Below are 56,152 nucleotides of genomic sequence, written 5' to 3'. Positions count from 1 at the left end.
GTTGCCGGCGGCAATCTTCAGCGCCTCGCCCGAGGAATCGATCGACGTCACCGACGTCGCGCCACCGCGCAGCGCCGCCAGCGAAAAGCCGCCGGTGTAGCAGAAGCAGTTGAGCACCTCGCGCCCTTGGGCCAGGTCCCCCACCAGCTTGCGGTTGTCGCGCTGGTCGACATAGAAGCCGGTCTTGTGGCCATTGCGCACGTCCACGTAGTAGCGCACGCCATGCTCGGTCACCGACAGCGCGGGATCGGGCTCGGCGCCGGCCAGCACGCCCGTCACCAGCTCCAGTCCCTCGCGCTGGCGCACGGCGGCATCGGAGCGTTCGTACACGTTGGGGCAGCCGGTTTCCTTGACCAGCGCCTGCACGATGGCGGTCTTCCAGTGCTCCACGCCCGCGGCATTGAACTGGCACACGAGCTGGCCATCGGCGCCGTTGCCGTAGTAATCGACGATCAGGCCCGGCAGGCGGTCGGATTCGCCGAAGATCAGGCGCACCGCATTGCTGTCCTTCACCCATTGCCGGCGATAGGCAATCGCCGCTGCCACGCGGCGCTTGAACAGCGCGTGGTCGACCGGCTCGTTCTCGTCGAAGGTCCACACGCGCGCGCGGATCTGCGATTCGGGGCTGTAGGCGGCCTTGGCCAGGAAACGGCCGTCGGCGGCGCGCACGATGACAGTCGCGCCCGGCTCGCAGCGGCCTTCAGTGGTGGCGATGCCGGTGGCGTAGATCCACGGGTGGCGGCGCAGCAGGGATTTTTCCTTGCCAGGCTTGAGGGTGATGGTGTTCATGTTGGTATGGGGAAGAGAAGCGTGCCAAGACCACGGCGCTGCGCGCTCCGGGGCGTGGCTCCCCTCTCCCGCATGCGGGAGAGGGGTTGGGGGTGAGGGCAAGCGTGTCAGCGAAGTGAGGCGCATCGGTATGCCAGCGCCTGCCCTCACCCCCGGCCCCTCTCCCGCGCGCGGGAGAGGGGAGCAAACCGGCTGGAATGGAAAAGGTGCGGCCTTACAGCACCACCTTCACCATCGGATGCGCCGTCAGTGCGCGGTAAAGATCGTCGAGCTGCTCGCGGCTGGTTACCCACACCGTGACGGTCAGGCCCAGGTAGTTGCCCTTGCTGGACGGACGCATTTCCATCTTGCCGGCGTGGAAGCCAGGGTCGAACTCCTGCACCAGCGTCACGATGGCTTCGGCAAAGCCATCCTGCATCGCGCCCATCACCTTGATGGGGAAATCACTGGGGTACTCGATCAGCGACTGCTCGGGCGGGATATCGCCCGGCTTGCCGCCGCCATTGTTATCGGCTGTCATTTCGTTTCTCCGGCAGCCCGGCGCACGCATGGCATGCCGGGCTGCTCCATCACATCACTTGCGCTTGAACCACAGGCGGATGGTGTCCCACAGGCGGCCGAAGAAGCCGGCCTCGGGCACTTCTTCCAGCGCCACCACCGGGAACTCCGCCACCTTGCTGGTGCCGTCCATCAGCTTCACCGTGCCCACCTGCTGGCCCGCGGCGATCGGGGCAATCAGCAGCTCCTGGCGCTCGAGCACCGGCTTCAGGCGACCGCCCGTGCCCTTGGGCACGGTAACGAAGGTCTCGTTCTGCACGCCGATCTTGACCGTGCCGGCCTTGCCCTTGTAGATGTCGGGCGTGGCCAGCACCTGGCCCTTGTCATACAGGCGCAGCGTATCGAAGAACTGGAAGCCGTAATTGAGGATCTTCAGGCTTTCCTGCGTGCGCACCTGTTCGGTGGTGGTGCCGATCACGATCGACACCAGCCGGCGCGAGCCGTTGGGTACGTTTGCGAGGGGCCGCTTGGCCGACGAGATCAGGCAGTAGCCAGCCGACTTGGTGTGGCCGGTCTTGACGCCGTCCACGGTCGGGTCGATGTACAGCAGGCGGTTGCGGTTGGGCTGCTTGATCTTGTTATAGGTGAACTCCTTCTGCGAGTACATGGCATAGTACTCGGGGAAGTCCTGGATCAGGCGCGTGGTCAGCGTCGCCAGGTCCACTGCGGTGGTGTAGTGGTTCGGGTCGGGAATGCCGTCGGTGTTGGTGAAGTGGCTGTTCTTCATGCCCATGCGCTGGGCTTCGCGGTTCATCATCGCGACAAAGCCCTCTTCCGAGCCGCCCACGGCCTCGGCCAGCGCCAGCGCGGCGTCGTTGCCCGACTGCACGATCAGGCCCAGCAGCAGGTCCTGCACGGTGACCGGCTTGTTGGGCTCGATGAACATGCGCGATTCATCGCTTTTGACCTTCAGCACCACGTTGGTCGGCACCACGGCCTGGTCCAGTGTCAGGCGCTTTTCCTTCAGGGCCTCGAACGCCAGGTAGGCGGTCATCAGCTTGGTCAGCGACGCCGGCTCGATGCGCATGTCGGCGTTCTGCGAGGCCAGGGCCTGGCCGCTGGTCACGTCGTAGAGCATCCAGGACTTGGCCGCCACCTGCGGCATCGGCACGCCCGGGGTCAGCACCACGGCGGGCGCCTGAGCGAGCGCGACGGGTGCCGCAGCAAGCGTGGCTGCCGCGACGATGGCGGCGGAGGCAAAGACGGACGCTAGGCGCGGCGTGGCTCTGTTCAGCATGTTTCAGTTTCCGACAAGATAAGTTTCGCGAGGGACGGTTGCGGGTGCCGGCATGGCACCCCGGACGGCGTGCCGTCTGGCCTCACCGGTCCCACGCATTGACGACGAGCTGCTTGATCAGGTGCAGCTTGCGATGAAAGAAATGATCGGCGCCGGGGATGACGATCACCGGCAGCTCCTGCGGGCGGGCCCAGTCGAACACGCTTTGCAGCGGCACGGTCTCGTCCTGCTCGCCATGGATGACAATGGTATCCGCTGGCACGTCGGCGACCTGCCAGCGGCTCGCGGCGGTGCCGACCAGCACCAGGCGCTGCGCGGGCGTGCCGGCATCGGCCAGGCGCTTCGCGACGTGCGTGGTCACGAAGCTGCCGAACGAGAAGCCGCCCATGGCCAGCGGCAGGGTCGCGGCATCGGGCGACCACGCGGTCTGTTCACGCATCCACGCGACCACCGCCAGCAGGTCGTCCTGCTCGCCCACGCCGTTGTCATGCACGCCGGCGCTGTCACCCACGCCACGGAAGTTCGGGCGCACCGTGGCGTAGCCAAGCTGCACGAAGCTGCGCGCCAGGGTCTGCGCGACCTTGTTGTCCTTGGTGCCGCCGAACAGCGGATGCGGGTGCGCCACCAGCGCCAGGCCGCGCGGCGCCGCTTGCGGCAGGTCGACCGAGAGGTCGATCGCGCCGGCCGGGCCGGCAATGGTCAGTACCTGGGTATGCGCGTTCATGTTGGCAATGGACGATGCAACGGGGGCAATGGAAAACGCTGCCGCGGCGCTCGGGCTGCAGCGGCACTGCTACGGGAAAACCTGGAAAACCTCGGGGACATCCGTGACGCCGGCCTGTGGCACGGCCACCGGCATCGTGTTCAGCGGTCAACCATCAACCGCTCGACCGGCTTGCCGTGCAGCAGATGGCTGTCGATGATCTCGTCGATATCGTGCTCGTCGACGTAGGTGTACCAGACGGCCTCGGGGTAGACCACCAGTACCGGTCCGAGTTCACACCGGTTCAGGCAGCCCGCCTTGTTGATGCGCACGCGGCCTTCCCCGCCGGCGATGCCGAGTTCCTTGCAGCGCTTCTTGGCGTATTCCTGCATGGCCTTGGCGTTGTGCTGGGCGCAGCAGTTCTCGCCATCCTCGCGCTGGTTGAGGCAGAAAAAGACGTGGTGCTGGTAGTAGCTGCTCATGCGTGCTGGGAAAAAGGCGTGCCGCACCGGCCCGGGGGTTCGCGTCCGGCGGCATTGGTGGAAGCTCGGAATTATACGGTGTGTGGAGGGCCGGACCATGGCAATCCGGGCTCCGGCGAGGTTGCCAGCGGACATCGGCGCCCGAACCCGCGCCCTGAAGTGCCACATTGGGCACCCCAGGCTGCGCCGCCGTTCCGGATCCCCGGAGCGCGCGCTTCCGGATTTCCGGAAATCCGGAGTGCCGGAGCCTGCCCCAGCTGGCGCCCTCCCTTTCAAATCAAAGGGTTACCCGGACTCCACACGCTGGCACATCGATTGCAATTCCAGAGTCCGAGACACGCCGCATCCGCGACGGCGTGCGCCCGCCACGCTGGTGGGTATGGCCAAAAAACCGAGGACGACATCATGAGGAAACCCTTCTACAAGATCCTGTACGTGCAGGTGCTGTTCGCCATCTTTGTCGGCATCCTGCTGGGCCATTTCTGGCCCGACACCGGCGTGGCCATGAAGCCGCTGGGCGATGGCTTCATCAAGCTGATCAAGATGATCATCGGACCGATCATCTTCTGTACCGTGGTGACCGGCATTGCCGGCATGAGCGACATGAAGAAGGTCGGCCGCGTCGGCGGCAAGGCGCTGCTGTACTTCGAGATCGTCTCCACCTTCGCGCTGCTGATCGGCCTGGGCGCCGCGCACCTGCTCAAGCCGGGCGTGGGCTTCAACATCGACCCGTCGACGCTCGACACCAAGTCGATCGAGCAGTACGTGTCCAAGGCGCACGGCCAGAGCACGGTCGAGTTCCTGATGCACATCATCCCGGACACGATCTTCAGCGCGTTCGCCAACGGCGACATCCTGCAGATCCTGCTGGTCTCGCTGTTCTTCGGCGCGGCCCTGGCGGCCATCGGCGAGCGCGCGCGCATCGTCGTGCAGCTGATCGAGCAGGTGTCGAAGGTGTTCTTCCACATCGTGCACGTCATCACCAAGGTGGCCCCGATCGGCGCATTCGGCGCGATGGCCTTCACCATCGGCAAGTACGGCCTGGGCTCGCTGGTGCCGCTGCTCAAGCTGATCGGCACGTTCTACTTCACGGCCATCCTCTTCGTGGTGCTCGTGCTCGGCACGATCGCGCGCCTGACCGGCTTCAACATCCTGCGCTTCATTGCGTACATCAAGGAAGAGCTGCTGATCGTGCTGGGCACCAGCTCCTCGGAAGCCGCGCTGCCGCACCTGATGGAAAAGCTTGAGGAGCTGGGCTGCTCCAAGTCCGTGGTGGGCCTGGTCGTGCCGACCGGGTACTCGTTCAACCTGGACGGCACCAACATCTACATGACCATGGCGGTGATCTTCATCGCGCAGGCCACCGGCATCGAGCTGACGCTGATGCAGCAGCTCACGATCCTGGCGGTCGCCATGCTCACGTCCAAGGGCGCGAGCGGCGTGACCGGCGCGGGCTTCATCACGCTGGCCGCGACGCTGGCGGTGGTGCCGACCATTCCGGTGGCCGGCATGGTGCTGATCCTGGGCATCGACCGCTTCATGAGCGAGTGCCGCGCACTGACCAACATCATCGGCAACGGCGTGGCCACCGTGGTGGTCTCGGCCTGGGAACGCGAACTCGACCGCGTCAAGCTCCGCCAGGCGCTGCAGCAGAGCACTGACGATGACACAGAAGATCTCGCCGACGCCGGCCAGAACGTCTGACACCGCGCGCAAGGCCGGCCGGCCCGGTGGGCCGGCCGCGCCGCAGCGAGTATCATCGGCGCGACAGCCTTCGCGCGCGCCGATGCCCCATTCCGACGACCTCCTCGCCGTACATGACCCCGCCGCCGCCCAGGCGGCACACGAGCCCGGCAGTGAGAACCGCCGCTGGTGGGGCTTTGCCGTGGTGCTGGCGGCCGGGCTGGTGCTGCTGTGCGCGCTGGCCTGGCTGGTATCGGTGCAGCGCGGCCTGGCGGCCCTGCAGGCAGCCACCGCCACGCGCGCCGACCGCTACGCCGCCACGCTCGAAAGCACCCTCGACCGCTACGAATTCCTGCCCGCGCTGGTATCGCTGCACCCGTTCGTGCGCGGCCTGCTGCAGGCGCCCGGCGACCCGGCCCGCGTGGCCGCGGCCAACCACTACCTGGCCGAGGTCAACCGGCGCTCGCACGCGTCGGCCACCTACGTGATCGCCGCCAACGGTATCGCGCTCGCGGCCAGCAACGCCGGCGAGCCCGGCAGCTTCGTCGGGACCGACTACCGCTTCCGCCCGTATTTCCAGATTGCCGCGCGCGGCGAGATGGGGCGCTTCTACGCCATCGGCGTCACCAGCGACGAACCGGGCTACTACCTCGCCCAGCCCGTGGAGTCCGCCGGCAAGGTGATCGGCGTGACCGTGGTCAAGCTCAATCTCGAGTGGTTCCAGCGCGCCGGCGGCGGCAGCGCCGAGCCGCTCATGGTCAGCGACGAACACGGCGTGATCTTCCTGTCGTCCGTGCCGGCCTGGCAGTACCGCACGCTCGGCCCGCTGCCGGCCGGACTGCACGACGAACTCGGCAAGACCCGCCAGTACCACGACCGCGACGTGACGCCGCTGCCGCTGGAGCCGCTGACCTCGCCGGTCACCGAGTGGCTGGCGGCCACCGCGCTGGACCCGGGCGCGCGCCTGGTGCGCGTGCGCGCCGCCGGCACCAACCCGGACGGCAGCGAGCGCGCCGACCGCTACCTCGAGCTCGGCCGCAAGGTGGGCCCGGCCGACTGGACCATGCAGGTGATGGCGCCGCTCGATCCCGTGCTGGCCAATGCGCGCAACGCCACCGTGGCCGCGGCGCTGGCCTACGCCTGCATCTGCCTGCTGCTGGTCAACTGGCGCCAGCGCCGCCAGCGCGCGCGCGACATGCAGTACAGCCGCCGCCTGCTCGAAGCCGCCTATGACGAGCTGGAGCGGCGCGTGGAAGCGCGCACGGCCGACCTGATGGCCATCAACGAAAAGCTCGAGGAAGAGGTCGCCGAGCGCACCCGCGCCGAAAGCGAGCTGCGCGCGGCCCAGGACGAACTCGTGCAGGCCAGCAAGCTGGCCGCGCTCGGGCAGATGGCTGCCGGCATCACGCATGAGCTGAACCAGCCGCTGGCCGCCTTGCGCACGTTCTCGGACAACACGCGCGTGCTGCTGGAGCGCGGCCAGCTCGGCGCGGCCGAAGGCAACCTGTCGGCCATTGCCGACCTGACCGAACGCATGGGCAAGATCACCGGCCAGCTCAAGCTGTTTGCCGGCAAGGCACGGCCGCCGCGCCGCTCGGTGCAGGTGCGCGCCGCGATTGAACATGTCCTCGCACTGCTGGCGCCACGGCTGTCCGCCGTGGCGGTGCATGTCGATGGCCTGGACGCGCTGCCCGGCATCGCCGTGCGCGCCGACGAACTCAAGCTCGAGCAGGTCCTGCTCAACCTGGTCGGCAACGCGCTCGACGCCATTGCCAGCGCCGCGCCCGTGCGGGGCCGCATCGACCTGTCCGTGCGCGCCGAGGCGGGCACCGTGACGATCCAGGTGCACGACAATGGCACCGGCATCCCGCCGGAAGACCTGCCGCGCCTGTTCGAACCATTCTTCACCACCAAGGAAACCGGCCAGGGGCTGGGTCTCGGCCTGGCCATCACGTCGTCGATCGTGCGCGAATTCGGCGGGCAGCTGAGCGCCGCCAATGCCGATGGCGGCGGCGCGGTATTCACCATCGTGCTGACGCGCGCACCGGCCGAAGCCGGCGCGGCGGCCAGCCAGACACATTGAGGCATCCCATGCAAGACGGTTTGCGCGTCCTCTTCGTCGAAGACGAACCGCTGGTGCGCCAGGCCACCGCGCAAAGCCTGGAGCTGGCCGGCTTTTCCGTGCTGGCGCTGCCCTCGGCCGAAGCGGCCCTGCCCCACCTGAGCGCCGGCTTTCCCGGCGTGCTGGTCACGGACGTGCGCCTGCCCGGCGCCAGCGGGCTGGACCTGCTGCACCACTGCCGCAACGTCGCGCCCGGCGTGCCGGTGATCCTGGTGACCGGGCATGGCGACATCACCATGGCCGTGCAGGCCATGCGCGAGGGCGCCTATGACTTCATCGAAAAGCCCTTCGGCGCGGATCGCCTGACCGAGACCGTGCGGCGCGCCATCGAACGCCGCGCTCTCGAACTGGAAAACCAGGCGTTGCGGCGCGAACTGGCAGGCCCGGCGGCCGGCACGCGCATCATCGGCCGTTCGCATGCGATCGATCAGGTGCGTGCGCTGGTGGCCAACGTCGCGGCGACCGACGTGCCGGTGATGATCAACGGTGAAACCGGCACCGGCAAGGAACTGGTGGCGCGCAGCCTGCATGCGCTGTCCAACCGCGCCGACGGGCCGTTCATCGCGCTCAACTGCGGTGCGGTGCCGGAATCGATTTTCGAAAGCGAGATGTTCGGCCATGAGGCCGGCGCGTTCACCGGTGCCGGCAAGCGGCGCATCGGCAAGCTCGAGCATGCGTCGGGCGGCACGCTGTTCCTCGACGAGATCGAAAGCATGCCGCTCGCGCTGCAGGTCAAGCTGCTGCGCGTGCTGCAGGAAGGGACGCTGGAACGGCTCGGATCCAATGCATCGGTGAAGATCGACGTGCGCATCGTGGCCGCCGCCAAGGGCGACATGGATGCACTGGTTGCGCAGGGCGTCTTCCGGCAGGATCTCTACTACCGCCTCAACGTCGTCACCATTGCGCTGCCGCCGCTGCGCGAGCGGCGCGAAGATATCGTGCCGCTGTTCGAGCATTTCATGCTGATCGCGGCGGTGCGGTACCAGCGGCCCGCGCCCATCCTGTCCGAGTCGCAACGCCAGGCGCTGGCGCAGCGGCCGTGGCCCGGCAATGTGCGCGAGCTGCGCAATGCCGCGGACCGGCTGGTATTGGGCGTGCCCGAAGGCGGCCAGGCTGGCGCGGCCGCGGCGGCACCCGACGAGACCGCGCCGCTGCGCGAACGCATGGAGCATTTCGAACGCGCCGTCATCGCCGATGCACTGGCCCGCACGGGGGGTGCCGTCAGTCAGGCCGCGGACTTGCTGCAGGTTGGCAAGGCCACGCTGTACGACAAGATCAAGCGCTACGGGCTATAGGCAACCTGCTGCATAGCTTGACCTAGGGTTTTCACTACACTGCCATGGCAACGTCACAATCGGCGACTATATTTCGTGTGCGGTTGCGGCATTGGCAGGTGCCCTGGCTGCTTGCTTCTTTTATCAGTCTTCGTGGTAGTTGATGCCCCGCTTGTGCGGGGCGTTTTTTTTTACCGCGTTGTCAGGCCCCGAGAAACAGCCGGCCGACCTCGGGATCATGGCCCAGCTCCGCGCCGCTGCCAGCCATGGCGAGCTGCCCGGCCACCAGGACATAGCCAAGGTCGGCAAAAGCGAGCCCCTTGCGGGCATTCTGTTCGACCAGGATGATGGTCTTGCCTTCCTCTTGCTGCAGCTGGCGCAGCAGTTCGAACACCATCTCGATGTAGCGCGGCTCAAGCCCGATCGAGGGTTCGTCGACCAACAGCACGGCGGGGCCCATCATCAGCGCGCGCGAAATCTCCAGCAGCCTGCGCTCTCCACCGGAGAGCACGCTGGCGCGCTGGCTGCGGCGCTGCGCCAAAGCGCCGTGACGCTGGAAGATGCGCTCCGCCGCGGCCGCGGCGTCGCGCGGGTCGCGCATCAGGTACCCGCCCATCAGCAGGTTTTCCTCGACCGTCATATCGGGAAAGATCGAGCTTTCCTGCAGCACGTAAGCCACGCCCGCATGCCGTAGCTTCTGCTCTGCGCGCAGGTGCGTGACCGGCTTGCCGTCCACGCTGATCGTGCCCGCCATGACCCGGGCGAGGCCGTAGATGGCGCGCAGCACCGTCGACTTGCCCGCGCCGTTCGGGCCGATCAGGCAGAGCGAGCCGCCGCGCGCCACGCGCAGGCTGAAGCCGTGCAGGATCTCCATGCCGCCGTAGCCGGCCACGAGGCCGTCGACCGCGACCATCGGCGCGCCGCCGGCCAACTGCTCGAGCTGCGCGACGGTCGGCGGTGGCCGCGATATGGCGGTGGCGAGCGTGGCGGCCGCCGCATGCAGCGGCGCGATAGGCGGGGCCGTATCGTGGATCGCGCTCACGGTTGCGTTCCCAGGTAGGCCTCGATCACCGCGCGGTCGGCAGTGATTCGCGCCGGCGAGCCCTGCGCCAGCACCGCACCATGCGCAAGGCAGTAGACGTGGCCCGCCAGCTGCATCATGACCCGCATATTGTGCTCGATCACCAGCAGCGTGATGCCGAGCCGCGCATTGATGTCGCGCAGCAGCGCGATCAGGCTCTCGATCATCACCGGGTTCACGCCAGCGGTCGGTTCGTCCAGCAGCAGCAGCTTCGGTTCGTTCATCAGTGCCATGCCGATCTCGAGCAGCTTCTGCTGGCCGAACGACAGGTCGGCGGCGCACTGTTCCTGATGGTCCTGCAGGCCGGCCAGGAGCAGGACCTCGCGGGCCCGTTCCCTCACCGCTGGCGGCTGCCGCCTGCACATCGCGGCGAAGCCTTCGTGCACGTGAGGCACGCTGACCAGCAGGTTTTGCAGGCAGCTCATCTTGCCGAATACCCGGGTCTGCTGGAACGTGCGCACCAGCCCCAGGCGCGCAATCTCCGGTACCCGCAGCCGCGAGATTTCGCGCCCCTCAAATACGATCGAACCTGCGTCGATGGCGTGGTAGCCGACGATGGAATTGAAAAGCGTGGTCTTGCCGGAGCCGTTCGGCCCGATCAGTCCCACGATGCCGCCTTGCGGCACCGCCAGGGAGATGCCATGGTTGGCCACGATGCCGCCGAAGCGCTTGGTGACACCGCGCACCGCGAGCAGGTCGGTCATGGCGCGGCACTCCCCCTGACGCGGCGGCGGTTGACGCCAAGCTCGCGCAGCCAGCCCATGATGCCGGTCGGGAACAGCACCACGATCACCACGATCAGCACGCCCAGCGCCACGCGCTGCCAGTTCAGCAGGTACGTCCAGAACAGCTCCTGCGTCAGGTGGAACAGCGCGGCGCCGATCACCGGCCCCCACAACGTACCCTTGCCGCCCAGAATCGCCATCACCACCATCCAGACCCCGAACGTGGCGCCGGCGAACGCCAGCTCGCGCGGATCGATGAAGCCCACCAGGTTGCCCGTCAGTGCACCCGCCATGCCGAGGAAGAGAGCGCAGACGCACCAGGCCAGGTTCTTGTAGCGCGTGGTATGCAGCCCTAGCGCCTCGGCCTTGTCTTCGTCGTCACGGATGGCGTTGAGCGCGAGCCCGAACGGACGCGCGTAGAGCCATCGCAGCGCCAGCAGCGTAACGATGGCCAGCGCCAGCATCAGGTAGTAGTAGAACGGCTCGCGGCTGCCGGCCGCGCCCGGGAACAAGGGCAGCGCCATGCCCGATCCCGCGCCGATGAAATCCCAGCCGGCGGCGGCATCGGCAAAGGCGACCCCCAGGCCCAGGGTCCCGATGGCGAAATAGTGTCCGCGCAGCGCCAGGATCGCCGGCCCGAGCACGAGCGCAACCGTGATCGCCGCCAGCGCCGCCAGCCCGGTACCGGCCGCCAGGCCAGCGAAGTATCCAAGCCCGAGATCGCGTTGCGCCACCGCGCATACATAGGCGCCCACGCCGAAGAAGACGATGTTGCCGAACGAGTTGTAACCCATCTGCCCGCCCATCACGTCCCACGTCAGCGCGAACAGCACCATCAGCCACAGGAAGGTCAGCTGCGTGGTGATGCCGGCGAACAGCCACGGCGCGGCGAGCGCACCGACGCAGCCCGCGAGCATGGCCAGCCAGGCGAGCGGAGAGACCGAGGTCACCGGGACATCCGATTCGAGCCGGCGTGCGCCGCGCAGATGCAGCTTCATCGCAGATAGCCTCGATGCCGGCGCAGCATCAGGTTGCGGCCGACCAGGATCGCTACCAGCAGCGCATAAAGGAAGGCGGTCTGGTACTGGCTGCCGAGCAGGAAGCCGGCGTAGTTCTCCGCGATGCCAAGTCCGCCGGCGGCACCAAGGACCGGCAGCATGCTGCCCAGGCCGGCAACCACCACGATCATGAAGGCGCGCACGGTATAGGGCAGGCCCAGGTACGGATGGATGATCCAGGTCATTGCCACAAGGCCGCCGGCCGCGCCGCAGATGGCGGCATTCAGGGCAAAGGTAGTGGCATAGATGCGATCCGTGTCCACGCCCAGCACGCGCGCGGCACGCGCGTTCTGCGCGGTGGCGCGGATTGCCTGGCCCATGCGGGAGCGCCGCAGGAACAGCATCAGCGCGGCGCCCAGCGCGAGCGCCGCGGCAAACGCCGCGAGTTTTATCTTCGGCACCACCAGTCCGCCCGGCAGGAACAGGCTGCCGAAGCCCGCGTCCAGCGTGCGCACATTCGCGCCAAAGACCAGGTTGGCAAGCTGCTGCAGCACGATGCTCACGCCGAAGGTGGCCAGCACCGAGACAAAAAGATCGCGCTCGACCAGCCGGAAGATGACGATGCGGTAAAGCCCCCAGCCCACGCCATACATCGCCGCCGCGGCAAGCGGCACAGCCAGCGCCACGGGCACGCCCCGGCCGACGAGCCAGATCACCATATAGCCGCCCACCATCACCAGCTCGCCCTGCGCCACGTTGATGAGATTCATCACGCCCCAGACCAGCGCCATGCCATAGGCGGCCAGCGCGAAGACCGCGCCGGCCAGCAGGCCATCCACCACGAGCTGTGCATTCAGTTCGGGGCTCTGGAGCAGCACCGTCAGGTCGGTCATTTGCGTCAGGCCGCTGCGCAGCGGCTCACAACTCCACTACTCCACTACTCGCGCTTTTCCCAGGGCGGTGCCGGATAGATGACTTTCGACGACGCCCACTTGGCCGGCGCGACCACCTTGAACTTGCCGTCCTGCACCTGGTACAGCACCATCGACTTGGCAACGTTCTTGCCGCTCTGGTCGAACTTGAGCGGGCCGTAGAACGTCATCAGGTCGGTCCCTGCCAGTGCATCGCGGACCTTCTCGGTATCGAACGAGCCGGCGTGCTCGAAGGCGTCTACGAAGGTCAACACCGCGGCGCTGGACTCGGCCGCCTGGTATGGCGCCTCGTAGTGGTACTCCTTCTCGAAGCGCTGCGCGTACTGGTCGGCCGTGCCGAACCAACGGTCCTTGTAACCCAGCGCGCGGTCCCATTGCGAACCGCACACCGCGTACTCCGCACGCTTGCCGAACTTCTCGATGATCTGCGCGGAATCGCAGTGGGTCAGCGCCAGCATCGGCACGTCGATGCGCATCTCGGACACCTGGCGCACTGCCAGCGCCGCGCCCTTTTCATGGCCTGATACCACCAGGATGTCGGGCTTGAGCGCCTTCACCTTGGCCAGCGTGACTGACATGTCGTTCAGTTCGGGCGGCAGCTTCTCGTCGATCAACACCTGCATGCCCAGGCGTTTCGCATCCTCGGCCACGCCATCGCGCACGTCCTGCGAGAAGTTGTCGTTCTCGACGGCGATGGCAACCTTCAGGCCCTTCGGCGACTTGCCGGCGCGTTGTGCCTGTTCCGCGGCAAGGTTGATGGCGGCGCGCAGGTAGTAGTCGGAGGTATTGAGCACCGCGAACATATAGCGGTAGCCCTGCGTGAACAGGTTGCGGTCCGCGCCGTTGCCCTCGACCATCGGAATCTTGTACTTCTCCGTGACCGGGGCCATGGCCTTGGTCAGCCCGGAACTGTAGGGCCCCAGCACGAACTTCACGCCGTCCTGGCGGATCAGCCGCTCGGCCAGCTGCGCGCCCCGTGCCGAGGTCGATTCGTCATCGTAGTAGAGGACTTTCAGCTGGTAGGCCTTGCCGCCGACCTTGACCCCGCCCATCTCGTTGACGCGCTTCACGGCAAGGTTGTAGCCATCCTGCGTGTTCTTGCCGTTGGTAGAGTACTTGCCCGTCAGCGAGACCGCAGCCCCGAGGATAAGGGTGTCGCCTTCCACCTTGGCGGCAGCGGGGACCGAGACGGCCAGCCCCATGCCGGCGAGTGCGCAAACGGTGGCGTGGCGCAAACAGATAACGGACCTGGCATTGGCTGGGCAGCCTTGGGGGGATGGGCGCGTCATATCGCCTCCTCACACTCTCTCTCCCACGTATGACTCGTTTCCGAATGGGGAAGTGCCTAACGTCTCGATTTCAGCACTTCATGACGTGTTTCAGCATCCTCTGTTCATGCAATGAGGTTCGACGAGGGAGTCCGGAGAAGGCGGTCCGGATCCCGGGGAACTCAGCTCACTCCCCCAGGAAATCCACCACCATCCGATTGAACGCCTCCGCATGCTCCCACTGCGCCCAGTGCCCGCAGCGGCCGAAGATATGCATCTGCGCATTCGGGATACCGGCGATCAGCCGCAAGCCGACGTCCATCGGCACGAACCGGTCATCACGCCCCCAGATCACCAGCGTCGGCGCGGCGATCTCGCCGAGGCGCGGACCGTAGTCCGTGAACTGCTTCGGATTCGCCGCCAGGCTCTTGACGAAGTTCTCCAGGTGATCCCGCCGCGCGAGCATATTGTCCAGCCGCGCCTGCATCAGGTCGTCTGTCAGCGAGCTGGCGTCATAGACGAACACATTCATCATGCGCTTCAGGTTCTCGATGGTCGGCTCGCGGTACAGGCCGTTGAGCAGCTTGATGCCTTCGGTCGGCATCGGCGCGAACAGGCTCGGGCCGCCGGTGCCGCCGCCCATCAGCACGAGCTTGCCGACGCGCTGCGGATTGGCCAACGCGAACGCCACCGCGCTGTGGCCGCCCATCGAGTTGCCGAGGATATGCACGCGCTCGATGTCGAGCGCATCGAGCACGCCCTTGAGCACGCGGGCGTTGAGTTCCGAGCGCGAACCCGTGTTGACCACCGGGTCGCTCTTGCCCCAGCCCGGGCAGTCGACCAGCAGCACGCGGTAGCCTGCTGCAACCAGCGGCTCGACGTTGCGGTTGAAGTTGGCCCAGCCGGTCGCGCCCGGACCCGAGCCGTGCAGCATGACGACGGTCTCGGCACCGGAGCCGGAGCCGGTGTCGTTGCAGTGGATGCGGAACTCGGTGTCGCCATCCTTCACGGTGACGAACCGGCTCGTGCTGGCTTCGGTGATGGCTTGTGCAGTGGCTTGCATGATGATCTTCCTTGCTCGACTGAATCTGTACTGAATGGAATGTGTGCCGACCGTGCGCACGCTCAGGCGCGGCGACCGCCCGGCACGGTCGCACCGGTCGTCCGGCGCGGCGTGAATGAACCCACCACCGCCAGCGCGGCGACTGCCGCGACGACGATCAGCGGAATGCTGGCTGCGACCAGCATCGATGCGCTCTGGCCCAGCGCGAACAGCTGCCCGGCAACGAGCGGCCCGAGGATCGAGCCAAGCCGGCCGACCGCGACCGCCGCGCCCACGCCGGTGCCGCGGACTTCGGTCGGATAAGCCTGCCCGGCCAGCGCATACAGCACCGACTGGCCGCCCACCAGGAACAGGCCGCAGAAGAACGCGCCCCATGCCATCGACAGGCTGCCGCCCGCCCCGGCGAGCCCGGCCAGCGCGGCCGCGATCCCCACGTACATGCCCACCACCGTAAGGCGCGGGCTGAAGCGGTCCATCACGCTGGCGATGCCGACCGCGCCGATGCCGCCGCCGAGGTTGAACATCATCATGGCGACGCCGGCCTGCACGCGCGTCAGGCCATTGGACAGCACCATCGACGGCAGCCAGTTCATCAGGAAATACAGCACGATGAGCGTGCCCAGGTAGCTGATCCACAGCGCGAGCGTGGTGCGCGTACGGCTGCTGCCACAGAGTGCTTCGACAAAGCCAGGCTCCGCGCGCCTGGTCACTTGCGCCTTCGCCTCGACGAACTGCGCCGACTCGGGCAGCCACAGCGCAAGCAGCGGGACCATCAGCAGCGGCCCGAACCCGCCCACATAGAAGATGTGCCGCCAGCCCTCGTCGCCCGGACTGACGATGCCGATGGCGGCAGCCAGTGCGGCGCCAAACGGCATGCCGCAGTACATCGCGCCCACGGCGGTGCTGCGCTGCGCGGGCGACGCCGCTTCCGAGCACAGCGCGATCAGGTTCGGCATGGCGGCGCCCAGGCCCAGGCCCGTCAGCAGGCGCGCGACCAGCAGGCTTTCGAAGCTCCACACCGTGGTCGTCGCCAGCGAGAATGCGCCGAACAGCGCCACCGACAGCATCAGCACGCGCTTGCGGCCGAGGCGGTCAGCCAGGCGCCCGCCAAGCGCGGCGCCCGGCAGCAGGCCGATGGCGCCGGCACTGAAGGCCCAGCCCATCTGTGCCACCGACAGCGAGAACTCCTTCGCGATGCGCGGTGCGGCCACGCCGGCCGACTGCAGGTCGAGTCCTTCCAGCAAGGCGATGGCCAGGCACAGGCCAATCGTGGCGATGCTGCCTTTCGTGCCGCGCGCGTCGGCGCCGTGAGTTTGAAACGTGTTCATTGGTAGTCTCCAGTCACCCTGCGAGCCGCTCTTCGCGGCGGCCCTTGCGCAGGCAGGCAAGTTCGGTGGCGTGGCAACGCACGCCGCCAGCCGGTCTTACAGCAGTGCTCAGGCCGCGCGCGCCTTCATATCCAGCGCGCAAGCCGTGTGATGTCCCGGCTTATGCGGCGAACGTCGCGCGCACGCTGCCCAGTCCTTCGATCTCTGCCGTGTAGGTGCCGGACTCGGTGACGGCAACCATCGGGCCGAGCGCGCCGGTCAGCACCACGTCACCTGCGCGCAGCGGCGTGCCGAGCTGCACCATGCGGTCCGCCAGCCATACCGCCGCGTTGAGCGGATTGCCGAGGCAGGCCGCGCCGTTTCCGCGCGACAGCACTTCGCCTTCGCGCGAGAGCGTCATCGCGCACGCGGCCAGGTCGATTGCGGAGAGCGGCACCGGGCGGCTGCCGAGCACGAACAGCGCGCTCGACGCGTTGTCGGCCACGGTGTCGACAAAGCGGATGTTCCAGCCCTCGATGCGGCTGTCGACCACCTCGATGGCCGCGAGCGCATAGGCGCTGGCACGAAGGATGTCGGCAAAGGTATGCCGCTCTTGCGTCAGGTCGCGCTCCAGCACCAGCGCGATTTCCGCTTCGACTTTCGGCTGGATCAGGCGCGACAGCGGCATCGGCTGGCTGTCGCCATAGGCCATGCTCGCGAACAATGCGCCGAAGTCCGGCTGGTCGACGCCGAGTTGCTTCTGCACCGCCAGCGAGGTCAGGCCGATCTTGCGGCCGACGATGCGCTCGCCCTGGGCGAGGCGCGCGTCGACGTTGGCCTGCTGCACGGCATAGGCCGTGGCAATGTCTTCGAGCGCGATCTCCCCGCGCACCGGCGCAATGGTCTGGCGCGAGGCCTCGGCGCCGCGCAGGCGCGCGGCGATGTCGTTGACGAGGTTCCGGTCTGTCATCGGTTTTCTCCTTGATCGGGTCGGGCGGCCGCCGCGAGCGCGGCGCGCGGCTCGGCATGCATGGTGGCGAAGCCCGCGATCCACTCGGGAATGGCGCGGTAGAAGTCGAGCGATGCGCGGTACGGTCCGTACGCGGCCAGCGCGCCGAACGCTGCTACCCACGTGCGGATCTCGTGTGCCGATTTGCCACCGTCGCGCGTAATGGCGTCGTTGGTCATGCCGTCGACAGCCGTGAGTTCGCCCGAGGCGAGCAAGGCCAGGAAGGCGCGGTCCCACTCCGGATTGAGCGGATGCAGGTGGCTGTCGCCGGCGACGAACGCCCTGGCGGCAGCAACGGTACGCGCCTGGCGCGCGGCGCGCGATTCGGCCGACGGGTTGCGCCCGGCGATCAGCCGCTCCGCGACTTCCTCGCTGGCGCCAGCCAGTTCCGGCACCGGCGGTTCGTGCGAGATGCCGCCGGAGCCGACCACCAGCACGCGCTTGCCGGTGCGCGACAGGAAGCGGCCGACCGCGTCGCCGAGCAGACGCGCGCGGCGCAGCGTGGCCATCGGCGGCGCCACCGAGTTGATGAACACGGGGATGACCGGGTAGCGGTCCAGCCCGCCAGTGAGCACGGCGAGCGCATCGGCGCAGCCGTGGTCGACCTGCATCCGGTACGACAGCGCGACATCGATCTCCGCGGCCATCACGCTTTCGGCCAGCGACTGCGCCAGGTCCGCGGGTACCGGCAACTTGCCGGCCAGGCTCCTGAAGTCGCCGATGGCCGTGGCTGCCGCACCGACGCAGAACGGCGGCATGACGTCATAGAAGAAGCCGTTGAAGTGGTCCGGCGCAAACACGACGACCAGTTCGGGATCGAACGCGCGTATGCGCTCGCGCGCCGCGGCCTGTACGCGCCCGACCTCGGCGACGACTTCGGGCGCGGGGTCGACATAGCCGTGCAACGGCGTGTGCGACAGACATTCCAGGTGAATCGGCATCCTCATGCTCCTGCTGCTTGGGTAACGGTGATGGGCTCGCGTGCCGGGCGCGACGCCGTGGAAGGACTGGAGGCGCCCGCATACGGCGGCACCTGGCTCATGCCGAGCTTGCCGGCCAGTTCGGTGATGGCCGCCGATACCTCCTGCGGCGAGCACACACCGGCGACAAAGCGGTCCGGGCGCAGCAGCACCACCGATTGCGGCAGGCGGCTGAACCACTCCTTCAGGCGGCCGCCGGCATCGCCGATCGCGATCACGCCCTCGGGCACGTCGCCGGCATGGCGCAGCTGCACGTCGGGCTTGGCGAGCACGAAGCGCATGCCAGCCTGCTCGGCAATGGCGCGGGCCTGCGGCGTCAGGCCAAAGGTCGGGTCGGTGCCCCAGCCGATCACGGCAAAGTGGTTGCCGATCGCGTCGTCGAGCAGGGTCAGGCGGTCATCGCTGGTGCGCACGCGCGGCTGGATAAACATGCGGCCCACGGGAGAGCCGGCCAGCGGATCCTCGCCATAGACCAGGCGGCCGAGGAACGAATCGCGCTTCTCGCTCATCAGGCCGAGCAGGCGGCCCGGCGCGGAATTGCCGGAGCGTTCCAGCACGCGTGCCAGCCAGCCACCGCGCGCCTGCGGCGGCGGCTGCAGCACCACGCCCTCCTCGTAGCGCGGCATCGGCTTGAAGCGCATCTCGACGAAGTAGCGCTTGACCGACGGCAGCAGGTTGAAGCTGCGCACGAAGGCATCGCGGAAGCGCGCGCCGAAGCGCGTGGTCGGGGCGAAGATGTCGCCAGCCACTTCGGACAGGTGGATCATCGAACGCGCATGGGCGCGGCGCTCGGCGGTGTAGGTGTCGAGCAGGCGCGCATCGGCCTGGCCCTTGGCGACCATCGCCAGCTTCCAGCCGAGGTTGTTGGCATCGCGGATGCCGCTGTTGTAGCCCTGCCCCTGCCACACCGGCATGATGTGCGCGGCATCGCCGGCCAGCAGCACGCGTTCGACACGGAAAGTCGAGGCGAGCCGCGCGTTGTGCGTATAGACACGCTTGCGGATGTAGTCGACCTTGTCCGGATCGGCCACCACCTTGCGGATCAGCGCGGCCATATTCTCCGGCTTCGACAGCGCCTCTTCGGTCTCGCCCGGCATCACCATGAACTCGAAGCGGCGGATGCCGTGCGGCAGCGCGGCCGAGACATAGGGGCGCTCGTGATCGCAGTGCAGGTAGATGTGCGGCGAGCCTACCGGGTCGTTGCGCACGTCGACGACGATCCACTGGTTCGGCTTGGTGCGGCCTTCGAAAGGCACCTGCAGCACGCGGCGCACCAGGCTGTTGCCGCCATCCGCGCCGACCATGTAGGCCGCGCGGATCGTGCGGCGCTGGCCGCCGCTGGTAGTCACCTCGATGCTCACGCCGGCGCTGTCCTGCGTGAAGGCATCGACGCCATGGCCGAACAGGACCTGGGCGTGCCCGAAGCGTTGCAGCCCCTCGTACAGCACCCGGTCCGCCAGCGGCTGGATGAACGCGTTGCGGCGCGACCAGCCGAACTCGTCGGTGCGCGGTTCGATCGACGCGAAGCAATGGCCGTCCTTCGTGACAAAGCGCATCCAGTGGTCAGGCGTGGTGTGCGGCAGCAGCGTGTCGGCGAGCCCTACGGCCTGGAACACGCGCAGCGCTTCATCGTCGAGGCCGATGGCGCGCGGATAGTCGATGAGCTGGTCCAGCTTCTCGACGATCGTGACGCGCACGCCCTGGAGGCCGAGAATATTGGCGATCATCAGCCCGACCGGGCCGGCGCCGATGATGGCGACGTCGGTTTCGACATCGGGAAGACGGTCTGTGTGCGCCGTCTGCGTAGCCGTGGTGTTCATAGGTCTCCTACTTGCAAGGCATGAGTGCCCCCCCGCGCCGGAACGGCGCGTGCTGGCTGTGCCGCGATGAAATGGAAGTGGGCGGCCGGCGCAGCCGGCTGCCGGTCAGGCGCCGCAGCGGTGGCGCTGGCGACGGATCAGGCAGGACATGGGGGGCGTCTCCGTTGAATTTGCGATTTTGAGAGGAGTCTAGGCATCGGGCGGCGCGCGCTCAAAATTTTCTCTAAAATGTGCAAAGAGTGCACATCTTTGATTTATAAGGATTTTTTGTGAACAAATACGCGAACGTGCGAGGGCTGTCACGTGGCCTGCAGGTGCTGCGGGCACTCAACGCCATGGAAAATGGCCGCGCCACCAGCCAGCAGCTCAGCGAGGCGACTGGCCTGCACCGGACCACGGTGCGACGTTTGCTGGAGACGCTGGTCGAAGAAGGGTTCGTGCGGCGCAGTACGTCCGACGACAGCTTTCGCCTGACGCTGGAAGTACGGGCGCTCAGCGAAGGCTTCACCGACGACGAACGCATCGCCACCGTCGCGCCGCCGATCATGGGGCGGCTGATGCAGCGCGTGGTCTGGCCATCCGACCTGACCACGCCCGACGGCGACGCCATGATCATCCGCGAGACCACGCACCGGTTCAGCCCGCTGTCGTTTCACCGTTCCATGGTGGGCCGGCGCCTGCCGATGCTGCTGACCGCCGCCGGTCGCGTGTATTTCTCGATGTGCCCGGATGCCGAGCGCGAAGACATTCTCGAAGTCCTGCGTTCCGGCGCTGGCGGCGAACAGCAGTTCAAGCTCGCGCATGACGATGCCTTTATCCGCAACCTCATCCGGCAGACGCGCAAGGACGGCTTTGGCTCCAATCAGGGCGACTGGTCCGATCAGCGCAAGATCGGCGCCGTGGCCGTCGCCATTCAGGCCGAGGGCCGTGTACTGGCGAGCCTCAATGTGATTTACCTGCAGCAGGCAATCAGTGCGGCGGAGGCGACGCGGCGCTTTGTTCCGGAGTTGCAGCAGGCAGCAAAGGAGATGGTCGAGGCGCTGGAGGCCAGCGGCAGGTAGGCCGCCATTCGCCGGTCAGACCTTCTCAACAAAGCCCCGCCCCCCTCACATCGACGCCACATGCTGCCGCACGAGCGCAAGCAGTCCGTCGAGTTCCGCCGAATGCGGTTCCGCGCGCGACACCATCAGCAGTTCGACATGCGGCGGCGCCCCCTCCAGCGGCCGGGCGCAGATCGCGTTGCTGGTCAGTGAAGCCGCGTACTCCGGCAACAGCGCATAGCCCAACCCCATCCCGACAAGATTCAGGTTCAACAGGATATTGGTCGCAACCTGCGCGACGTTGCACTGCAGCTTGTGTTGGATGAAGAAGCCCTGTGCCGCCGTATGGACTTGCCCCGAGTACTGCGGATGCGTGCTGATGAACGGCTCGCCGGCAAGCTTCGCCGGGGGAATGCGATCCAGTTTCGCAAGTGGATGTGCGGACGGCAGCAGCACGATCAGCGGCTCGACCAGCACGACCTCGCGCGTCAGCGCAGCCGAATGCACCGGATCGCGCATGAAGGCGACATCGACCTCTCCCTGCAGCAAGGCCTGCTCAAGTTCATGCGTCGGCATGCTGCGCAGCTCGACATTCACGTTCGGGAACTGCAGCCGCAGCCGCGGCAGGATGGCTGGGAACACCCGTATCTCCGCCGCGGGCACGAAGCCGATGGTCACCGTCGCCCCGGCCTGCTGGCCCACCTGGCGTGCCCGCTCGACCGCGCGGTCGGCGTGCGCGACGATCAGCCGCGCCTCGGCCAGGAAGACCCGGCCGGCTTCAGTCAGCTCCACCTTGCGCCGCGTGCGCTCCAGCAGCGGGGTGCCGATTTCGTCCTCCAGATTGCGAATCTGCTGGCTCAGCGACGGCTGCGCGGTATGCAGCCGTTCCGCCGCCCGGGTGAAACTGAGTTCATCCGCAACGGCGATGAAGTAGCGCAGGTGTCGGAGTTCCATGCTCTGAGTTATTGCTCTGACGTCTTATAGCCAACAAACAAAATATTTCACTTCGCGGGCACGGGCAACGATTATTTGCGGAAATTCCCGCAACGGGATGCCTACCAGAAAGGAGACATTCATGTCCGCGAACATCGATTTCGATGCGCTGGTGGACGCGCGCAATGGCCGCGTCGCGTCATCCATCTACACCGACCCCGACATCTACGACCTGGAGCTGGAACGGATCTTCGGCCGTTGCTGGCTGTTCCTCGCGCACGTCAGCCAGATCCCCAAGGCCGGCGATTTCTTCAACACCTATATGGGCGAAGACCCGGTGGTGGTGGTGCGCCAGAAGGATGGCTCGATCAAGGCCTTCCTCAACCAGTGCCGGCACCGCTCGATGCGCGTGAGCTTCGCCGATTCCGGCAACACGCGCGCCTTCACCTGCCCTTACCACGGCTGGTCCTATGGCGTCGATGGCGCGCTGATCGAAGTCCCGCTCGAGCCGCGCGCCTATCCGCACGGCCTGTGCAAGGAAAAATGGGGCCTGCAGGAAGTCACGCGCGTGGCAGTGTACAAGGGCCTGGTGTTCGGTAACTGGGACGCGTCCGCGCCGGACCTCGAGACCTATATGGGCGATATCGCCTGGTATCTCGACGGCGTGCTCGACCGTCGCGAGGGCGGCACCGAGATCATCGGCGGCGTGCACAAGTGGGTGATCGACTGCAACTGGAAGTTCCCCGCCGAGCAGTTCGCCAGCGACCAGTACCACGCGCTGTTCTCGCACGCGTCGGCAGTGCAGGTGCTTGGCGCGAAGGGCGACAGCGACGACAAGGCGCTGGGCGCCGGACAGACCGCACGCCCCGTGTGGGAAACCGCAAAGGACGCTCTGCAGTATGGCCAGGCGGGCCACGGCAGCGGCTTCTTCTTCACCGAGCAGCCCGATGCGAACGTGTGGGTCGACGGTGCGGTGTCCCAGTACTTCCGCGACACGTACCCGGAAGCCGAAGCGCGGCTCGGCAAGGTGCGCGCACTGCGGCTCGCGGGTCACAACAACCTGTTCCCGACCATGTCGTGGCTCAACGGCACCGCGACGCTGCGCGTGTGGCATCCGCGCGGCCCGAACCAGGTCGAGGTGTGGGCGTTCTGCATTGCCGACAAGGACGCGTCCGACGAAGTGAAGGCCGCGTTCGAGCGCAGCGCGACGCGGGCGTTCGGCCCGGCCGGCTTCCTGGAGCAGGACGACTCCGAGAACTGGGTCGAGGTGCAGAAAGTGCTGCGCGGCTCGCGCGCAAAGAAGACCCGCCTGTGCCTGGAAATGGGACTCGGCAACGAGCGCGTGCGTGAAGACGGCATTCCGGGCATGACCAACTACATCTTCTCGGAGACCGCCGCGCGCGGCATGTACCGGCGCTGGGCAGACCTGCTAAGGTCGGACACCTGGGACGAAGTGCAGTCGCGCACCGCGCAGTATGAAGCCGAGGTGCTGAAATGAATGCCGTCGCAGAAGTCCGCCGTTTCTCCGTCCCGCTGGAACTCCATCACGAGATCGCGCAGTTCCTCTACCACGAGGCCGCCCTGCTCGACGACTGGCAGTTCCGCGACTGGCTTGGGCTGCTGTCGGAAGACATCCGCTACACCATGCGCACCACCGTCAATGCGCAGACGCGCGACCGCCGCCGCGGCGTGCAGCCGCCGACGACGTGGATCTTCAATGACACGCATGCCCAGCTCGAACGCCGCATCGCGCGGCTCGAAACCGGCATGGCGTGGGCCGAAGAGCCGCCGTCGCGCACGCGGCACATCATCGCGAACCTGCAGGTACGGCCAGCCGACCAGGCCGATACCGCGGACGAGTACGAGGTCCGCCTGAGCTATCTGCTCTATCGCTCGCAGAAGGAGCGCGATGAAACCTTCTACGTCGGCAGCCGCGTCGACCGTGTGCGCCGCGCCGGCGGCCCCGCCGGCTGGCAGGTCTGCCGCCGCGAGATCACGCTCGACCAGGCGGTGCTGTCGTCCCACAACCTTAGCGTGCTGTTCTGATCATGACCCGTATCTTTGTGTGCCAGGACGAAGACCTGTCCGACGGCGAAGCCATCAAGGTCGATGGCCCGGAAGCCGCCATCGCAGTATTCCGTGTCGGTGGCGAGCTCTATGCGCTGAACGACCGCTGCAGCCACGGCAATGCCTCGATGTCAGAAGGCTACGTCGAGGATGACGCCACCGTGGAATGCCCGCTGCATGCCGCGCGCTTCTGCCTGAAGACCGGCACCGCGCTGTGCCAGCCCGCCACGGAGCCGCTGCGGACCTTTCCCGTCACGCTGGTCGACGGGGCGGTCTATGTCGACGTGCGGGAGGCGGCATGACGAATCCCCGCTGGCTGGAAGACCAGGTCGCGCTGATCACCGGCGGCGGCTCGGGGCTAGGCCACGCGCTGGTCGAGCGCTTCATCGGCGAAGGCGCTCGTGTCGCCGTGCTGGAACGCTCGGCGGAAAAGGTTGCCGCGCTGCGCGAGCGCTTCGGCTCGAAGGTTGTCGCAGTCCAGGGTGACGTGACCTCGTACACCGACAATGAACGTGCCGTTTCCGCGGCGTTGGAAGCCTTCGGCAAGCTCGACACCTTCATCGGCAATGCCGCCGTCTGGGATCACGCTTCCACGCTGGTCGACCTGTCGCCCGAACAGCTCGACAGCGGCTTCGGCGAACTGTTCTCGATCAATGTGAAAGGCTACCTGCTCGGCGCCAAGGCAGCGTCGCGGGCGTTGATTGCTTCCGAAGGCAGCATGATCTTCACGCTGTCGAACTCTTCCTTCTACCCGGGTGGCGGCGGCCCCCTCTATACCGCGAGCAAGCACGCGGCAGTCGGGCTGATCCGGCAGCTGGCGTATGAGCTCGCGCCCAAGGTGCGCGTCAACGGCGTGGGCCCGTGCGGCATGGCCAGCGACCTGCGCGGCCCCGCCGCGCTCGGCCAGGACACGCTGCGCATCATGGACTCGCGTACGCCGCAGGCCATCGCCAGCATTCTGCCGCTGCAGTTTTTCCCCGAACCGTCGGACTTCACCGGCCCGTTCGTGCTGCTCGCGTCGCGCGCCAACAACCGCGTGCTGAGCGGCGTGATGATCAACGCCGACGCGGGGCTCGGCATCCGCGGCATCCGCCACGCGGCGGGCGGCCTGCATTTGTAACGGAGGCAAAGCGCCATGACGGCTTCCACCATCGTCATCGTCGGCGCCGGACAGGCCGGCGCGGTCGCGGCTGCCGAGCTGCGGCAACAAGGCTTCGCAGGCCGGCTTGTCCTCGTCGGGGAAGAGCCGCATGTCCCGTATGAGCGTCCGCCGCTGTCGAAGGACGTCCTGCTGCAGCCGGACACCGCCCGCTGTACGATCCACGCCGACGGCTTCTATGCGCAGCACGGTATCGAGTTGCGGCTTGGCATCGCCGTCACGTCGATAGACAAGGACGCGCGCACCGTCACGCTAGGCAACGGCGAGACGATCGCGTTCGACAGCTTGCTGCTGGCCACCGGCGCGCGCGTGCGCCGGCTGCCAATGCTGGATGCGCTTGGCGACGGCGTCCATACGCTGCGCACGCTCGACGATGCGCGCCGGCTGCTGCCGGTGCTGCGTCCCGGCCAGCGCGTGCTGCTGGTAGGCGCCGGCGTGATCGGCCTGGAGCTTGCATCGAGCGCCACCGACCTTGGCGCGCAGGCAACGGTGATCGAACAGGCGCCGCTCGCGATGATGCGGTGCTCGCCGCCCGTGCTGAACCGCCACCTGTGCGAGGTTCACCGCGCGCGGGGCGTGGTGCTGCATCTTGGCGTGCCGCTTGCGCAGGCAGCGCGCGAAGACGGCGACATCGTCCTCACGCTGCAGGACGGCACGCGCATCGCCGGCGACGCCGTGGTCTATGGCATCGGCGTCGAACCGGAGACCACGCTTGCGCGAGCAGCCGGCCTTGCCGTCGACAACGGCATCGTGGTCGACGCCCAATGCCGCACCTCTGCGGCGGGGATCTATGCGGCCGGTGATGTCACCAGCCAATGGCATGCGGACAGCGACTGCCACGTGCGTCGTGAGACGTGGGAAAACGCGAACCAGCAGGCCGTGACGGCCGCGCGCGCGATGCTTGGCCTGGCGCCCGTCGAGTCCGCCGCGCCGTGGTTCTGGACCGACCAGTGCGGTCTCAATATCCAGTTCGCCGGAGATCCCGCGGCACAGGAGTGGATCGTGCGCGGTGCGCTGGACCAGCCGCCGTGCATGCTGTTCGGCTTGGACGCCGAAGGCGCGCTGGCCGCGGCGATTGCGGTCAACCAAGGGCGCGATATTCGCAATGCGAAGACGTTGATCGGCAAGCGGGCTCGCGTTGACCGCGACGTGCTGGCCGATCCGGCCCAGAACCTGCGCACGCTGGCGCGTGACGCCTGAGCGCCACGCGGAGAGGGTTGGTCAATCAGCGCGGATACCGTTGTCCTCGATCACCTTGCCCCACTTCCTGTACTCATCCCGCATGCGCGCGGCAAACTGCTCGGGCGGCATGTAGGCGGCCAGCGTGCCGGCACCCTGGAGCTTTTCCTGCACGACCGGGTCGGCCAGCACGCGCTTCAGATCCCCGTTGAGCTTCGCGACGATATCCGGCGGCGTGCCGGCCGGCGCCACGATGCCAGCCCACGAAGTCGCGTCGAACCCCGGGAAGCCCTGTTCCGCGATGGTCTTCACATCCGGCGCCAAGCTCACGCGCCGCGCCGAGCCCACCGCGAGCGGGCGCAGCTTGCCGGCCTTGATATGGGGCAGCGCCGCGGTCATGTCAGAGAACATCATCGGCACCTGTCCCGCCAGTACATCCGCCATGGCCGGCGCGCTGCCCTTGTACGGCACGTGCTGCGCATCGAAATGGCCCAGGCTCTTGAGCAGCTCCGTCGAGATATGGCCGAAGCTGCCGTTGCTGGCGCTGGTGTAATTGTTGGAGCCGGGGTGGGCCTTGGCGTAGGCGATGTATTGCGGCAGCGTGGTCACGTCCGGCAGGGCCTTCGGATTGACCACCATGACGATGGGCAGGTCATAGGCCGACGCCACCGGCGTGAAATCCTTGAACAGGTCGTAGCTCTTGCGATGCGTGAGATGCGGCGCCAGCAGCGTGGGGTTGGTCATGACCAGCAGCGTGTAGCCATCTGGCGCGCTGCGCGCCACCGCTTCCGCGCCGATAGTGCCCGATGCTCCGGGCCGGTTGTCGATCACCACCGGCTGGCCCAGCGCCTCGCTCAACTTCTGGCCGATGATGCGCGACCCGGTGTCGGTCGGCCCGCCCGGCGGATACGGCACCACCAGCCGGACCTGCCGCGCGGGATAGCTGCCCGCGGACTGCGCGCCGGCCAGGCACGGCAGCATGCCGGCAAGGCAGAGGACGGCTGATCGGATGGCAAAAGTGCGGCGGCTGGCTGCGGGCATGACTGTCTCCATGAGGTTGTCGGGCCGCCGTGCGAAGCGGCAACCGCTTGCGTACCTGACGCGATTCTTGCGGCCGACTCGTCCGACAGGCCTCGTCGGAACCGACGATTCCCGGAAATGGCGTAGATTGACGGCTCTAGCCTCGTCAATCTGAAAATCCCTATAATCGAACGACCGTTCATTTCAGGGCGCCACCGGCGCCCGCACGTGGTTCAGGAGACACCATGCCCGCCGCCCGACAACTGCCTCAGGTTTTGCAAAACCTGGCTCTTCCCGTCATCGCCTCGCCGATGTTCATCGTCAGCTACCCGGAACTGGTTCTGGCGCAGTGCAAGGCCGGCATCGTCGGCTCGTTCCCGGCACTGAACGCCCGGCCGGCGGAGCTGCTCGACGAATGGCTCACGCAGATGCAGGAAGACTTGGCCAGCTTCAAGGCCGCGAATCCCGGCAAGCCGGTCGGCCCGATCGCGGTGAACCAGATCGTGCATGCGTCGAACGCGCGGCTCGAACATGACATCAAGGTCTGCGTCGACCACAAGGTGCCTATCTTCATCACCTCGCTGCGCGCGCCGATGAAGGAGATGATCGACGCCGTGCACAGCTACGGCGGCATCGTGCTGCACGACGTGATCAGCCTGCGCCACGCCGAGAAGGCGCTGGAAGCCGGCGTGGACGGCCTGATCCTGGTGGCTGCCGGCGCTGGCGGCCATGCCGGCATGCTGTCGCCGTTCGCGCTGGTCGGCGAGGTGCGCAAGATCTTCGACGGTCCCATCGCGCTGTCGGGCTCGATCGCCACCGGCGACGCCGTGCTGGCCGCGCAGGCCATGGGCGCCGACTTCGCCTACGTGGGCACGCGCTTCATCGCCACGCAGGAAGCGCACGCGAGCGAGTCGTACAAGCGCTCGATCACCGACTCGGCAGCCGCCGACATCATCTACACCAACCTGTTCACCGGCGTGCACGGCAACTACATCCGCGAAAGCATCGTGGGTGCGGGCCTGGACCCGGAGAACCTGCCCGTGGCCGACAAGAGCAAGATGGACTTCTCCAGCGGCAGCTCCAAGACCAAGGCCTGGAAGGACATCTGGGGTGCCGGGCAAGGTGTGGGCCAGATCCACGATATCGTGCCTGCCGGCGAGATCATCGCGCGCATGAAGGGCGAGTACGACGCGGCCAAGGCGCGGCTGGGTATTGCGCGCTGAGCGCGCTTGCCGCCATTGACGTCCCTGCAGCGTGACACGTCCGAACCTGCCGCCACGGTCGTACTGTGCCGACGGCAGCGGTTGCTGCGCGCGATGTGGGTCGCACTGGGGGCGATCAGTCTTTTGCTCGGCATCATCGGCATCTTCCTGCCGGTGCTGCCGACCACGCCGTTCGTGCTGCTCGCCGCGGCCTGCTTCGCGCGCGGCTCCGAACGCTTTCACGGCTGGCTGCTCGAGCATCCGCGCTTCGGCCCGCTGGTCAGCGACTGGCAGCGCCATCACAGCATCCCGCTGCGCGCGAAGTGCCTGGCGCTGGTGATGATGTGGACGTCGATGGGCGCCACCGCCTGGTTCATGCGCGCCCGGCCGCTGGCGTCGGCGGCGCTGATTGCGTGTGCGGCGGCGGTGAGTATCTGGATGCTGCGCCTGCCCACCCGGCCACCGGGCGGGCACGGGAACTGATCCGCTAGTCGTAGCGGCGCGCGTCCTCGATCACCTTGCCGTCCTGCGGCAGCGACCCCGACGCCACGAAGGCCACCTCGCCGCGCAGGCGCATCACCTCACGCAGCGACTCCGCCACGGCCTGGCGCAAGCCATCATCGTCGCGCGCGGCGTCGCAATGCAGCGTCATCACGTCGGCGCCCATGGTGCCGGTCACGACCAGCCGCGCGGCGCGGATCTCCGGATGGCGGCGCAGCACATCGGCCACCTGGCCCGGATGCACGAACATGCCCTTGACCTTGGTGGTCTGGTCGGCGCGGCCCAGCCAGCCCTTGAGGCGGATATTGGTGCGCCCGCAGGGGCTGGCGCGGTGCGAGGAATCGGTGACGATGGCCGACAGGTCGCCGGTGCCGAAGCGGATCAGCGGATAGTCGCCGTTGCCGAGCACCGTGACCACCACCTCGCCGGTCTCGCCTTCCGGCATCGGCCGCGTGCCGCCCGGCTCGACGATCTCGACCAGCACGCCTTCGTCGACGACCCAGCCGTCGCCGCCTTCGGTTTCATAGGCGATCAGGCCGACATCGGCCGTGCCATACATCTGCTGCACGCGGATGCCGCGCTCCTGGAACCAGCCGCGCAGCGAAGGCGGCAGCGCCTCGCCCGAGACCAGCGCCTTGGACAGGCTGTGGCATGGCAGGCCCATTTCCGCGCCGCGCTCGAGCAGCAGCTTGAGGAACGACGGCGTGCCCGCGTAGGCCGATGGCTGCAGGCTGGCCAGCGCCTGCACCTGCGACTCGGTCTGCCCGACGCCTGCCGGGAACACACAGCAGCCCAGCTTGTGCGCACCGGTCTCCATCATCATGCCGGCCGGCGTGAAGTGATAGGAAAAGGTGTTGTAAACCAGCTCGCCCGAGCGGAAGCCGGCGGCGAACATGGCGCGGGCGATGCGCCACCAGTCGGCAGCGTGGCCGTCCGGTTCGTGGATCGGGCCCGGCGACTGGAAGATGTGGCGCAGCCCGCCGACCGGCGTGGCATTGAGTCCGCCCAGCGGCGGCATGGCCTTCTGCCGCGCGCTCAGGTCCGACTTGCGCGTCACCGGCAATGCGGCCAGCGCGTCGCGCGAAGTCAGCGCGGCCGGGTCTGCGTCGCGCAGCGCCTCGGCAAAGTATGGCGCGTGCGTCCTGGCATGGGCGACCTGGCGCGCGAGCGCGGCCATCAGCGCCTGCTCGCGGATTTCCGGCGCACGGGTTTCGAGCGAATCGAAGTATTCGGGCATGGTTGGATACGACGAATAAGGTCGGTGGATACAGCGCGCACTGCTCCACTCTCCCCATGATGGGAGAGGGAACACAATCGGCATCTCTTATGCGAGCCAGCGCTTTCTTCGGCGATAGCTCTTCACATCCCGGAACGACTTGCGCGCCGCGCCGTCCGCATCATTGGCGGCCACGCCAAGGTAGAACTCCTTGACGTCCTCGTTGGTGCGCAGCGACTCGGCGTCGCCGTCCATCACCACGCGGCCGTTCTCGAGGATGTAGCCATAGTCGGCGTAGCGCAGCGCCACCATGGTGTTCTGCTCGGCCAGCAGGAAGCTGACCTTCTCGCGCGTGTTGAGGTCGCGCACGATCTCGAAGATCTCCTCAACGATCTGCGGCGCGAGACCCATCGACGGCTCGTCCAGCAGGATCATCGCGGGCTTGGCCATCATGGCCCGGCCGATCGCGCACATCTGCTGCTCGCCGCCCGAGGCGTAGCCCGCCTGCGATTTGCGGCGCGTCTTCAGGCGCGGGAAGTAGTCATAGATCTTCTCCAGCTCCTCACGCGTCTCGCCGCGCGACAGGCCGCGCGTATAGGCGCCGGTCAGCAGGTTTTCCTCGATGGTGAGGTGGGCGAAGCAGTGCCGGCCCTCCATCACCTGGATCACGCCTCGCCTGACGAGATCGTTCGGCGTGAGCTGGTCGACGCGGTCGCCGCGGTATTCGACCGAGCCCTTGGTGACGTCGCCGCGCTCCGCGTGCAGCAGGTTGGAGATGGCCTTGAGCGTGGTGGTCTTGCCCGCGCCGTTGGCCCCCAGCAGGGCCACGATCTTGCCCTCCGGCACTTCGAGCGACACGCCCTTGAGCACCAGGATCACGTGATCGTAGATGACTTCGATGTTGTTGACGCAGAGGAGGGTCATGGTACGGCTCGTGTTGGCGTTGCGATAACTCTGGACTTCGCGTCCCATTCAGTGGTCTCTCCTCCCCTGAGTGAGAGGAGAGACCACCATCAGGACGCATACAGCATCACGACTTCATGCACCCCGGCGTGATCCCCTTTTCCTTCGCATACTGCGCGGCGGTCGCCTTGAACAGCGGGTGGATCAGGTTCTTGTTGCCTTCGATCCAGTCGGACACCACGACCCACTTGGTGCCGTCCCACTGCTGGATCTTCACCTTGCCCGAGCCCTCGTGGTTGTCGCAGCTCGTCTTGATCTCCGGCAGCAGGCCGGTTGCGCCAAGCTGCTGCAGGCGCGCGTTGGTCAGGTTCAGGTTCTCGAAGGCCCAGCGCATCTGGTCGCCGGTCATCGGCTTGCCCTTGCCGAACTTCTCCTGCGCCACGCGGATGGCTTCCACGGTCACGACAGCCGCCGAAACACCGCGGTTGTAGAGCACCGAGCCCACCTTGTTCTTGTCCAGCATGTTGCCCTTGCCCGCGCCGTACACCACCTTGTCGATGTCGGCGATCAGCGGCACGCTGCGGCCCGCCACGTTCCAGGTGGCGCTCATATAGCCCTTCGCGGCTTCGCCGGCGGGCACGGTGTCTTCTTCCGAGCCTGCCCACCACGAGCCAATCATCTTGTCACGCGGGAAGCCCACCTTCTGCGCCGCCTTCAGCGCGGTCTGGTTCATCACGCCCCAGCCCCAGAAGATCACGTAGTCCGGGTTCTCCTGGCGGATCTTCAGCCACTGCGCGCCCTGCTCGTTGCCCGGGTGCGCCACCGGGATCTCGACCAGGTTGAACTTGCCGAGCCTGGCCTCGGCCTGCAGTGCCACGATCGGCTCCTTGCCATAGGCCGAGTCGTGGTACAGGTAGACGATCTTCTTGCCGGCGAGCGAGCCGCCGTTCTTGCCGGCCAGGTACTTCACGATGGCCGACACCTGCATCTGGTAGGTCGTCACCAGCGGGAAGGCATAGGGGAACACCGAGCCGTCCACCGCATCGGTGCGGCCGTAGCCCATCATCACCAGCGGTACCTTGTCGGCGGCCGTCTTGTCGACCAGCGCGTACGAGATGCCCGTCGACATCGAGTGATAGGCCGTGCCCTTGGTGGTGGTGTTCTTCGCCTTCAGGCGTTCATAGCACTCCACGCCCTTGGCGTTGTTGTATTCGGTTTCGCACTCTTCCCAGCTCAGCTTGACGCCATTGACGCCACCGTCCTTCAGGTTGACGTAGTTCAGGTAGTCGACGAAGCCGCCATACCAGGACTGCCCGTTGGCGCCATACGGGCCCACGCGGTAGCTCGGCAGCGCCACGAACTGCTCGCTGGCCTGCGCCAGCGCGGAGGCCGCCGGCGCCATCAGCGCGGCCGCGGCGCTCACGGCCAGCACGGCACGCTGCACATTGCGAATCAGGGTTGTCATGACAGTCTCCTTCACCTTGGCAGGTGCGTTTGTTATGGGGTACCCGTTTGATGGAACGCTACGTCGGAAAGCAGGGAATACGATCAGTGCGGGAACGGCCACAGCCTCAGCTTCTCCTTGGCGATCTGCCACAGCCGCGCGAGCCCGTGCGGCTCCACGATCAGGAAGAAGATGATCAGGCCGCCGAATACCATCAGCTGGATATGCGACACCGTGGCATTCGTGAACGGCAGGTGCAGAAGCGATGCCAGCGGCGGCAGCACGTTGTCCAGGAAGATCGGCAGCAACAGGATGAAGGCCGCGCCCAGGAACGAGCCCAGGATGCTGCCCACGCCGCCGATGATGATCATGAACAGCACGCGGAACGACAGGTCCAGCGAGAAACCGTCCGGCTCCACCGAGCCCAGGTAGCAGAACGCGTACAGCGCGCCGGCCACGCCGCAGTAGAACGAGCTGACGGCAAAGGCCAGCAGCTTGGTGCGCATCAGCGGAATGCCGATCACCTCGGCCGCCACGTCCATGTCGCGCACCGACATCCAGGCGCGGCCGGTGGCCGAGCGCACCAGGTTCTTGGCAATGAACGCCAGCACCGTGACGAAGGTCAGCACGAACAGGTACTTCTTCACCGGCGTGTCGATGGCGATGCCGAACAGGTCCAGCCGCTGCGCGGTGATCACGCCCGACGAACTGTTGTTGGAGAACCAGGGGAACTTGGTCAGCGCCCACACCACGAAGAACTGCGCGGCGAGCGTGGCCACCGCCAGGTAGAAGCCCTTGATGCGCAGCGACGGCAGGCCGAATGCCACGCCCACCACGGCGGCGGAAAGCCCCGCCAGGACGAACGTCAGCAGCACCGGCAAGCCCTCGACACGCAGCTGGAAGTTGTAGGCCGCGTAAGCGCCCACCGCCATGAAGGCCGCGGTGCCCAGCGAAAGCTGTCCGGCATAGCCGGTCAGGATGTTCAGGCCCAGCGCCGCGAGCGCGAAGATCAGGAACGGGATCAGGATGGCCGAGAACCAGTATTCCGACCCAACGAACGGAATCACCAGGAAGGCCAGCGCCATCAGTACCGCAAAGCCGATGCGGTCCTGGCGGATGGGGAAGATCTGGCTGTCGGCGACGTAGCTCGTCTTGAACTGGCCGGCTTCACGATAGAACATGGAAAGTCTCCTGGAGCGAAGTCGGTTCAGACGCGGTCGATATGCTTCTCGCCGAACAGGCCTTCGGGCCTGACCAGCAGGAACAGCAGCGCGAACACATACGGGAACCAGCCTTCGATGCCGCCGAAGTTGCCGCCGAACGCCGACTGGAACACCGGCGGGATGTAGATCTCGGCCAGCTTCTCCGAGGCGCCGATGATCAGGCCGCCGACAATGGCGCCCGGCACCGAGGTGAAGCCGCCGAGGATCAGCACCGGCAGCGCCTTCAGCGCCGTCAGGGTCAGCGCGAACTGGACGCCATTGCGCGAGCCCCACAGCATGCCGGCCACCAGCGCGACGAAACCCGCCACGCCCCACACGATCGCCCAGATATGCTGCAGCGGAATGCCCAGCGACAGCGCGGCCTGGTGGTCGTCGGCCACCGCGCGCAGCGCGCGGCCCACCTTGGTGTACTGGAAGAACAGTGCGAGCGAGCCGACCAGCACGCCCGCGATCGCGGCCGCGGCCAGGTCGAACTTGGAGAGGACGATATTGAAGCGCGTCAGGATCGCCTCGATCGGCTCATCGACGATGCCGAGGTTGATCGGGCGCACTTCGTTGCCGAACAGCAGCGGCCCCAGTCCTTCCAGGAAGAACGACAGGCCGATGGTGGCCATGAACAGCGTGATGGGCGGCTGGTTGACCAGCTTGCGCAGCACGAAGCGCTCGGTGCTCATGCCGACCACGATCATCACGACGAAGGCGCCGATCACGGCGGCCCACATCGGCAGGCCCTTGTCCATCAGGCCCACCACGGCCAGCGCGGCGAAGTAGACCATCGCGCCCTGCGCGAAGTTGAACACGCCCGAGGCCTTGTAGATCAGCACGAAGCCCAGCGCCACCAGCGAGTACATCAGGCCCGACAGCAGGCCGCCGAGCAGGATTTCAATGAAGAACGTCATGGCTGCGTTCCGGTGGAATCGGTTGAAGGGAGAGCCCGCGCGCGGGCTCAGTGCGAGGTGCCCAGGTAGGCCCTGATCACATCCGGATTGGCCTTGACCTCGTCCGGCGTGCCGTCGCCGATCTTCTTGCCGTAATCCAGCACCACCACGCGGTCCGAGATATCCATCACCACGCCCATGTCGTGCTCGATCAGCACGATGGTGGTGCCGAACTGCCGGTTCACGTCCAGGATGAAGCGGCACATGTCCTGCTTCTCTTCCACGTTCATGCCGGCCATCGGCTCGTCCAGCAGCAGCATCGACGGCTCGGCCGCGAGTGCGCGCGCCAGTTCGACGCGCTTCTGCAAGCCGTACGGCAGGCGTCCCACCGGCGTCTTGCGGATCGACTGGATCTCCAGGAAATCGATCACCTCCTCGACCTTCTGCCGGTGCCGCATCTCCTCGTTGCGCGCCGGCCCCCACCACAGCGCGTGCGCGAGAAAGCCGGTGCGGAACTGCGTGTTGCGGCCGGTCATGATGTTGTCGAGCACCGTCATGCCCTTGAACAGCGCGATGTTCTGGAACGTACGCGCAATGCCCTGGCGCGCGGCCGCGGTCGGATGCATCTGGCGGCGCTCCTCGCCGCGAAACACGATGCGCCCCTGCTGCGGGTGGTACACGCCGTTGATCACGTTCAGCATCGAACTCTTGCCCGCGCCGTTGGGGCCGATGATGGCGCGGATCTCGTGCTCGCACACATCGAACGAGATGTCGGTCAGCGCCTTCACGCCGCCGAACGACAGCGAGATGTGCTGCAGGTCCAGGATCACCTCGCCGCCGGTACGCACCTGTTCATGCGTCTGCTGCGAACGCTGCGCGCCGGTCTGCAGGCCGATGTCGGCCAGCGGCGCACCGGGCGCCATCGGGCCGGCCGGCGCAATGGCGCCGCCGCCGGGGATGGCACCCGATGCATCGGTGCGCGCCATGCCGTTCCATTCGGGTTGTCCGCCGCGCTGCCCCACGGGCGCGCGGTCCGATCCTTGCCAGGCCACTTGCGTCATGCTCTTGCTCCCCTGCTCACGCCGCGCGTGCCGACGGCGGCAGGCGTTTGGCATCCACCAGCTTCAGCGTGGCCGACACGCTGCCCTCGCGCCCGTCCTCGAACTTGACGCGCGTCTCGATGAACTGCTCGGTCTTGCCCGCATACAGCGCGTCGACCAGTACCGCGTACTTCTCCGCGATGAAGCCGCGCCGCACCTTGCGCGTGCGGGTCAGCTCGTCGTCGTCCGGATCCAGCTCCTTGTGCAGGATCAGGAAGCGCGAAATCTGCGAGCCGGCCAGCATGCCGTCGTTGGCCAGGTCCGCATTCACCTGCTCGACGCATTCGCCGATCATCGCGATCACGTCGGGCAGGCCCGCGAGGTCGACATAGCCGGCGTACGGCAGGTGGCGGCGCTCGGCCCAGTTGCCAACCGCATCGAAATCGATGTTGATGAACGCGCAGACCTGCTCGCGCCCCGTACCAAAGGCGACGGCTTCCTTGATGTACGGGAAGAACTTGAGCTTGTTCTCGATGTACTTGGGCGCGAACATCGACCCATCGGCGAGCTTGCCCACGTCCTTGGCGCGGTCGATGATCTTCAGGTGGCCGTCAGCATCGATCACGCCGGCATCGCCGGTCATGAAGTAGCCCTCGTCGTTGATGGCCTCGCGCGTGGCGTCGTCGCGCTTGTAGTAGGACTTGAGCAGGCCCACGCCGCGCACCAGCACCTCGCCGTTGTCGGCGATGCGGATTTCCATGCCGGGCGCCGCCGGACCAACCGAGTCGAACTTCACCTGACCGTCAGGCTGCAGGCAAACGTAGGCGCAGGTTTCGGTCTGGCCATAGAACTGCTTGAGGTTCACGCCGATCGAGCGATAGAAGCGGAACAGGTCCGGGCCGATCGCCTCGCCCGCGGTGTAGCCCACGCGGATACGGCTCATGCCGAGCACGTTGCGCAGCGGGCCGTAGACCAGCAACTCGCCGGCGGCATAGCGCAGCCTGTCGGCGAGGCCCACGGGCTTGCCGTCGAGGATGTCCGCACCGCAACGCCGCGCCACGTCCATGGCCCATTGGAACAGCTTGCGCTTGATCCAGCCCGCGTCCTCCATGCGGATCATCACCTGGGTCAGCAGGCCTTCATAGATGCGCGGCGGCGCGAAGTAGTAGGTCGGGCCGATCTCGCGCAGATCCGTCATGACGGTCTCGCGCGATTCCGGGCAGTTCACGGTGAAGCCCGCCACCATGGCCTGCGCGTAAGAGAACAGGTTGTCGCCGACCCATGCCATCGGCAGGTAGGACAGCACGTCGTCCTTCGCCGTCAGGCCGTCGAAGCCGCAACCGTTGCGCGCCGAGCCGATCAGGCCGCGGTGCGCGTGGCACACGCCCTTGGGCTTGCCGGTGGTGCCGGACGTATAGAGGATGATGGCCGTGTCTTCGGGCGAGCCGGCGGCAACCGCCTCGTCATAGAATCCAGGATGCGCCTGGTCAAATTCGCGGCCGATCTCCTGCAGGCGCTGGTACGACATCAGCGACGGATGATCGTAGTCGCGCAGCCCGCGCGGATCTTCATAGATGACGTGGCGCACGCTGCGGCCGGATTCGGCGAGCTGCGCTTCCACTTCGAGCAGCTTGTCCACCTGCTCCTGGTCTTCGACGATGGCGAAGTCGATCTCCGCATCGTTGAGCACGTAGACCATTTCATTGGCAATGGCATCCTGGTACAGCGGCACTGGCACGCCGCCAAGCGCCTGCGCCGCGGTCATGGCCCAGTACAGGCGCGGACGGTTGTCGCCCACCACCGCCAGGTTCATGCCGCGCGTGAATCCCAGTGCAGCGAGACCGCATGCGAGCGCCCTGACCTCCTGCGCCGCCTGTGCCCAGCTGTATGTCTGCCAGATGCCGAGATCCTTTTCGCGATACGCCGGATGCGCCGGCCGTTGCCGGGCGTGCTCCAGCAGCAATCGCGGAAAGGTCGTCGCCGACGATTCCTGCATCGCTGTCTCCTGTCCCTCCGCGGTGGGGGTCCACGCGCGGTGTCAAGCGCCGGTCCGGGTCGTTATACTTGGCCTGTTTTGCCTGGCGGCCGTCATGCCGCAGCGCATCAAGCCCGTCGTGCCTTGTCTGGTGGCACCTGCCGGCTCCGTGGTGATCGTAAGATAGCCGATGCCTTCCCCCCGGGTTGTCACGCCGGTGACAATTCGGGGTTAATCCCTACAGGATCCTTTCAGGCCATGCTGAACGATTTCGTCGACCGCTGCGTATGGGCCGCGGACCTCAGTCCGGAGCAGCGGGATCGCGTGCGCCGCGCGATGTTCGTGCGCGAGTACACGCAGGGCGACTACGTCTGCCACAAGGGTGAATTGGCCGAGCACTGGCTGGGGGTGCTCGAAGGCATCGTCAAGATCACTACCGTGTCGCCGTCGGGCAAGTCCGTGACCTTCACGGGCGTGCCGACCGGCGGCTGGTTCGGCGAAGGCGCGGTGCTCAAGTCGGAGATCCGCAAGTACGACGTGATGGCGCTGCGCCGCTCGACCATCGCCTTCCTGCCGCGCGAGACTTTTCAGTGGCTGCTGGATACCAGCCTGCCGTTCACGCGCTTCCTGCTCACGCAGTTCAACGAGCGGCTTGGCCAGTTCATCGCCGCGGTCGAGTACGAGCGCCTGCTCGACATCGACTCGCGCGTGGCGCGGGCGGTGTCGTCGCTGCTCAACGAGCAGCTCTATCCCGGCATCGGCAAGACGCTCGAGATCTCGCAGGAAGAGATCGGCCTGCTCGCCGGCATTTCGCGCCAGCGCGCCAACCAGGCGCTCAAGGTGCTCGAACAGCAGGGCCTGGTGCGCGTGGACTACGGCGTGATCGAAGTGCTGGACCTGGATGGCCTGCGCCAGTACGGCGAGTGACACCATGCCGGCGCGCACCGCGATCGACGACGCCACGCTGCGGGCTTATCGCGAGACCGATTACCGCGTGCATGGCGATGCGGCGATCACGCTGAAGATCGACCAGCCAAGCGCGCCGCTGGCAGCCTTGCACGAGCGCCTGCACGTGGCATCGAGCGCGTTCATCACCGCCGCGAATCCGTTCAGCCAGCCCTCCGATCCGTTGCGCAACGAGGCGCGGCAACAGGCGCTGGCCGAAGACCTCGCGCGACTCGGCTTTGCCGCCATCCCGGGCATTGGCCAGCATCCGGATAACGGCTGGCCAGGCGAGCCGAGCTTCCTGGTGCCTGGGATATCGCTCGACGCCGCCAGCGCGCTCGGCACGAAGCACGGTCAGAACGCCATCGTCTGGAGCGGCGCCGACGCCGTGCCGCGGCTGATCCTGCTGCGCTGAACGTGTGCCGCGCCTTTGCTCTTGCCTGCCGCCTGCTGGCTTGCGCGACCGCCGTGGCAGCCGCCGCCTGCGCGCCGCTGCCGCCGGCGCCATCCATCACCCCTGCGATACCTGCTGCTGCCATGATCGAGGTGGTGGTGCGGGACTGGCACACCGATGTCTGCCTGCGCAGCGAGGACGCGGACCCGTCCGTGCGCAGCCTTGCCGGCGGCTTCGAGGACGTGCGCTATCTGTGCTTCGGCTTCGGCGACCGTTCATACGTAGTACGGCGCAACCATGGCGTGGTGACGATGCTGCTGGCGCTGGTGCCGGGGCGCGGCGTGGTACTGCTGACCGCGCTGCGCGCGCCGCCGGCCGAGGCATTCGGCGCCGGGAATGTGGTTGGCCTGGCGGTCAGCCGGCCGGGGCTGGACGGATTGCGCGATTTTCTGCGCGACGCGGTGCAGAGACACGCGGATGGGAGCCCAGTCAGCCTTGGCGCCGGACCGTATGAAGGAGGGGCGTACCTCTCCGCGACCGCCGCCTACAGCCTGGTCTACACCTGCAATACGTGGACGGCCGACGCACTGCGCCACGCCGGGCTCCCGCTGGCACCGCTCGCGGTGTCGGCGGACGACATCATGGTGCAGGTCAGGCGGATTGCCACGGAGCAGTCAGACGCGGGACTGGCTCTGCGACGACGGGTGGCAGGCTAGTAGCACGGCGCCTGCGGGCACGTGATCGTGGTGCCTGACGATGGCCTGGCTGCTGCATTGTTGGCGGGGGGATTGGGATCGCCGCTGCTGACGGAGACGCAGCCAGCAAGCGAGAGGGTGAGGAGCAGGACAGCCAGACAGGTTTTTTGCATCGCCGTCTCCGGTGGTGGGCTGGGCCGACTTCAGTTATAGGCGAAATCAGGCCCCGCCCCCGGACGACGGGTTACCAACGGTCGTGACCGTGGCCGTGACCGTGGCCGTGACCGCGGTCGTCGTCGTAGTCGCGATAGCGGCGGTGGCCATACCATTCCTCGCGTCCCCACCAGCGGCGGCCATCCCAGTAGCGGTCGCCGTGCCAGCCCATCACGATGGCAGGGGCCACCACTACCGGAGCCGGGCCATACGCCACCGGCGGCGGGCCATACACAACGGGAGGCGGAGGCGCCACATAAACCGGCGGCGGTGGCGCTACATAGACGGGTGCAGGCTCTACGTACACAGGTGCCGGCACGCCGATGCTTACGCCGACATCGACGCGTGCCATGGCCGGGCTGGCTGCCGCCAGCGACAAGGCGCCAAGCGTGAAGGCGGCTAGGAGGGGGCGGATCATCTGGTTCCTTTTCTGTCTTGAATCCATGATTTCACTCTAACGCGACAGTCGCGTAACGGGTGATGGGAATTGTTTCGGCATGTGAATCCCTGTAAGCGGCTTTCACGGCGTACGGCGGGAGCGTGGATTCACGTCAAAAGCAAACCGGCCGCCTCGATGGCGGCCGGCGATTACTGCACACTGCGCGTTGCGTCAGAGCAACGCGCGCGAGCGGCAAGGATTACTTGCTGTACACGTACACCCCGCGGCCAGTCTTGCGGCCCAGGTAGCCCGCGGCCACCATCTCGCGCATCAGCATGGCCGGACGGTACTTCGGATCGGCAAATTCCGTATACAGCACTTCCATCACGGCCAGCATGGTGTCCAGGCCGATCATGTCGGCCAGTGCCAGCGGCCCGATCGGGTGGTTGCAGCCGAGCTTCATGCCTTCGTCGATTTCTTCCGGCGAAGCCAGGCCTTCGCCCAGCACGCAGAAGGCCTCGTTGATCATCGGGCACAGGATGCGGTTGACCACGAAGCCCGGGCTGTTCTTCACGGTGATCGGGTACTTGCCCAGTTCCTTGGCCAGCGCCTCGACGTCGGCGTGGGTGGCGTCGCTGGTCTGCAGGCCGCGGATCAGTTCCACCAGCGCCATCACCGGCACCGGGTTGAAGAAGTGCATGCCGATAAAGCGGTCGGGGCGGCTGGTCACGGCGGCCAGCTTGGTGATCGAGATCGACGAGGTGTTCGAAGCGATAATGACGTTCTCGCCGACGATGCCGTCGATCTGCTTGAGGATCTTGACCTTCAGGTCATAGTTCTCGGTGGCGGCCTCGATCACGATGTCGGCCTTCTTCAGGTCCTCATACGCGGTCGAGCCCTGGATGTGCGCGAGCGCGGCGGTCTTGTCGGCTTCGCTGATCTTGTCCTTCTTGATCAGGCGGTCCAGGCTGCCGGCGACGGTGGCGATGCCCTTCTGCACCGCTGCGTCGCTGATGTCCACCATCACCACGTCCAGGCCAACTACCGCGCAGGCCTGCGCGATGCCGTTGCCCATGGTGCCGGCACCGACGATGCCCACTGTCCTGATTGCCATCTCTATCTTCCTCTTTGCTGGTTATATATTCGTTCTTCGCGGATGCTCAGGCCGCCTGTTCGCGCAGTGCGGCGATGACGCGATCCGCGTGGGCCTTGAGCAGGTCCGGATCCTGCATGTCGCGCGCGTGGCCGCGCAGCGTCTGGTCGGCGTAGCGCGGCACGATATGGAAATGCACGTGCGGCACGGTCTGGCCCGCCGCGGCACCGTTGAACTGGCCAATCGAAAGCCCGTCCGGGTTGAACGCCTGGCGCACCGCGCGCGCGACGCGCTGCGTGGTGCGGATCGCGGCTTCGGCGCCGGCTTCCGACAAGTCGAACAGGTTGACCGCGGCTTCCTTCGGCACCACCAGGGTATGGCCGTCGGATTGCGGCATGATGTCCATGAAAGCGATGGTCTCGGCATCTTCATAGACCTTGTTGCACGGAATTTCCCCGCGCAGGATCTTCGCAAAAACGTTGTTCGTATCGTACTGGCTGTTCATGGTCTGGTGCGGCGGTCGTTCCGGAATCCGGCGAGCCTCCGAGTTTAACGCACGCGCGCGGCCGTGGCCGTGACAGGCCCCTCCGCCCCCGATTTCAGGGCTGTTCTGCTGCCTTTTGTTTCACATATTGCGGCGGTACTGGCCTCCGACCTCGAACAGCGCGTGTGTAATCTGCCCCAGGGAGCACACGCGCACCGCATCCATCAGCACCGCGAACACATTCTCGTTGTCGATCACGGCCTGGCGCAGCCGCTGCAGCATGGCTGGCGCCTGTTCCGCATGCGCCTGCTGGAACGCGGCCAGGCGCGCGAGCTGGCTCTGCTTCTCGGCTTCGCTGGAGCGTGCCAGTTCCAGCTTCTGCGGAATCGGATCGCCGGCCGGATTGCGGAACGTGTTCACGCCGATGATGGGCAGCGTGCCGTCGTGCTTGCGCTGCTCGTAGTACAGCGACTCCTCCTGGATCTTGCCGCGCTGGTAGCCGGTCTCCATCGCGCCGAGCACGCCGCCACGCTCGGCAATGCGCTCGAACTCCTGCAGCACGGCTTCTTCCACCAGGTCGGTCAGCTCCTCGATCAGGAAGCTGCCCTGGTTCGGATTCTCGCACCTGGCCACGCCCCACTCGCGGTTGATGATCAGCTGGATCGCCAGCGCACGGCGCACGGATTCGCCGGTGGGCGTGGTGATGGCCTCGTCGTAGGCGTTGGTATGGAGCGAGTTGCAGTTGTCGTAGATCGCGATCAGCGCCTGCAGCGTGGTGCGGATATCGTTGAAATCGATCTCCTGCGCATGCAGCGAGCGGCCCGAGGTCTGGATGTGGTACTTGAGCTTCTGGCTGCGCTCGTTGGCGCCGTACTTGTCGCGCATCGTCACCGCCCAGATGCGGCGCGCCACGCGGCCCAGCACGCTGTACTCGGGGTCCATGCCGTTCGAGAAGAAAAACGACAGGTTGGGCGCGAAATCATCGATATGCATGCCGCGCGCCAGGTATGCCTCGACATAGGTGAAGCCGTTGGCGAGCGTGAAGGCGAGCTGCGAGATCGGGTTCGCGCCGGCCTCGGCGATGTGGTAGCCCGAGATCGACACCGAATAGAAGTTGCGCACCTGGTGGTGCACGAAGTACTCGGCGATATCCCCCATCACCTTGAGCGAGAACTCGGTCGAGAAGATGCAGGTGTTCTGGCCCTGGTCTTCCTTGAGGATGTCGGCCTGCACCGTGCCGCGTACGTTCTGCAGCACCCATGCGCGGATCTTGGCCTCTTCGTCGACCGTCGGCTCGCGGCCGTTGTCGGCGCGGAACTTGTCCAGGTTCTGGTCGATGGCGGTGTTCATGAACATCGCCAGGATGGTCGGCGCCGGGCCGTTGATGGTCATCGACACCGAGGTGCTCGGGCTGGTCAGGTCGAAGCCGTCATAGAGCACCTTCATGTCGTCAAGCGTGGCAATCGACACGCCGGAATTGCCGACCTTGCCGTAGATGTCCGGCCGCACATGCGGGTCTTCGCCGTACAGCGTGACCGAGTCGAAGGCGGTCGAGAGCCGCTTGGCGTCCATGCCTTCCGACACCAGCTTGAAGCGCCGGTTGGTGCGGAACGCATCGCCCTCGCCCGCGAACATGCGAGTCGGGTCCTCGTTCTCGCGCTTGAACGCGAACACACCCGAGGTGTACGGGAAGCTGCCGGGCACGTTCTCGCGCATCAGCCACTTCAGGATCTCGCCATCGTCCTCGAAGCGCGGCAGCACCACCTTGCGCACCTTGGTGCCGGACAGCGTGGTGGTCACCAGGCGCGTGCGCAATTCCTTGTCGCGGATCTTCACCACGTAGTCGTCGCCGCTGTACGCCTCCCGCATCTGCGGCCACATGGCCAGCAGCTTGTGCTCCAGCGCGCCAAGCGCGGTGTCGCGCTGCGCGGCGAGATGGTCCAGCGCAGCGACGCCTTCGCCCTGCGCCTGCGCGAGCATCCGGCTGGACGCACGCAACTGCTGGCGCTCGCGCGCAATGCGGCTCTGTTCCGCCACGCGCCGGTGGTAGCCGCGCACCGTGTCGGCCAGCTCCGCCAGGTAGCGGCTGCGCTGCGGCGGCACGATGACGTTCTGCCCCGTGGAAATGCGGCCGGTCAGCGCCGGCAGGATGCCGGGCTGCAACTGGAGTCCCTTGCCTGCGAGCGCCTCGCGCAGGCCCTGGTAGAGCATGGTCACGCCGTCGTCGTTGAAGCGCGACGCCTGGGTGCCGTACACGGGCATGTCCTCGGGCTTGCCATGCCATTGCTCGCGGTTGCGCTGCACCTGCCTGGCCACATCGCGCCAGGCGTCCTGCGCGCCCTTGCGGTCGAACTTGTTGATCGCGACGAAATCGGCGAAGTCGAGCATGTCGATCTTCTCGAGCTGGCTCGCGGCGCCGAACTCGGGCGTCATGACGTAGAGCGACAGGTCCGCGTGCGGCACGATCGCTGCATCGCCCTGGCCGATGCCCGAGGTCTCGACCATGACAAGGTCGAACCCGGCCACCTTGCACGCGGCGATGACATCGGGCAGCGCCTGCGAGATCTCGCTGCCCGCTTCGCGCGTGGCAAGCGAACGCATGAAGATGTTCGGATGGTTGATCGCGTTCATGCGGATGCGGTCGCCGAGCAGCGCGCCGCCGGACTTGCGCCGCGACGGGTCGATCGAGATTACCGCGATGCGCAAGGTATCCTGCTGGTCCAGCCGGATGCGGCGGATCAGCTCGTCGGTCAGCGACGACTTGCCGGCGCCGCCGGTGCCCGTGATGCCGAGCACGGGCACCGTGGCCTTGCCTGCGCGCGCATGCAGATCGGCCACCAGTCCCGGATCAGCCTTGCCGTTCTCGAGCGCGGTCATGAGCTGGGCGAGTGCGCGGCGGTCGCCTGCCGTGACGGCATCGAGCGTGGTCGGCGCATAGCGGCTCAGGTCGATGTCGCAGCGCTGCACCATGTCGGCAATCATGCCGGCCAGGCCCATGCGCTGGCCATCCTCAGGACTGAAAATGCGGGTCACGCCGTAGGCCTGCAGTTCGCGGATCTCATCCGGCACGATCACGCCACCACCGCCGCCGAACACCTGGACATGCTCGCCGCCCTTCTCGCGCAGCAGATCGACCATGTACTTGAAGTACTCGACGTGCCCGCCCTGGTAGCTGGATACGGCGATGCCCTGTGCGTCTTCTTGCAGCGCGGCCGTCACCACCTCGTCGACCGAGCGGTTGTGGCCAAGGTGGATCACCTCGCAGCCCTGGGACTGCAGGATGCGCCGCATGATGTTGATCGAGGCGTCGTGGCCGTCGAACAGCGAAGCCGCCGTGACGAAACGTACCTTGTTGACGGGGCCGCGCGCCTGGGCCTGGAGCGCGTCGCGACGGACATCGCGCACATCGGAAAGGTCGGTCATTGTCTCCACCGCTGGCTGGGATTGGCTGGCGGCCGCTTGCCAGCCTGGTATGCCGATCCGGTGTCGGCTTGGCCATGCATGCGGACAGCCCCCGTCGCGGCGGGGGCCTGTCGATTATATGACGTTAACGTTAACGTAAGGCAAGTCGGCTACCGTACGAGGTGCGCCAATCATCTCACCAAGACTAATAACGTCTTGCGTTATTAACGCAAGACGTTATCATACACATGATCACCTCGTTCAATTGCCGTGACACTGCCCTGCTTTTCGGAGGCACCCGGATCGCAAGGTTCGCGAACATCGAGCGAGCCGCGATCCGGAAACTGCAGCAAGTCCATGCGGCCGATAGTCTGAGCTTCCTCCGCGTCCCGCCAAACAACCGGCTGGAGGCGCTCAAGGGCGATCGGGCAGGCCAATTCAGCATACGGATCAACGACCAATGGGCGCATCTGCTTCCGGTTCGCCAACGGCAACGCAAGCGACGTCGAGATTGTCGACTATCACTAAGCATTGAAAGGAGCAGGTAATGGCTCGCGAAGTTCCTCTGGCCACCCCTGGTGAGATCCTCCAGGCGGATTGGCTCGAACCGCTCGGCCTGTCCCAATACGCCTTGGCGAAGGCCATCGATGTGCCGCCGCGTCGCATCAACGAGATCGTCAAGGGCGAACGCGCGATCACCGCGGACACGGCAGTGCGCCTAGCGGCCTTCTTCGGCACTGATGCGCAAGGCTGGATGAACTTGCAGACCTACTACGACACCGAAATGGCGAAAGAAAAGATCGGTGCCGCCAAGCTGGCGGAAATCAAGCGGCACTCGGTCTCAGCCTGAGCAACAGAATGATGAAGGCCGCCCGAGGGCGGCCTTTACTCGGCGGAAGGCGCCATCACCGCACGCCCAGCCGCGGGCATTCCCCGAACGCATCGGTCTTCCATTCGCCCCAACGGTGCGCCAGTACGCGCAGCCCGGCAGCTAGACGCCACGACAGCGGCGCCGACACCGCGGCCAGCGCGAAGCGCGCCGGGCCGCCCTCGCCCGACAGCCAGTAACGCTCACCCTCGGCCAGCGCAAGGACCTCGCCCGGCTGCAGCCAGAAGTCGGCCGCACAGCCTTCCATCGTGATCCACACCCGGCCTTCCGTCACCTTCACGTTTTGCCCGTAGCCCGCGCGCAGGCTCACCGGCTGCTCCGGTTCATCCAGTTCAAATACCCTCAGTTCACGCATGTCGCCGCTCCTCGTCTGCCCGGCGGCACCTGTCTCCGCCATGCTTCCATTATTCGCATCAGCGACTAGAATCCCATGTACAGTTGTGAACAGTTTTTGATGAACTGTTCGGTAGTTTTTCCTGACAGTTCGACGCCACCATGAAGCTGATCATTGACCACTCCACGGGCATCCCCCTGACCGAGCAGATCATCCAGGGGGTGAAGGCATGGATCAGCTCGAGCGAGGCGCGCCCCGGCGCGCGGCTGCCGTCGATCCGGCAACTGGCGACCAACAACGGCATCAGCCGCTTCCCGGTGATCGAAGCCTATGACCGGCTGGTGTCGCAGGGGCTGCTGGATTCGCGCCAGGGCTCCGGCTTCTACGTCGCGGACAGCCCGCTTGCCAGCCGGTCCGCACGTGGCTGGTCCGACCCCAGCCTGGCCGAGGACCTGTCCGACCATATCCTGGAGCAGTTCAACCACCCCAGCAGCACGCTCAAGCTGGCTGGCGGTTTCGTGCCTGAAACCTGGCGTGATGTGGAGGGGCTGACGCAGGCCGTCCGCGCGGTCTCGCGCAACGAGGTCGACAGCGTGATCCACTACGCGACGCCGATGGGGCACCCCGAGCTGCGCAGGCAGGTGCTTCACCGCGTACGGCAGCTCGGCATCGCGGCGGAGCTGCCGCAGGTGTTGATCACTACCGGTGCCAGCCAGGCCCTGGACCTGGTGGTGCGGCACCTGCTCAAGCCTGGCGATACCGTGTTCGTGGAAGACCCGGGCTACTACAACCTGTTCGGCCTGCTGCGCCTGCATGGCGTGCAGCTGGTGGGCGTGCCGCATACACCTTCCGGCCCGGATCCGGATGCCACGGAAGCGCTGCTGCGCGAGCACAAGCCAAAGCTCTTCTTCACCAACAGCGTGCTGCAGAACCCGACTGGCTCCACGCTGGCGCCGCCGGTCGCCTTCCGCCTGCTGGAACTGGCCCGCAGGCACGGCTTCCGCTTTGTCGAGGACGACATCTTCTCGGACTTCCAGACGCAATTCACCGACCGGCTCGCCACGCTGGACCAACTCGAGCATGTGATCTACATCGGCGGGTTTTCCAAGACCGTGTCGGCGTCGCTGCGCGTCGGCTACCTGGTCGCCGACAAGGCGCTGGTGAAAGACCTGGTGGATGTGAAGGTGCTGACCAGCATAGCCGGCTCGCACTTTGCCGAGGCGGTCATCGCCACGCTGCTGGAGCGCGGCGGCTATCGCAAGTATGTAGAGCGGCTGCGCCTGCGCGTGCGCGAGTCCTCGGCCAACGCCGTGCGGCAGCTGACGGCATGCGGATGGGAAGTGTTCTGCGAACCGGCGGGCGGCAACTTCCTGTGGGCGCGCCCGCCGGGGGTAGAGGATTCGCGCGAGCTGGTCACGCTGGGCGAGCAGTTCGGCGTGACGCTGGCGCCGGGAAACTACTTCCGGCCGGGCGGCGAGACCTCGGCATGGATTCGCATCAACACCGCGTATGTCAACGAGCCCCGCGCCGTGGCCTTCCTGCGCGAGGCCGCCGCCAGGGCGTGAACAGGGCCGAGCTTCAGCCGCCGTGGTTGTGCAGCACGGCGTTGCGCCGCGCGTAGAGGAAATAGATCGCCAGGCCGATCGCCAGCCACACCAGGAACGCGATCCACGTCAGCACCTGCAGGTGGGCCATCAGGAACAGGCAGAAGCCCGCGGACAGCAGCGGCACCACGGGCACGCCGGGGCAGCGGAACGCGCGCGGCAGGTCAGGGCGCGTGCGGCGCAACACCAGCACGGCGATCGAGATCAGCGTGAAGGCCGCGAGCGTGCCGATATTGATCAGCTCGGCCAGCACGTTGAGCGGCACGAAGCCGGCAATCGCGGCAAAGACGATGCCCACCGTCCAGGTGGCGAAGTACGGCGTGGCATGCACGGGGTGCACCGACGAGAGCCGCTCGGGCAGCAGTCCATCGCGCGACATCGCGAAGATGATGCGGGTCTGGCCGTAGGTCATCACCAGGATCACCGTGGTCATGCCGAGGATGGCCCCCAGGTCGACAAAGCCCGCCACCCAGTTCTGCCCCGCGAACTGCAGCGCCAGCGACACGGGGTGGTCCACGCCCGCGAATTTGGCGAACGGCACGATGCCGGTCATGATCGCGGCCACCACCACGTACAGCACCGTGCAGACCGCCAGCGAGCCGATGATGCCGACGGGCAGGTCGCGGCTCGGGTTTCGTACTTCTTCCGCCGCCGAGGTCACGGCGTCGAAGCCGATGAACGCGAAGAACACCAGCGCCGCCGCATTGAACACGCCGCTCATGCCGAATGGCGCGAACGGCTGCCAGTTCAGCGGCTTCACGTGCCACACGCCCACGGCGATAAACAACAGCACCACGCTGACCTTGATCGCCACCATCACGTTGTTCAGGCGCGCCGATTCCTTCACGCCATACGACACTACCCATGTGATCGCCAGCATGATCAGCATGGCTGGCAGGTTCACCATGGTCTCGACACCGGGCACGGCGCCCGGCGCTGCCGTAAGCGCCGCCGGCAGCTTCAGCCCGAAGCCGGCCACGAGCGACTGGAAGTAGCCCGACCAACCCACCGACACCGCCGACGTGGCGAGCCCGTACTCAAGCAGCAGGTCCCAACCGATCATCCACGCAATGATCTCGCCGAGCGTGGCGTAGCTGTAGGTATAGATCGATCCCGATACGGGAATGGCCGAGGCGAACTCGGCATAGCAGAGCGCGGCAAACCCGCACGCCATGGCGGCAATCACGAACGACACCGTCAGCGCCGGCCCGGCAGTCAGCGCGCCGGTGCCGGTCAGCACGAAGATGCCGGTGCCGATGATGGCGCCGATGCCCATCATCACGAGATCGATCGGGCCAAGCACCTTCTTCAGGCCGTCGTCATGCGCCACGGCGAGCATGGCGTCGATATTCTTGGTGCGGAACAGACTCATCAGAACACTCCCGCGAATGCCGTCTTGTGGATGGCTTCGCCTTTCCTGGAAAGGACGGGAGTTTACTCTTTTGAGGGTGCCGCCAAAGTCACTATGGAGGTCGCTGGGGACATTTGCGACACAAGGCGCCGAATTGGGTCGCGCGGGGATGAACCGCTGGCGCGGATCATCCCTGCGCGAGCGGGGTTACTTCGCCACCGGCATCGTGAACTCGGCGCCCTTCGCGATCGAGTCCGGCCAGCGCTGCATCACGCTCTTGTAGCGCGTGTAGAAGCGCACGCCCTCTTCGCCGTAGGCGTGATGGTCGCCGAACAGCGAGCGCTTCCAGCCGCCGAACGAATGCCATGCCATCGGCACCGGGATCGGCACGTTGATGCCCACCATGCCCACCTGGATCTGGCGCGCGAACGCGCGCGCGATGCCGCCGTCGCTGGTGTAGCACGACACGCCATTGCCATACTCGTGCGCATTGATCAGCGCCACCGCTTCGGCAAAGTCGTGCACGCGCACCACCGACAGCACCGGGCCAAAGATCTCTTCCTTGTAGATCGTCATGTCCGGCGTGACGTGGTCGAACAGCGTGCCGCCCACATAGAAGCCGTTCTCGTGGCCCGCGACCTTGTGGCCGCGGCCATCGGTCACGAGCTTGGCGCCCTCCTGCACGCCCTTCTCGATATAGCCCTCCACCTTCGCCTTGTGCGCGCCGGTTACGAGCGGGCCCATCTCGGCGTCGGCCTCCATGCCGTTGCGGATCTTCAGCGCGGCGGCGCGTTCGGCCAGGCGCGGCACGAGCTTGTCGGCCACGCCGCCCACGGCCACCGCGACCGAGATCGCCATGCAGCGCTCGCCGGCCGAGCCGTAGGCCGCGCCGACCAGTGCATCCACGGCCTGATCCAGATCCGCATCGGGCATCACCACCAGGTGGTTCTTGGCGCCGCCAAGCGCCTGTACACGCTTGCCGTGCCTGGTGCCTTCCGTGTAGATGTATTCCGCAATCGGCGTCGAGCCCACGAACGACAGCGCCTGCACGTCCGGGTGGGCGAGCAGCGCGTCAACGGCGGCCTTGTCGCCCTGCACGACGTTGAACACGCCATCGGGTAAGCCGGCCTGCTTGAGCAGGTCGGCAATCAGCAGGCTCGGCGACGGATCGCGCTCGGACGGCTTGAGCACGAAGGTATTGCCGCAGGCCAACGCCACCGGGAACATCCACATCGGCACCATCACCGGGAAGTTGAAGGGCGTGATGCCGGCCACCACGCCGAGCGGCTGGCGCAGGTTCCAGTTGTCGATGCCGCCGCCGACGTTGTCGGTGAAATCGGTCTTGAGCAGGTTCGGGATGCCGCACGCGAACTCCACCACCTCGATGCCGCGCGTGACTTCGCCCTTGGCGTCGCTGAACACCTTGCCGTGCTCGCGCGTGATCAGCGCGGCCAGGTCGTCGTGGTGCTGGTCGAGCAACTCCTTGAACCTGAACAGGATGCGCGCGCGGCGCAGCGGCGGTGTGTCGGCCCAGGCCGGGAACGCGGCCTTCGCCGCCGCGACGGCATCGGATACGTCCTGCGCCGAGCCCAGCGCCACGCGTGCGGCCACCTCGCCGGTGGCCGGGTTGAAGACATCGGCAAAGCGCGCGGACGCGCCCTGCCGGACCGTGCCACCGATGTAGTGGCGGATTTCGGCGATCTGCCGGTTCTCTGCGATGTTCACTTCGGCGTCCTTATTGCACTTCCCGCAGCGCCTGCTTGACGGTTTCGAACAGCTCGGCGATCTGCGCCTCGCTGATGATCAGCGGCGGCGAGAACGCAAGGATGTCGCCGGTGTAGCGCACCAGCACGCCGCGCTCCAGGCACTTGAGGAAGGCTTCGTAGCCACGCGCGCCGGGCTGGCCGGGACGCGGCTCCAGTTCGATGCCGGCGACCATGCCGAGGTTGCGGATGTCCTTCACGTGCGGCGCCTCGCGTACGCTGTGCGCGGCGGCTTCGAACACCGGCGACAGCTCGGCGGCACGGCCGAACAGGTTCTCGCGCTGGTACAGGTCCAGCGTGGCGACCGCGGCGGCGGCGGCCAGCGGGTGGCCCGAGTAAGTGTAGCCATGCGCCAGCTCGATCGCGCCCGGCGCGGCCGAGTTGATCACGGTGTCATGCACTTCGCGGCGCACGGCCACGGCGCCCATCGGCACGGCGGCGTTGTTGATGGCCTTGGCCATGGTGATCAGGTCCGGCGTGACCTTGAAGCGCTCCGCCGCGGTGGCGGCGCCCAGGCGGCCGAACGCGGTGATGACCTCGTCGAAGATCAGCAGGATGCCGTGCTTGCTCGTGATTGCGCGCAGCTTTTCCAGGTAGCCGACCGGCGGCACCAGCACACCGGCGGAACCGGCCAGCGGCTCGACGATGACGGCGGCGATGGTCGACGGGTCATGCAGCGCGACGATGCGCTCGAGTTCGTCGGCGAGGTGCGCGCCCCATTGCGGCTGGCCCTTCGAGAACGCCGCTTCGGCGATGTTCAGGGTGGCAGGCAGGTGGTCGGTACCGGGCATCAGGTTGGCGGAGAACGCCTTGCGGTTCGGCCCGATGCCGCCCACCGCCATGCCGCCGAAGCCCACGCCGTGGTAGCCGCGCTCGCGTCCGATGAAACGAGTGCGCTGGCCCTCGCCGCGCGCGCGGTGGTAGGCAAGCGCGATCTTCAGCGCGGTATCGACCGACTCCGAGCCGGAATTGGTGAAGAAGATGCGATCCAGCCCCTGCGGCATGATGGCCGCCACCTTGGTGGCCGCTTCGAACGACAGCGGATGGCCCATCTGGAACGGCGGCGCGTAGTCCAGCGTAGCGGCCTGGCGCGCCACGGCCTCGGCAATCTCCTTGCGGCAGTGGCCGGCAGCCACGCACCAGAGGCCCGCGCAACCGTCCAGGATCTGGTGTCCGTCGTGGGTCGTGTAGTACATGCCGCTGGCCGAGGCCAGCAGTCGCGGCGCCGCCTTGTACTGGCGGTTCGCGGTAAAGGGCATCCACAGGGCATCGAGATCGGGAATCACGGTCTTGGCGGCGTCCATATGTCCTCCTCCGGGCAGTCTGGTTGGCGCGCGCTGTCACGGCGGATCGCGTGCAGCGGCAGGGATGTCGGCCACTCTACCGGCGGCCCAAAGGCGACAAAATATACGGTCCGGACAACGTCCCCTTACCGTACAGTTTAGGCAAGTCAAACCGTACAGGATTGTGCCGTTGCAGCAGCGGCATCCAGGCAGTCTGGCAGGACCGGCCATACGGCGCCGTGCGGCGTCACACATTGCACCGCATCATTTCTGGCGCGTTGGTCGAGAACCCGTCCGGACAGGGTCGCGCAACCGCTAAACTGTACAGGTTGGCTCCTGTTGAAGTGCCGCATGCTGACCCTTGACCTGACCCGCAGCCGCCGCGCAGGCGAAACCCTGACCGAACAGATCGTGGCCGGCATTGCCGCGCTGGTGGACCGCCGCGCGCTGCGCGCCGGCTCGCCGCTGCCGTCTGTGCGCCGCTTTGCCCAGCAGCACGGCATCAGCACCTTCACGGTTGCCGAGGCCTACGGCCGGCTCACCGCGCTGGGCTATCTGGCCGCGCGCGCCGGTTCCGGCTACACCGTGGCCCATCGCCACGCGCCGGCCGGTGGCGCGCGCACGCCGCAATGGGAAGCGCCCGGGCTCAATGCGGCGTGGCTGCTGTCGGACGTGTTCGCGGATCACTCGGTGCCGATCAAGGCCGGTGCCGGCTGGCTGCCGGGCGACTGGCTCAACGAGGAAGGCCTGCATCAGGCCATGCGCGCCGCGGCGCGCGTACCGGCCGCACAGGTCTCGGGCTACGGCCATCCCTATGGCTATGCGCCGCTGCGTGAGCATATTGCAGCCGGTCTCGGCCAGTACGGCATCCCGGTGCAGGCACAACAGGTGGTGCTGACCCAGGGTGCCACGCAGGCGCTGGACCTCGTCGTGCGCACGCTGCTGCGCGCGGGCGACACCGTGCTGGTCGAAGCGCCCTGTTACTGCAACCTGCTGCAGATCCTGCGGCTCGCCGGGTTGCGCGTGGTGGGGGTGCCGCGCACTGCGGCCGGCCTCGATACCGATGCGCTGGAAGACGCCATCCGCAGCCACGCTCCGCGCGCGCTCTTCGTCAATACCGTGCTGCAGAACCCCACCGGCGCCAGCCTGACCAGCATGAACGCGTTTCGCGTACTGCAGCTCGCCGAGCAGCACCGGCTGCTGGTGGTGGAAGACGATATCTACCGCGAACTCGCGCCCGCCGGCTCGCCCATGCTGGCCGCCATGGACGGGCTGTCGCAGGTGGTCTATGTCAACGGCTTTTCCAAGACCATCACGCCTTCGCTGCGAGTGGGCTATCTGGCCGCCAGCGCGGACCTGGCCAAGGCCTTTGCGCGGACCAAGATGGCGGTCGGGCTGACGTCTTCGGAAGTGACGGAGCGGCTGGTGTATTCAGTACTCACCAGCGGGCACTATGGCCGCCACGTGGCGGCGCTGGCCGAACGCCTGCGCGCCCAGCAGGACCGCGTGACAGAGAAGATGGAAACGCACGGCCTGGAAGTCCTGCTGCGGCCGGAAGGCGGCATGTTCGCGTGGGCCCGTGTACGCGATGCGCGGCCTGATGGCGTGCCGATGACCGGCAACCGGCTCGCCACGCTGGCGCTCGAACATGGCATCTGGCTGGCACCAGGATCCTATTTCGAGCCTGAGGAAACGGATTCGCCGTGGATCCGTTTCAATGTGGCAACCGGTGACGCGCCACAGTTGTGGGAGTTCTTTGAAAGCCTCACGGGCCGGCAGCCGACGGTACGCGCGGCCTGACCCGACCCTCTGGCGGGAATCAGCTCCAGAGGCGCTCGACCACCCAGCCAGCCGTGGCGCAGACGCCAAGCCAGATTGCCATGCAGACGGCAATGAAACGGTAGTTCATATCGGGATCAACAAGAAAAGTGAGGCAGAAATGTGAATATTTCGCGAAATTATACCTGCATCCATGAATGTATGTATAAGGCGAAGCCTCTTCACCGAAGGCGATAACGCTCTAGGTGATGACTTGCCCACTTCATTCCGTTCCGGCCAGCAGGGAAGCCCCTGTCCCGGCTCCGCAGTCTGCTACGCTTCCCCGCGTTCCCTGCCTTGCCCGAACGCTTTCGCACGACCATGCATACAGAAAATCTCTCCTCGTGGACCCACAGCCACGTCTTCGACACCGGCAACCATGCCGCCGAGCGTGGCACCCGGCTGGTCATGCTGATCACGGCCGTCACCATGGTCGTGGAAATCGCCGCCGGATGGTGGTTCAACTCCATGGCACTGCTGGCCGATGGCTGGCACATGAGCTCGCATGCCTTGGCCATCGGCATGACGGCGTTTGCCTACGCGGCCGCCCGCCGCTATGCGTCGGATGCGCGCTTTGCCTTTGGCACATGGAAGATTGAAGTGCTCGCCGGCTTCGCCAGTGCCGTGTTCCTGCTGGGCGTGGCTGCGCTGATGGCGATCGGCTCGGTGGAGCGGCTGTTCAGTCCGCAAGCCATCCACTATCGCGAAGCCATGGCCATCACGGCGCTGGGGCTGCTGGTGAACCTGGGTTGCGCACTGATTCTCGGCGGCGCACATCATGATCATCACGGGCACGGACACCACCATGATCACGACCACGCGCATGGGCATGGGCACCATCACGACATCAACCTGCGCTCCGCCTACCTGCACGTGCTGGCGGATGCCGCCACATCGGTGCTGGCCATCATCGCGCTGGCCGGCGGCTGGTGGCTGGGCTGGAGCTGGCTGGACCCGGTGATGGGCCTGGTCGGCGCCGCACTGGTAGGCCGCTGGGCACTCGGGCTGCTGCGCCAGAGCGGCACCGTACTGCTGGATCGCGAGATGGATCACCCGGTGGTCGACGAAGTGCGCGAGGTGCTGGCGGAATTCGAGCACGCCGAGGATGACCGCGATGCCACGCGCGTCACCGATCTCCATGTCTGGCGCGTCGGCAAGCAGCAGTTCGCGTGCATCGTCTGCCTGGTCACGCATGACACTGCGCTGACGCCGCAGCGCGTGCGCAAGACGCTGTCCGTGCATGAGGAACTCGTGCACGTGACCGTGGAGATCAGCGTCTGCCGCGACGAGGACCATCCTGGCGTGCCCGCCGCGCGGCACGCCTGATATTCCGGGTTCTGGGAAAAACTTGCCGGACGCTTACGCGCCCGGCTTCAGGTCAGCTCGCAGCACATGCAAAGCGGCGGCGTGTCGGTATGACGGTGGAACTCCCTGGACGACAGCACCTCGGCCGGCAGGTTCGCTGCGGAGATCAGCGTGAAGCCGTAGCGTGCGAAATAGCTCGGGCAGGTCGGGGTCAGCAGCACCGCGCGCCTGACGCCGTTGGCGCGCGCGCGCATCAGCACGGCGCGCACCACGTGGGTGGCCACGCCCTGGTCGCGAAATTCCGGCAGCACCACGACCGAGCGGATCACCACGGTGTCGCCAAAGCGCTCGCCGGCACCGCAGCCGACAATCTGCGCTTCATGCACGGC

General features: G+C 66.6%; 51 protein-coding genes and 1 pseudogene (2 of these 52 cut by a window edge). 19 read left to right on the top strand and 33 right to left on the bottom strand.

What is annotated here, in order from left to right:
- The 5 genes from CupriaWKF_RS01565 to CupriaWKF_RS01545 all read right to left on the bottom strand — a co-directional run.
- Window positions 1-789, bottom strand: partial view of a class I SAM-dependent rRNA methyltransferase gene (locus tag CupriaWKF_RS01565; RefSeq protein ID WP_276099302.1) — the 5' portion only. Its footprint begins 408 nt before the window's first position; the window shows 789 of its 1,197 coding nt (coding positions 1-789); it begins with the start codon at window positions 787-789; the stop codon falls past the left edge of the window.
- Between the two features lie 214 nt (window positions 790-1,003).
- Entirely contained in the window at window positions 1,004-1,309 is a 306-nt protein-coding gene (locus CupriaWKF_RS01560; RefSeq protein WP_276099301.1) for a YbeD family protein, read from the bottom strand.
- 54 nt (window positions 1,310-1,363) lie between these two features.
- A complete protein-coding gene (locus CupriaWKF_RS01555; RefSeq protein ID WP_276099300.1) occupies window positions 1,364-2,584 on the bottom strand; it encodes a D-alanyl-D-alanine carboxypeptidase family protein in 1,221 nt (406 codons plus the stop codon).
- 82 nt (window positions 2,585-2,666) lie between these two features.
- Window positions 2,667-3,308, bottom strand: a complete 642-nt coding sequence (locus tag CupriaWKF_RS01550) for an alpha/beta hydrolase (RefSeq protein WP_276099299.1) — start codon at window positions 3,306-3,308, stop codon at window positions 2,667-2,669.
- 140 nt (window positions 3,309-3,448) lie between these two features.
- On the bottom strand, window positions 3,449-3,769 hold the full coding sequence (locus CupriaWKF_RS01545) for a ferredoxin (RefSeq protein WP_224081270.1): 321 nt from the start codon (window positions 3,767-3,769) through the stop codon (window positions 3,449-3,451).
- Between the two features lie 405 nt (window positions 3,770-4,174).
- Between CupriaWKF_RS01545 and CupriaWKF_RS01540 the strand changes: the two genes are divergently transcribed.
- From CupriaWKF_RS01540 to CupriaWKF_RS01530, 3 genes are all read left to right on the top strand, one after another.
- Window positions 4,175-5,473, top strand: coding sequence for a dicarboxylate/amino acid:cation symporter (locus tag CupriaWKF_RS01540; RefSeq protein WP_276099298.1), 1,299 nt, complete (start codon window positions 4,175-4,177; stop codon window positions 5,471-5,473).
- 82 nt (window positions 5,474-5,555) lie between these two features.
- Window positions 5,556-7,535 (top strand): ATP-binding protein, encoded by a 1,980-nt coding sequence (locus CupriaWKF_RS01535; RefSeq protein WP_276099297.1) that lies wholly within the window; start codon window positions 5,556-5,558, stop codon window positions 7,533-7,535.
- A gap of 8 nt (window positions 7,536-7,543) precedes the next feature.
- Complete coding sequence (locus CupriaWKF_RS01530) at window positions 7,544-8,869, top strand: sigma-54 dependent transcriptional regulator (protein ID WP_276099296.1); 1,326 nt, start codon at window positions 7,544-7,546, stop codon at window positions 8,867-8,869.
- 181 nt (window positions 8,870-9,050) lie between these two features.
- Here CupriaWKF_RS01530 and CupriaWKF_RS01525 read toward each other — a convergent pair whose 3' ends face one another.
- From CupriaWKF_RS01525 to CupriaWKF_RS01480, 10 genes are all read right to left on the bottom strand, one after another.
- Window positions 9,051-9,890: an ABC transporter ATP-binding protein gene (locus tag CupriaWKF_RS01525; protein ID WP_276099295.1), complete on the bottom strand. Its 840-nt coding sequence runs from the start codon at window positions 9,888-9,890 to the stop codon at window positions 9,051-9,053.
- Window positions 9,887-10,633 (bottom strand): ABC transporter ATP-binding protein, encoded by a 747-nt coding sequence (locus tag CupriaWKF_RS01520; RefSeq protein WP_276099294.1) that lies wholly within the window; start codon window positions 10,631-10,633, stop codon window positions 9,887-9,889. Before CupriaWKF_RS01520 ends, CupriaWKF_RS01525 begins: the two co-directional genes overlap by 4 nt.
- Window positions 10,630-11,652 carry a branched-chain amino acid ABC transporter permease gene (locus CupriaWKF_RS01515; protein WP_276099293.1) on the bottom strand — a complete coding sequence of 341 codons (1,023 nt, stop codon included), beginning with the start codon at window positions 11,650-11,652 and terminating at the stop codon, window positions 10,630-10,632. Before CupriaWKF_RS01515 ends, CupriaWKF_RS01520 begins: the two co-directional genes overlap by 4 nt.
- Complete coding sequence (locus CupriaWKF_RS01510) at window positions 11,649-12,545, bottom strand: branched-chain amino acid ABC transporter permease (RefSeq protein WP_276099292.1); 897 nt, start codon at window positions 12,543-12,545, stop codon at window positions 11,649-11,651. The genes CupriaWKF_RS01515 and CupriaWKF_RS01510 overlap by 4 nt, the downstream gene beginning before the upstream one ends.
- 44 nt (window positions 12,546-12,589) lie before the next feature.
- Window positions 12,590-13,873, bottom strand: a complete 1,284-nt coding sequence (locus CupriaWKF_RS01505) for an amino acid ABC transporter substrate-binding protein (RefSeq protein ID WP_276099291.1) — start codon at window positions 13,871-13,873, stop codon at window positions 12,590-12,592.
- A gap of 166 nt (window positions 13,874-14,039) precedes the next feature.
- Window positions 14,040-14,915, bottom strand: coding sequence for an alpha/beta fold hydrolase (locus CupriaWKF_RS01500; RefSeq protein ID WP_276099290.1), 876 nt, complete (start codon window positions 14,913-14,915; stop codon window positions 14,040-14,042).
- Window positions 14,916-14,977: 62 nt separating this feature from the next.
- Entirely contained in the window at window positions 14,978-16,243 is a 1,266-nt protein-coding gene (gene mhpT / locus CupriaWKF_RS01495) for a 3-(3-hydroxy-phenyl)propionate transporter MhpT (protein WP_276099289.1), read from the bottom strand.
- A gap of 160 nt (window positions 16,244-16,403) precedes the next feature.
- Complete coding sequence (gene mhpD / locus CupriaWKF_RS01490; protein WP_276099288.1) at window positions 16,404-17,192, bottom strand: 2-keto-4-pentenoate hydratase; 789 nt, start codon at window positions 17,190-17,192, stop codon at window positions 16,404-16,406.
- On the bottom strand, window positions 17,189-18,172 hold the full coding sequence (locus CupriaWKF_RS01485) for a 3-carboxyethylcatechol 2,3-dioxygenase (protein ID WP_276100625.1): 984 nt from the start codon (window positions 18,170-18,172) through the stop codon (window positions 17,189-17,191). Before CupriaWKF_RS01485 ends, mhpD begins: the two co-directional genes overlap by 4 nt.
- 2 nt (window positions 18,173-18,174) lie before the next feature.
- Window positions 18,175-20,031, bottom strand: a complete 1,857-nt coding sequence (locus CupriaWKF_RS01480) for a bifunctional 3-(3-hydroxy-phenyl)propionate/3-hydroxycinnamic acid hydroxylase (protein ID WP_276099287.1) — start codon at window positions 20,029-20,031, stop codon at window positions 18,175-18,177.
- Between the two features lie 269 nt (window positions 20,032-20,300).
- Between CupriaWKF_RS01480 and CupriaWKF_RS01475 the strand changes: the two genes are divergently transcribed.
- Window positions 20,301-21,092, top strand: coding sequence for a DNA-binding transcriptional regulator (locus CupriaWKF_RS01475; RefSeq protein WP_276099286.1), 792 nt, complete (start codon window positions 20,301-20,303; stop codon window positions 21,090-21,092).
- Window positions 21,093-21,137: 45 nt separating this feature from the next.
- On the opposite strand, the gene hcaR is transcribed toward CupriaWKF_RS01475, so the two are convergent.
- On the bottom strand, window positions 21,138-22,025 hold the full coding sequence (gene hcaR, locus CupriaWKF_RS01470) for a DNA-binding transcriptional regulator HcaR (RefSeq protein ID WP_276099285.1): 888 nt from the start codon (window positions 22,023-22,025) through the stop codon (window positions 21,138-21,140).
- Between the two features lie 121 nt (window positions 22,026-22,146).
- Here hcaR and hcaE point away from each other — a divergent pair, with 121 nt between their 5' ends.
- Genes hcaE through hcaD form a run of 5 tightly spaced genes read left to right on the top strand, consistent with a single transcriptional unit; the run spans window position 22,147 to window position 26,430 of the window.
- Complete coding sequence (hcaE, locus tag CupriaWKF_RS01465) at window positions 22,147-23,502, top strand: 3-phenylpropionate/cinnamic acid dioxygenase subunit alpha (protein ID WP_276099284.1); 1,356 nt, start codon at window positions 22,147-22,149, stop codon at window positions 23,500-23,502.
- Complete coding sequence (hcaF, locus tag CupriaWKF_RS01460) at window positions 23,499-24,050, top strand: 3-phenylpropionate/cinnamic acid dioxygenase subunit beta (protein ID WP_276099283.1); 552 nt, start codon at window positions 23,499-23,501, stop codon at window positions 24,048-24,050. Before hcaE ends, hcaF begins: the two co-directional genes overlap by 4 nt.
- A gap of 2 nt (window positions 24,051-24,052) precedes the next feature.
- Window positions 24,053-24,373, top strand: coding sequence for a 3-phenylpropionate/cinnamic acid dioxygenase ferredoxin subunit (gene hcaC / locus CupriaWKF_RS01455; RefSeq protein WP_276099282.1), 321 nt, complete (start codon window positions 24,053-24,055; stop codon window positions 24,371-24,373).
- The gene (gene hcaB / locus CupriaWKF_RS01450) at window positions 24,370-25,191 is read left to right on the top strand and encodes a 3-phenylpropionate-dihydrodiol/cinnamic acid-dihydrodiol dehydrogenase (protein WP_276099281.1); all 822 of its coding nucleotides are present in this window, start codon (window positions 24,370-24,372) and stop codon (window positions 25,189-25,191) included. Before hcaC ends, hcaB begins: the two co-directional genes overlap by 4 nt.
- A 15-nt stretch (window positions 25,192-25,206) precedes the next feature.
- Window positions 25,207-26,430, top strand: coding sequence for a 3-phenylpropionate/cinnamic acid dioxygenase ferredoxin--NAD(+) reductase subunit (hcaD, locus tag CupriaWKF_RS01445; RefSeq protein ID WP_276099280.1), 1,224 nt, complete (start codon window positions 25,207-25,209; stop codon window positions 26,428-26,430).
- Between the two features lie 21 nt (window positions 26,431-26,451).
- Here hcaD and CupriaWKF_RS01440 read toward each other — a convergent pair whose 3' ends face one another.
- Window positions 26,452-27,450 (bottom strand): tripartite tricarboxylate transporter substrate binding protein, encoded by a 999-nt coding sequence (locus CupriaWKF_RS01440; protein WP_276099279.1) that lies wholly within the window; start codon window positions 27,448-27,450, stop codon window positions 26,452-26,454.
- Between the two features lie 224 nt (window positions 27,451-27,674).
- Here CupriaWKF_RS01440 and CupriaWKF_RS01435 point away from each other — a divergent pair, with 224 nt between their 5' ends.
- Both CupriaWKF_RS01435 and CupriaWKF_RS01430 read left to right on the top strand, forming a co-directional pair.
- Entirely contained in the window at window positions 27,675-28,652 is a 978-nt protein-coding gene (locus CupriaWKF_RS01435; RefSeq protein WP_276099278.1) for a nitronate monooxygenase family protein, read from the top strand.
- A gap of 93 nt (window positions 28,653-28,745) precedes the next feature.
- Window positions 28,746-29,114 carry a YbaN family protein gene (locus CupriaWKF_RS01430; RefSeq protein ID WP_276100623.1) on the top strand — a complete coding sequence of 123 codons (369 nt, stop codon included), beginning with the start codon at window positions 28,746-28,748 and terminating at the stop codon, window positions 29,112-29,114.
- Window positions 29,115-29,118: 4 nt separating this feature from the next.
- Here CupriaWKF_RS01430 and CupriaWKF_RS01425 read toward each other — a convergent pair whose 3' ends face one another.
- The 7 genes from CupriaWKF_RS01425 to CupriaWKF_RS01395 all read right to left on the bottom strand — a co-directional run bounded on the left by CupriaWKF_RS01425 (window position 29,119) and on the right by CupriaWKF_RS01395 (window position 37,832).
- Window positions 29,119-30,369 carry an AMP-binding protein gene (locus tag CupriaWKF_RS01425; RefSeq protein ID WP_276099277.1) on the bottom strand — a complete coding sequence of 417 codons (1,251 nt, stop codon included), beginning with the start codon at window positions 30,367-30,369 and terminating at the stop codon, window positions 29,119-29,121.
- An 87-nt stretch (window positions 30,370-30,456) separates the two neighbouring features.
- Window positions 30,457-31,272: an ABC transporter ATP-binding protein gene (locus CupriaWKF_RS01420; protein WP_276099276.1), complete on the bottom strand. Its 816-nt coding sequence runs from the start codon at window positions 31,270-31,272 to the stop codon at window positions 30,457-30,459.
- A gap of 106 nt (window positions 31,273-31,378) precedes the next feature.
- On the bottom strand, window positions 31,379-32,716 hold the full coding sequence (locus tag CupriaWKF_RS01415) for an ABC transporter substrate-binding protein (RefSeq protein WP_276099275.1): 1,338 nt from the start codon (window positions 32,714-32,716) through the stop codon (window positions 31,379-31,381).
- A gap of 83 nt (window positions 32,717-32,799) precedes the next feature.
- Window positions 32,800-33,876: a branched-chain amino acid ABC transporter permease gene (locus CupriaWKF_RS01410; RefSeq protein ID WP_276099274.1), complete on the bottom strand. Its 1,077-nt coding sequence runs from the start codon at window positions 33,874-33,876 to the stop codon at window positions 32,800-32,802.
- A 26-nt stretch (window positions 33,877-33,902) separates the two neighbouring features.
- The gene (locus tag CupriaWKF_RS01405) at window positions 33,903-34,817 is read right to left on the bottom strand and encodes a branched-chain amino acid ABC transporter permease (RefSeq protein ID WP_276099273.1); all 915 of its coding nucleotides are present in this window, start codon (window positions 34,815-34,817) and stop codon (window positions 33,903-33,905) included.
- A 47-nt stretch (window positions 34,818-34,864) separates the two neighbouring features.
- Complete coding sequence (locus tag CupriaWKF_RS01400; protein WP_276099272.1) at window positions 34,865-35,857, bottom strand: ABC transporter ATP-binding protein; 993 nt, start codon at window positions 35,855-35,857, stop codon at window positions 34,865-34,867.
- 16 nt (window positions 35,858-35,873) lie between these two features.
- Window positions 35,874-37,832: an AMP-binding protein gene (locus CupriaWKF_RS01395; RefSeq protein ID WP_276099271.1), complete on the bottom strand. Its 1,959-nt coding sequence runs from the start codon at window positions 37,830-37,832 to the stop codon at window positions 35,874-35,876.
- Between the two features lie 237 nt (window positions 37,833-38,069).
- On the opposite strand from CupriaWKF_RS01395, the gene CupriaWKF_RS01390 reads away from it, so the two are divergent.
- Genes CupriaWKF_RS01390 through CupriaWKF_RS01380 form a run of 3 tightly spaced genes read left to right on the top strand, consistent with a single transcriptional unit; the run spans window position 38,070 to window position 39,866 of the window.
- Window positions 38,070-38,738, top strand: a complete 669-nt coding sequence (locus CupriaWKF_RS01390) for a Crp/Fnr family transcriptional regulator (protein ID WP_276099270.1) — start codon at window positions 38,070-38,072, stop codon at window positions 38,736-38,738.
- 4 nt (window positions 38,739-38,742) lie between these two features.
- The gene (locus CupriaWKF_RS01385; RefSeq protein WP_276099269.1) at window positions 38,743-39,171 is read left to right on the top strand and encodes a DUF3293 domain-containing protein; all 429 of its coding nucleotides are present in this window, start codon (window positions 38,743-38,745) and stop codon (window positions 39,169-39,171) included.
- Between the two features lie 53 nt (window positions 39,172-39,224).
- Window positions 39,225-39,866, top strand: coding sequence for a DUF2459 domain-containing protein (locus CupriaWKF_RS01380; RefSeq protein WP_276099268.1), 642 nt, complete (start codon window positions 39,225-39,227; stop codon window positions 39,864-39,866).
- Window positions 39,867-40,089: 223 nt separating this feature from the next.
- Here CupriaWKF_RS01380 and CupriaWKF_RS01375 read toward each other — a convergent pair whose 3' ends face one another.
- The 4 genes from CupriaWKF_RS01375 to icmF form a co-directional block, all read right to left on the bottom strand.
- Complete coding sequence (locus CupriaWKF_RS01375) at window positions 40,090-40,476, bottom strand: hypothetical protein (protein WP_276099267.1); 387 nt, start codon at window positions 40,474-40,476, stop codon at window positions 40,090-40,092.
- Between the two features lie 220 nt (window positions 40,477-40,696).
- Window positions 40,697-41,551, bottom strand: a complete 855-nt coding sequence (locus tag CupriaWKF_RS01370; RefSeq protein ID WP_276099266.1) for a 3-hydroxybutyryl-CoA dehydrogenase — start codon at window positions 41,549-41,551, stop codon at window positions 40,697-40,699.
- Between the two features lie 46 nt (window positions 41,552-41,597).
- Window positions 41,598-42,035 carry an HIT family protein gene (locus CupriaWKF_RS01365; protein WP_276099265.1) on the bottom strand — a complete coding sequence of 146 codons (438 nt, stop codon included), beginning with the start codon at window positions 42,033-42,035 and terminating at the stop codon, window positions 41,598-41,600.
- A 120-nt stretch (window positions 42,036-42,155) separates the two neighbouring features.
- Complete coding sequence (gene icmF, locus CupriaWKF_RS01360) at window positions 42,156-45,437, bottom strand: fused isobutyryl-CoA mutase/GTPase IcmF (RefSeq protein ID WP_276099264.1); 3,282 nt, start codon at window positions 45,435-45,437, stop codon at window positions 42,156-42,158.
- A gap of 227 nt (window positions 45,438-45,664) precedes the next feature.
- Between icmF and CupriaWKF_RS01355 the strand changes: the two are divergent.
- Window positions 45,665-45,944: pseudogene (locus CupriaWKF_RS01355) on the top strand (type II toxin-antitoxin system RelE/ParE family toxin).
- A gap of 19 nt (window positions 45,945-45,963) precedes the next feature.
- Window positions 45,964-46,266 (top strand): HigA family addiction module antitoxin, encoded by a 303-nt coding sequence (locus tag CupriaWKF_RS01350; protein ID WP_276099263.1) that lies wholly within the window; start codon window positions 45,964-45,966, stop codon window positions 46,264-46,266.
- Between the two features lie 55 nt (window positions 46,267-46,321).
- Here the strand turns inward: CupriaWKF_RS01350 and CupriaWKF_RS01345 are convergent, their stop codons facing one another.
- Window positions 46,322-46,660, bottom strand: coding sequence for a DUF2917 domain-containing protein (locus CupriaWKF_RS01345; RefSeq protein ID WP_276099262.1), 339 nt, complete (start codon window positions 46,658-46,660; stop codon window positions 46,322-46,324).
- Window positions 46,661-46,800: 140 nt separating this feature from the next.
- On the opposite strand from CupriaWKF_RS01345, the gene CupriaWKF_RS01340 reads away from it, so the two are divergent.
- A complete protein-coding gene (locus CupriaWKF_RS01340; RefSeq protein WP_276099261.1) occupies window positions 46,801-48,204 on the top strand; it encodes a PLP-dependent aminotransferase family protein in 1,404 nt (467 codons plus the stop codon).
- Between the two features lie 13 nt (window positions 48,205-48,217).
- Here CupriaWKF_RS01340 and CupriaWKF_RS01335 read toward each other — a convergent pair whose 3' ends face one another.
- From CupriaWKF_RS01335 to CupriaWKF_RS01325, 3 genes are all read right to left on the bottom strand, one after another.
- Window positions 48,218-49,615 carry an amino acid permease gene (locus CupriaWKF_RS01335; RefSeq protein WP_276099260.1) on the bottom strand — a complete coding sequence of 466 codons (1,398 nt, stop codon included), beginning with the start codon at window positions 49,613-49,615 and terminating at the stop codon, window positions 48,218-48,220.
- Between the two features lie 186 nt (window positions 49,616-49,801).
- On the bottom strand, window positions 49,802-51,319 hold the full coding sequence (locus CupriaWKF_RS01330; protein ID WP_276099259.1) for a CoA-acylating methylmalonate-semialdehyde dehydrogenase: 1,518 nt from the start codon (window positions 51,317-51,319) through the stop codon (window positions 49,802-49,804).
- A 10-nt stretch (window positions 51,320-51,329) separates the two neighbouring features.
- Window positions 51,330-52,661, bottom strand: a complete 1,332-nt coding sequence (locus CupriaWKF_RS01325) for an aspartate aminotransferase family protein (RefSeq protein WP_276099258.1) — start codon at window positions 52,659-52,661, stop codon at window positions 51,330-51,332.
- Between the two features lie 330 nt (window positions 52,662-52,991).
- Here CupriaWKF_RS01325 and CupriaWKF_RS01320 point away from each other — a divergent pair, with 330 nt between their 5' ends.
- Together CupriaWKF_RS01320 and dmeF are read left to right on the top strand one after the other, a co-directional pair.
- Entirely contained in the window at window positions 52,992-54,440 is a 1,449-nt protein-coding gene (locus tag CupriaWKF_RS01320) for a PLP-dependent aminotransferase family protein (protein WP_276099257.1), read from the top strand.
- A gap of 339 nt (window positions 54,441-54,779) precedes the next feature.
- On the top strand, window positions 54,780-55,784 hold the full coding sequence (dmeF, locus tag CupriaWKF_RS01315; protein WP_276099256.1) for a CDF family Co(II)/Ni(II) efflux transporter DmeF: 1,005 nt from the start codon (window positions 54,780-54,782) through the stop codon (window positions 55,782-55,784).
- Between the two features lie 47 nt (window positions 55,785-55,831).
- Here the strand turns inward: dmeF and CupriaWKF_RS01310 are convergent, their stop codons facing one another.
- Window positions 55,832-56,152, bottom strand: the 3' portion of a protein-coding gene (locus tag CupriaWKF_RS01310) for a GNAT family N-acetyltransferase (protein WP_276099255.1). 123 nt of this gene lie beyond the right edge of the window; the window shows 321 of its 444 coding nt (coding positions 124-444); its start codon lies beyond the right edge, outside the window — the gene reads right to left on this strand; it ends in the stop codon at window positions 55,832-55,834.

It is taken from the genome of Cupriavidus sp. WKF15, assembly GCF_029278605.1.
In the GTDB taxonomy this organism is placed as follows: domain Bacteria; phylum Pseudomonadota; class Gammaproteobacteria; order Burkholderiales; family Burkholderiaceae; genus Cupriavidus.
Note: the sequence above shows the minus strand (reverse complement) of the source record. Positions and strands in the feature narration are given on the sequence as shown.

Coding starts and splice junctions, on each gene's coding strand:
- CupriaWKF_RS01560 (WP_276099301.1), bottom strand. CDS start 1,309: ATGACAGCCGATAACAATGGCGGCGGCAAGCCGGGCGATATCCCGCCC.
- CupriaWKF_RS01555 (WP_276099300.1), bottom strand. CDS start 2,584: ATGCTGAACAGAGCCACGCCGCGCCTAGCGTCCGTCTTTGCCTCCGCC.
- CupriaWKF_RS01550 (WP_276099299.1), bottom strand. CDS start 3,308: ATGAACGCGCATACCCAGGTACTGACCATTGCCGGCCCGGCCGGCGCG.
- CupriaWKF_RS01545 (WP_224081270.1), bottom strand. CDS start 3,769: ATGAGCAGCTACTACCAGCACCACGTCTTTTTCTGCCTCAACCAGCGC.
- CupriaWKF_RS01540 (WP_276099298.1), top strand. CDS start 4,175: ATGAGGAAACCCTTCTACAAGATCCTGTACGTGCAGGTGCTGTTCGCC.
- CupriaWKF_RS01535 (WP_276099297.1), top strand. CDS start 5,556: ATGCCCCATTCCGACGACCTCCTCGCCGTACATGACCCCGCCGCCGCC.
- CupriaWKF_RS01530 (WP_276099296.1), top strand. CDS start 7,544: ATGCAAGACGGTTTGCGCGTCCTCTTCGTCGAAGACGAACCGCTGGTG.
- CupriaWKF_RS01520 (WP_276099294.1), bottom strand. CDS start 10,633: ATGACCGACCTGCTCGCGGTGCGCGGTGTCACCAAGCGCTTCGGCGGC.
- CupriaWKF_RS01515 (WP_276099293.1), bottom strand. CDS start 11,652: ATGAAGCTGCATCTGCGCGGCGCACGCCGGCTCGAATCGGATGTCCCG.
- CupriaWKF_RS01510 (WP_276099292.1), bottom strand. CDS start 12,545: ATGACCGACCTGACGGTGCTGCTCCAGAGCCCCGAACTGAATGCACAG.
- CupriaWKF_RS01505 (WP_276099291.1), bottom strand. CDS start 13,873: ATGACGCGCCCATCCCCCCAAGGCTGCCCAGCCAATGCCAGGTCCGTT.
- CupriaWKF_RS01500 (WP_276099290.1), bottom strand. CDS start 14,915: ATGCAAGCCACTGCACAAGCCATCACCGAAGCCAGCACGAGCCGGTTC.
- mhpT (WP_276099289.1), bottom strand. CDS start 16,243: ATGAACACGTTTCAAACTCACGGCGCCGACGCGCGCGGCACGAAAGGC.
- mhpD (WP_276099288.1), bottom strand. CDS start 17,192: ATGACAGACCGGAACCTCGTCAACGACATCGCCGCGCGCCTGCGCGGC.
- CupriaWKF_RS01485 (WP_276100625.1), bottom strand. CDS start 18,172: ATGCCGATTCACCTGGAATGTCTGTCGCACACGCCGTTGCACGGCTAT.
- CupriaWKF_RS01480 (WP_276099287.1), bottom strand. CDS start 20,031: ATGAACACCACGGCTACGCAGACGGCGCACACAGACCGTCTTCCCGAT.
- hcaR (WP_276099285.1), bottom strand. CDS start 22,025: ATGGAACTCCGACACCTGCGCTACTTCATCGCCGTTGCGGATGAACTC.
- hcaE (WP_276099284.1), top strand. CDS start 22,147: ATGTCCGCGAACATCGATTTCGATGCGCTGGTGGACGCGCGCAATGGC.
- hcaF (WP_276099283.1), top strand. CDS start 23,499: ATGAATGCCGTCGCAGAAGTCCGCCGTTTCTCCGTCCCGCTGGAACTC.
- hcaC (WP_276099282.1), top strand. CDS start 24,053: ATGACCCGTATCTTTGTGTGCCAGGACGAAGACCTGTCCGACGGCGAA.
- hcaB (WP_276099281.1), top strand. CDS start 24,370: ATGACGAATCCCCGCTGGCTGGAAGACCAGGTCGCGCTGATCACCGGC.
- hcaD (WP_276099280.1), top strand. CDS start 25,207: ATGACGGCTTCCACCATCGTCATCGTCGGCGCCGGACAGGCCGGCGCG.
- CupriaWKF_RS01440 (WP_276099279.1), bottom strand. CDS start 27,450: ATGCCCGCAGCCAGCCGCCGCACTTTTGCCATCCGATCAGCCGTCCTC.
- CupriaWKF_RS01435 (WP_276099278.1), top strand. CDS start 27,675: ATGCCCGCCGCCCGACAACTGCCTCAGGTTTTGCAAAACCTGGCTCTT.
- CupriaWKF_RS01430 (WP_276100623.1), top strand. CDS start 28,746: ATGTGGGTCGCACTGGGGGCGATCAGTCTTTTGCTCGGCATCATCGGC.
- CupriaWKF_RS01425 (WP_276099277.1), bottom strand. CDS start 30,369: ATGCCCGAATACTTCGATTCGCTCGAAACCCGTGCGCCGGAAATCCGC.
- CupriaWKF_RS01420 (WP_276099276.1), bottom strand. CDS start 31,272: ATGACCCTCCTCTGCGTCAACAACATCGAAGTCATCTACGATCACGTG.
- CupriaWKF_RS01415 (WP_276099275.1), bottom strand. CDS start 32,716: ATGACAACCCTGATTCGCAATGTGCAGCGTGCCGTGCTGGCCGTGAGC.
- CupriaWKF_RS01410 (WP_276099274.1), bottom strand. CDS start 33,876: ATGTTCTATCGTGAAGCCGGCCAGTTCAAGACGAGCTACGTCGCCGAC.
- CupriaWKF_RS01405 (WP_276099273.1), bottom strand. CDS start 34,817: ATGACGTTCTTCATTGAAATCCTGCTCGGCGGCCTGCTGTCGGGCCTG.
- CupriaWKF_RS01400 (WP_276099272.1), bottom strand. CDS start 35,857: ATGACGCAAGTGGCCTGGCAAGGATCGGACCGCGCGCCCGTGGGGCAG.
- CupriaWKF_RS01395 (WP_276099271.1), bottom strand. CDS start 37,832: ATGCAGGAATCGTCGGCGACGACCTTTCCGCGATTGCTGCTGGAGCAC.
- CupriaWKF_RS01390 (WP_276099270.1), top strand. CDS start 38,070: ATGCTGAACGATTTCGTCGACCGCTGCGTATGGGCCGCGGACCTCAGT.
- CupriaWKF_RS01385 (WP_276099269.1), top strand. CDS start 38,743: ATGCCGGCGCGCACCGCGATCGACGACGCCACGCTGCGGGCTTATCGC.
- CupriaWKF_RS01375 (WP_276099267.1), bottom strand. CDS start 40,476: ATGATCCGCCCCCTCCTAGCCGCCTTCACGCTTGGCGCCTTGTCGCTG.
- CupriaWKF_RS01370 (WP_276099266.1), bottom strand. CDS start 41,551: ATGGCAATCAGGACAGTGGGCATCGTCGGTGCCGGCACCATGGGCAAC.
- CupriaWKF_RS01365 (WP_276099265.1), bottom strand. CDS start 42,035: ATGAACAGCCAGTACGATACGAACAACGTTTTTGCGAAGATCCTGCGC.
- icmF (WP_276099264.1), bottom strand. CDS start 45,437: ATGACCGACCTTTCCGATGTGCGCGATGTCCGTCGCGACGCGCTCCAG.
- CupriaWKF_RS01350 (WP_276099263.1), top strand. CDS start 45,964: ATGGCTCGCGAAGTTCCTCTGGCCACCCCTGGTGAGATCCTCCAGGCG.
- CupriaWKF_RS01345 (WP_276099262.1), bottom strand. CDS start 46,660: ATGCGTGAACTGAGGGTATTTGAACTGGATGAACCGGAGCAGCCGGTG.
- CupriaWKF_RS01340 (WP_276099261.1), top strand. CDS start 46,801: ATGAAGCTGATCATTGACCACTCCACGGGCATCCCCCTGACCGAGCAG.
- CupriaWKF_RS01335 (WP_276099260.1), bottom strand. CDS start 49,615: ATGAGTCTGTTCCGCACCAAGAATATCGACGCCATGCTCGCCGTGGCG.
- CupriaWKF_RS01325 (WP_276099258.1), bottom strand. CDS start 52,661: ATGGACGCCGCCAAGACCGTGATTCCCGATCTCGATGCCCTGTGGATG.
- CupriaWKF_RS01320 (WP_276099257.1), top strand. CDS start 52,992: ATGCTGACCCTTGACCTGACCCGCAGCCGCCGCGCAGGCGAAACCCTG.
- dmeF (WP_276099256.1), top strand. CDS start 54,780: ATGCATACAGAAAATCTCTCCTCGTGGACCCACAGCCACGTCTTCGAC.